Raw genomic sequence first — 53,426 nt, 5'->3', positions numbered from 1 at the left:
CTGGAGGGCATCGCCGCCGGCGAGCACACCGAACGCTCCTTCATCCTCGACCTGGCCCTCGCCCTGGCCGAGGACCGCCGCCGCGACATCGTCCGCAAGACCAGGAACGGCCTGGAGACCGCCCGAAGGCAAGGCAAGGTCGGAGGCCGCCGCCCTGTGGTCGACGACGACAAACGCGCCGCGATCCTCGACCGTCGCCGGCGCGGGGAATCCATCCGCACCATCGCCGCGGGGGTGAAGGTCTCCGTCGGCGTTGTCCACAAAACCCTCGCAGCCGCTGCCGAGGGCAACCCCACTGACCAGCCCCCAACCCTCTGAGGAGCACGCCGCTCATCGACCACTACCCGCGACCCTGAGTCTGAACGAGGGCGGAGTCGCCCAGCCCAGGGTCAGTCCGGGGGGATCAGGGTGTCGAGGTTCGCCCCAATATCGCAGAGCTTGTCACCGGTTCTGATCTCTGCGAGGAAGGCCTTGAGCTGCGCCACGCGACCCTCCGCTTCGGCGATCAGCTGATCGGCAATCCGATCCCAGTCGTCAATCTCGGGGTTGGCGGGAAGATCGGCGAACAGGTCGGCGATCTCCCGCACTGTCAGACCGACGCCTTGGGCGAGCTTGGCGATCTGGATGCGGCAGGCCGCGGACTCGTCAAAACGGCGCTGGTTGCCCGAGGTGCGCACCGCGGTGATCACGCCGTACTTCTCGTAGAACCGAACGGCCGAGGGCGCCACGCCGCTCTCAGCGGCGACGTCGCTGACCGTGAACTCCCCGCCCGCAGGAACGGCCAGAGGAGGGGCGGGTCGCGGTGTGGTGATCGTCATGGACTCCACGCTATGCCCGATCCAGTTTGACTTCAACATATGTTTAACCCTCAGGGTGATGGCTGTGACCACACAGACACAGCACCCAAGCAGCCCATTCACCACCTCGGCGTCGGCGCGGAAGCGGATCGCGGTGATCTCCTCCAGCGTCCGTGACGGACGGATGAGCCCGACCATCGCCGACTGGGTCGTCGCCGCCCTCGACCAGGCCGGCGGCGCCGAGGTCGACCTGATCGACCTGATCGAGATTTCGCTGCCGGACGACAGCCAGCTCTACCCCGGCGGCGGGCCGGGAACCGCGGTGGGCGAACGTATCGAGGCCGCCGAGGCGTTCGTCTTCATCACGCCTGAGTACAACCACTCCTACCCTGCCTCGCTGAAGCGGCTGATCGACTAGCACTACCGGGAGTGGAAGCTCAAACCCGCCACGATCGTCGCCTACGGCGTCCAGGGCGGGCACGCCGCGATCGAGCACCTGCGCGGGGTGCTGGCCGAGCTGAACATGATCACCACCCGCCGATGCATGGGCTTGCCCGCCCCGTGGGAGAGCCTGGACGACGCCGAGCGTTACGCGCCCGCCGACAGTGTGACCAAGGCCCTGACCAGCGCCCTGGCAGAGCTGAGCTGGTGGTCCGATGTGCTCACCGACGCCCGTGCCAACCGTCCCTTCCCCGCCTGAGAGAAACTCCGCATGGATACGCGCGCACGCAGCACCGGACTGGTCCTGGCCTTCGCCGGACTGCTGGTCATCATCGACACAACCGTGACCATCGTCGCCCTGCCGGCGATCGTCACCGACCTAGAAACCACACTGCCCCGAGGCGCCTGGATGACCACCGGGTACATCCTCGGGCTGATCGCGGTCATCCCGCTGACCGGGTGGCTCGCCGGCCGGTTCGGAGATCGCCGTGTCTACCTCGCCGGCCTGACGATGTTCGTTCTCACCTCGGTCGCTGCCGGGTTCTCCCCGAACGTGGAAACCATGATCGCCTTGCGGGTGCTCCAGGGGCTGGGCGGCGGTGTGCTGAACCCCCTCGGAACAGCGATCGCGATGCGCTCAGTGCCCAAGGACTATCGAGGGCGGATCATGAGCCTGGTCGGGCTGCCGATCCTCATCGGCCCGGCCCTCGGCGCACCCTTGACCGGTCTGCTGATCGATGCAGCCTCCTGGCGGTGGCTGTTCTGGATCAACCTACCCCTCGGCGTCCTCGCCCTCATCCTGTGCCTGCGCCACCTGCCCGCCCCTCAGCGCAGCGAAGACCACGCCCGCGTGGACTGGCCCGGCCTGGTCATGGTCACCACCGGATGCGTCGGGCTGGTGCTGGCCTGCACCTCCATCGGCGACTCGGGGCGCGTCACCCTGACAACGGGCGTCTCGGTCCTGGCCGGGCTCGCGCTACTGGCCGGGTTCGCCCGCCGCAGTCTGAGCATCGCACACCCGCTCGTGCACGTCCGGCTGCTGGCCCGCCGCGAGATCGCCGCGGGTGCCGTGATCACGTTGTGCTTCGCGGGCGGCTACTTTGGAGCCAGTTCCATCCTCCCCGCCTTCGTGCAGGGAGTCCGCGGCGACCCGGTCTCAGTCGCCGGCATCCTCGCCGTTCCCGCCGGCCTGGCCGTCGGGCTCACCCTGCAAATCGCCACCCGTCTCATCGACCGCATCCATCCCCGCCGCGTCATCATGCTCGGCACCGGCACCGCCCTGACCGGCGCCGTCACTCTGGGCATCGCGCTCAGCCTCGACGCTCCTTACCTGGTGATCGGTGCGCTGAGCATTCTGGTCGGCGTGGGCTCAGGTGCCACCCTGATGCCCACCATGGTCGCGGCGACCCGCAGTCTCGACGGACCCGAACTGCCCCAGGCCTCCACCGTGCTCGCCTTGTTCTCCCAACTCGGCAACGCCTTGGGCACCGCCCTGGTCGCATCGACCATCACGCTGCTCATCACCGCCCGCGTCGACGGCCTCGACCCCGACGGGCATGGTGGTCTGGCCGCCATCGTCGCGCTCGAACCGGCCGAACGCGCACCGCTGGCCCACGAGCTCGCCAGCACCATCGGCCTGAGCTACGCCACCCCCGCCACACTCATCCTCGTCGCCTTCGTGGCCACCATCTGGGGCATGCGAACCCCGGCACCCGAACGCACGAGCCGCCCATTGGTCCGGTGAGCTTGTGGCTACCCCCTTCCCAGGCAGATCATCTTGCCCGCGTTGAACCCAGCGCTCTTCGAAGTGACCGGCATGTTGGATTGCTGAAGGAGGTGCCTGATGAGGGCGTAGGGAAAGATGCCGGGGCTGATCCCAGATGAGTTGACAGTGGCCGGGAAGCAGCTTTCGGCGGAGTCGGCCTTTTAATGGAGTGGAGGGGAAACGCCGACGTACGACACGTTCGACTGAGTCTGAGTGAGATTCTCGAGAAGGAAATATCCGCAGGTGACGAACGTGCCTGACAACCCCAGATCACGTGTCGGGCATGATCGTCGGGAACGCACTTGCCTGGCAGGCCTGACGCCGTTGCGGCACCGTAGATGACCCCACCCGGGCCGGGGCCGACGGCACCAACGGCTAGCAGCTCAGCACCCTCACTGTCCCTGATGAGTTCTGGGGAGTAAGCCATCCGGCAGACTCCGTGGTGGATGGTGGCCGTCGGCAGGTGAGCACTTACTGCCCCTGGACTTCCAGTCCTGGAGAAAGATCGTGCCCCTGCCGATCGGCCGGGAGAGTTGATCGCTGATGGGATGTCGTGCCCGCCCGCCTGTGGCGTGAGCACTTGCTTCATTAGGTCGCCGATGGTTCTCCCGCAGGCTGCTGACCAGAGAAAACGAAGACATCCACGGGAGGACGGGTGCGACTGTTCGTAGGAGACGATTGGGCCGAAGACCACCACGATGTGGAGCTGATGGACGCCACCGGCAAGCGGCTGGCCAAGGCCCGGCTGCCGGAAGGCGTGGCGGGTATGGCCCGGCTGCACGCGCTGATCGCCGAGCACCTCGGTGCGGACGCCGAGGACGAGGCCGCCGGCCAGGTGCTGATCGGCATCGAGACCGACCGGGGCCCGTGGGTGCAGGCGCTCGTGGCGGCCGGGTACCAGGTGTTCGCGGTCAACCCCCTTCAGGCATCGGAATACCGCAAGCGGCATGTGGTGTCGGGGGCCAAGAGCGACGCCGGTGACGCCCACGTGCTGGCCGACATGGTGCGGACCGACTCCCACCAGCTGCGCCCTGTCGCCGGCGACAGCGACCAGGCTCAGGCGATCAAGGTTGTGGCGCGCATGCACAAGAGGTTGATCTGGGAGCGCGCCCGGCAGGGCCAGCGGTTGCGGCACGCGCTGCGTGACTACTTCCCCGCCGCCCTGACAGCCTTCGACGACCTGCACGCCCCTGAGGCGCTGGAGCTGCTGGCCAAAGCACCCGATCCGGCCGCGGCCGCCCGGCTGTCGCTCGCCCAGATCAGCGCGGCGCTCAAGCGCGCCCGCCGCCGCGGTGACCTGGCCGCCAAGGCCGCCGGCATCCAGGCCGCCCTGCGCAATGAGCACCTGGGCCAGCCCGCCGTGGTCAGCGCCGCCTGCGCCGCCTCCGTGCGGGCCTTGATCGCTGTCCTGACCACCCTGAATGAACAGATCCACGTCCTGCAACAGGAGGTCGAGGCATATTTTGGGCAGCACCCGGCCGCTGAGATCATCTGCTCCCAGCCCGGGCTGGGGCCGATCCTCGGCGCCCGGGTGCTCGCAGAGTTCAGCGACGGCCCTACCCGGTACGCCAGCGCCAAGGCCCGCAAGAACTACGCCGGCACCAGCCCCATCACCCGCGCCTCAGGCAAGAAGAAGGTCGTCGCGGCCCGCTACGTGCACAACGACCGGCTCATCGACGCCCTGCTCACCCAGACCGCCACCGCGATCCGCTTCTCGCCCGGGGCCCGCGCCTACTACGACAAGCAACGCGATCGAGGCCTGGACTACAACGCCGCTCTTCGTCAGGTCGCCAATCGCCTGGTGGGCATCCTGCACGGCTGCCTCAAGACCGGCACCCTTTATGACGAGGTCGCGGCGTTGGGACATCACGCTGAATCGGTCGCTGCTTGACATTCAAGCTCCAGGGATGTCTTTCTCCCGTACTTGGTCTGCCCCCCTGCCATGCCCGAGGGGCCGTCCGCGCCGACATGCCCGCACCACATGACACTTTCAGTAGTCAAACCGTTGCGTGAAAATGGCCTCGGTGACAGCGACTCGCCGGGATCACGTCGCCAGTCGGTCCCGGACGGAGGCCGCCGTCGGGGGAGGTGTTCCGAGCTCTTCGACGGGTATGTCGATGGCGGACTGGGCCGTGAGACACGCGCGTTCGATCCGATCGAGGCGGAACCACCGGATGGCCTCGCGCCGGTGGCAGCGCGCCACGAGGAACCAGTGCCCCGCCGTGAACGCGAGCAGCTGGGGGTCAACCCGGCGCGTTGTCGGCGCACCGTGACGATCGCGATAGTGCAGCGAGAGGACCCTGCGCTCCTGAAGGGCAAGTTCGATCGCGTTGCGTCGGCGCGGGTCAGCTGCGTCGGCAGTGCTGTGGTCGATCCAGATCCGCTCGGTCAAGGCGTCCGCGTGCTGCCGCGCCTGCGGGTCCATCACCGCCAGCACCTTCACCAGGGCAGCTCGGGCCTGCCTGTCGAAGGGTTGTCCCCGGTGTGCCGCGATCGCCGCGGCGAGCGCGGAGGCTTCGGCGGCGGTGAAGTTCACCGGTGGCAGGGTGGCGGCAGGATCGACGACGTATCCGCCAATCCGGCCCATGCGCGCCCAGACTGGGAACCCGCCCTGTTGGAGGGCGGAGATGTCGCGTTTGACGGTGCGGACGCTGATCTCGAATGCGGTGGCGAGCTGTTCGGCAGTACGGCCTCGGGGACCGGCACGGCGAAGATCTTCGCGGATCGCGTAGAGCCGGTCGGTGCGGTTCACGCATGAATGGTGCCATAACGGTGACATTCAGCGCGTCCAGAATGGGCGCATGACACAGTTGCGAGAACCGATCCTGTTGTTGAGCGGTGCTGGTCTTCCCGTCTGGATCTGGGACCAGGTGCGCGAAGAACTGGCCGCATCGCACCAGACGGTGGTCGCCGAGCGACCGCGTCATGATCGCGCTTCGCTCACGGAGTACGCCGCCGCGGCACTGGATTCGGCACCATGGGAGCGGTTCGCGGTCGTCGCGCACTCCAGTGGCGGGACCGTCGCAGCGGAAATCGTCACCCTCGCACCTGACCGGGTGGGCGCGTTCCTGGCGGTCACGGCAGTCGTGCCGAAGCCGGGTCGCAGCTTCGTCGCGTCGATGCCGTTGCCGAACCGGCTCGTGCTGAGCCTGGCGATGCGGCTGGCCGGCACCCGACCGCCCGATGCCGCTATCCGGCGAGGCGTGGCCAGCCGGGTCGATACGGAGACGGCCGACCGCATCGTGGCGGAGTTCAACCCCGAGTCTGTGCGTCTCTACCGGGACACGCTGCAAGGCGGCGGTTTTCCCGAGCGTCGAGGCTACCTCTCCACCAGCCAAGACGCCGAGCTCCCCATCGGACTGCAACAGCGATTCGCGCGCAACCTCGACGCGAGCTGGAATGAATCCCTCGACAGCGGACACCTGCCCATGCTCGAAGCGCCCGACGCTCTCGCCCGGCGAATCGATGACTTCCTCGCCAACAGACCCAGTTGACCGAGAGTCCGGGCGACGCCGGCCGATCACGACACCTGGGTCTGGACCCGCCCGGACCCATCAGGCGGCGGACCGCCGGCGGGAGCACTTCGTCCGGGAGATGCTGCAAGACCTGGACGGGCCGGTAGAGGTCATCTGAAACCGCTATCACGACCGGTGAGACACCGGCCGCCGCTCCCTGCTCGCGCACGATCCGGAGGCCACTCACCACCTCGTGATCCAGGACGACGTGCGGGGGTTGATGCTGGAGCACGTGTCGGCCGGTCACCCCGTGGTACTGAGGCTGGTCGCGGCCGGGCTGGGCAATCAGGTGATCGCCCAGCGCCTGCACCTGTCAGGGAAGACCGTCCGCAACCGGGTCAGCAGCATCTTCGCCAAGCTCGACGTGGCCAACCGGGTCGAGGCGATCGTCAAGGCCCGCCAGGGCGGACTGACCTGTCACCCTCACGGCTCCAGGGCGAAGAGCATCCAGGACTCACCCGGAGCCAGGCCGGCCAGCTCGCGACCGCACTCGGCGAGCGACTGCGGGCCCGAGGTGATGTGCGCGGTGCCGGCGTGGACGTCCCTGAACAGCCGCTGGATCAGCCCGTCGCGCAGTGCCGACGTGCCACCCGACGCGTAGACGAATCGGGCCACCTCGGCGACCGTCGACGTGACGTGGTTGAGCGCGAGCCGCACCATCGTCTCCTCCCGTACGTCGAGCGTCCGGCCCGAATCCAGGGTGCCTTCCGTGTCGTCCCACGTCTGGCGCACCAGGGCCTTCGCCGCGCGGAACTTGGCCTCGGCACGGGCGAAGCCGGTGTGGAAGGCGTCACTGCCGGCGAGCTGGCCGGGCCGCCCGGCCCGCGCCCCGACGTGGCGGATCAGCTCGTCGAGCAGCCGGCGGCCGACGCCGAGTGCCCAGCCGGTGTGGGCGATCAGCGCCTGATCGACTAAGCCGAGCCGGTAGAGCGCGCCTCCCCGTAGCGGCTCGTTCTGCGAGAAGACGTGCGTCTGCGACTCCGGTACGAAGGCGCCGTTGATGGCGTAGTCGATGCTGCCTGTCGCGCGCAGGCCCAGGACGTCCCAGTTGCCGAGCATCTTGACGTCTTCCATCGGGGTGATGAAGATCCGGCCCTCGCCGGTGCCCTCGATGACGCCCAGGCTGTGGGCGTACTGGGAGTGCAGCATGCCGGAGGCGAAGCCCCACTGCCCGCTGAGGCGGAAGCCGCCGTCCTCGCGTACGGCGGTGCCCGGCCGGGTGCCCTGGCCCGCGATGAGCGGCATCCGCGGGCCTTTGAAGATCCGCTCGACGGCCTCGTCGCCCAGGTAGGCGCCGGCCGTTCCGTTCTCCAGTGTGGTGGCCATGACCACCCAGCCCGTCGAGGGGTCGGCGTAGGAGAGCTCCTCGAAGACGGCGATCAGTTCGGTGGGGGACAGCTCGGCGCCGCCCAGCGGCACAGGCACCCATATGCTGAAAAGTCCTGCCTCGTGCAGGGCGTCTACCACGGGGGTGGTGAGCCTGCCCTGCGCTTCCGCCTGGGTCGCCTCGCGCTCGATCAACGGGCGCAGGTCGCGGGCTCGCTCCAGCAGGGTGGTGCCGGCGGTGTGCAGTCGCGGCGTATCGCTCATTTCCAGGTGCTCCTGTTCGTGATCGTCGGCGCTCTTATTCCGTCAGATCACGTAAGTGCCGCGTTGTCCAGAGCCGGTACCCGTCGAAAGCCCGGGCGAGCAAATCCAGCATCGCCGCGTACCGCCGGAGCGCGATCCCGCGAAGCGATCACCCTTGTTCGAGGACTGTCTGCACCACGTGCCGGCCGACGACGGCTTCTCGCCGCAACCGGCCGGCGTCCGGGTGGTCCATGTTGGGCGTCAGCGGTTGAGCGCCAGACTGTGGACCGGGTGCTCGCCTTCGGTCTGCAGACGGTACTCCTGGCCGGACTTGGCGCGGTTGTCGTCGATGACCCGCTCGGACGGCGGCTTCTCGCCGCCCATGAGGGCGTCCTGCATCTTCTCGAACCGCTCGTGGGCCTCCTGCACGTAGCCGCTGCCCAGGGTGGTGTAGTCGATCTGGGTGGCGATCAGGTCCCGGATGTAGGACTTGTTCGGCTCGAACGTGACCGGGGCGGGCAGCTCGGGGGCGCACACCTGCTGCGGGTCGCGGCCGTCGTGCTTCTTGAACAGCTCGGCGGCCAGCCGCAGGTGCTCCAGCTCCATGTTGAGATGCAGCTCCCAGATCTGCTTCACCTTGGGATCGGACTCCGTCTCCATGAACGAGTGGTACAGGTAGCACTCGTTGTACTCGTGGTTGAGCAGCATCTCCCACCAGCTCTCACCCGGATCGACGAGTGACTCGTAGTGGGTGACGTGCTCTTCTTCGATCAGGCCGATCTCCTGGTAGAGCTGGCGCGCGATCGGCTCCATGTAGGTCGGGCCGACGTTCATGTAGAAGTTCATGGTCTGCTGCTCGGCCGACATGATGGTGAGCGCGTGCAGTTTGCTGATGGGCGCGGTGCTGCTCCTGTCGTACGGCTCGCGCACGTTGTCCCGGGCGTCCCGGTGGTGCCGGATCGTCGGCCGCCCCGGCATCACCTCGGTGAGCCCGTCGACGATCTTCTCGGCCTTGCGGTGCTCGATCATCTCGTACAGGTTGGCGTACCGGTAGAGGTGGTCGAAGTCCTCCAGCACCCCGAACTGGTAGGCCTGCCGCAGGTAGGAGTCCGGCTCCATCCGCGCCACCCACGCGGTCAGGTCGACGGCGACCTGCTCGTAGGCGATGGTCGTCTCCAGCACCGAGGCCAGGCCGGGCAGCAGCCAGTTGACCACCTTCTGCTGCTGGGCCTCGATGTAGCGGACCCGGGCGAGCTGCTGTTTGAGCTCGGCGTCCGGGCAGTGGCGGGCGAGCTGATGGCTGAACATGATCGCCTCGACCTCGATGCCGTTCATCGTGATGATCCGGCACCGGGTGTACGGATCGGCGTGATCGGGGTCGATGGGCGTGACGTTCAGCTCGCGCCAGTTCCGCAGTTGTCTGTCCAGCGGGATACCCCGCTCCTGGAGCGGATTGAAGGTCATGGTCGGTACTCCTTCGGGTTGCCTGATAGCGCCTGGCCGCCTGCCTTGCCGGATCAGGCCTCCGGACGGCGGCCGTTCCCGGGGAGGCATGCGGATCCGGCCTACCCGGGGAGTGCGGGGGCAATCTCTGCACCGCATCCACGAAAGGGCTGGAGATGGCAAGGGCGGGCGTGGCGGGTCGTCGCGCGGGTAGGCATCGGGCCGTACTCCAGGGGAAAGGATCATCATGACCGCTCAACGGACGGCGCCGGAGAAGATGGGTGAGGCCGACGTCATCGACCTGCTGCTGGCCCAGCACGCCATGATCAGGGACCTGTTCGACGAGGTCGAGCAGGCACCCGCCGCTCAGCGCGGCGAGGCGTTCACCAGGCTGGTGCGGCTGCTGGCCGTACACGAGACGGCCGAGGAGGAGATCGTCCACCCCTACTCCCGCGTCAGGATCGACGGTGGCGACGGCGTCGTAGAAGACCGCCTCACCGAGGAGAACAACTCCAAGCAACTGCTCATGGAAATGGACCAGGCCGGGCCCGACGCGCCGGATTTCGCCGAGAAGCTGGCCGTGCTGCGCGCCGCCGTGGAGACGCACGCCCGCAGCGAGGAGCGCTACGAGTTCACCGCGCTGCGCGGCCACACCACGGTCGCCGAGCGGCGCACCCTGGCGGTCGGGGTCAAGGCGGCCGAAGCGATGGCGCCCACCCACCCGCATCCCGGCACCGAGTCCGCCATCAAGAACGTGCTGATCGGCACGCCTGTGGCGATGATGGACCGGGCCCGCGACGTGATCCGCCAGGCCATGGGCAAGAAGCCCTGAGTGGACCCGCCGGGTATGCCGTCGGCGGCTGCCCGCCCGCACGGTGACTGAGGCTGACGGCTCTTCGAGCTGGCAGGAGGTGTCTGGTGGAGACCAGAAGGCGCCGTACGGCGGGCGCGCGGCAGGACATCGCCGTTCCCGGCACCATCCTGGGGATCGGCCTGGGCGGGTTCGCCGACGGCATCCTGCTGCACCAGCTGCTGCAGTGGCACCACATGCTGAGCAGCACCGACACCGACAACATCGGGGTGCGGTATTACCCGCCCGACACCGTGCCCGGCCTGCGGATGAACACCGTGTGGGACGGGTTGTTCCACACGTTCACCTGGCTGTCGGTGCTGGTGGGGCTCGGGTTGCTCTACTCGCGAGTCACCCACTCCCGCGGGCGGGTTTGGAGATCACGAGCCCTGTGGGGATGGATCCTCGTCGGCTGGGGCCTGTTCAATCTCGTGGAAGGCATCATCGATCATCACATCCTGGGCATCCACCACGTGCGCACCGGCCCGTACCAGACCTGGTGGGACCTGGGCTTCCTGGTGCTCGGCCTCCTCCTGATCGCCGTGGGATGGGCACTGCAGCGCGGGGCGAGAGTGATCGAGCCGGGCCGCGACTCCGGCAGCCCCTCGCCCTCGTGACGGCGCACCACGGCGACGGCCTGCTGCCCGTCGCCCTGGCGGCCCTTGCCGCGACCGGATACGTGCTGGCGGCCCTTGTCGCCGCCGGATACGTGCCGACGGCCCTTGTCGCGGCCGGATGCGTGCCGACGGCCGGCCACCCGCGGCGCCGGGCGCGCGGATGGAGCGCCTGGCGCACCCTGAGCTTCGTCACCGGATGCGCGTTGCTCGCACTCGCGCTGACCGGTCCGATCGCCGGGGCGGCCGCCCACGATTTCCGCGGGCATATGGTGCAACACCTGCTCATCGGCATGCTGGCACCGCTGGCCCTGGCACTCGGCGCTCCCGTCACCCTGCTCCTGCGGACGCTGCCCGCCGCCTACGCCCGCCGTCTCGCCGCTCTGCTGCGGTCTCGTGCCTTCCGCGTTCTCGGCGCCCCGGCCACTGCGCTGGTGCTGTCCGTGGGCGGCATGGTCGTGCTGTACGCGACGCCCCTCTACCGGCTCACCACGGCGAGCGAGCCGCTGCACCACCTGGTGCACCTGCACTTCCTGCTGGCCGGCTACCTGTTCTCCTGGGTGATCGCCGGCCCCGACCCGGCCCCGCACCGCCCGCCGGTGCCGCAGCGGCTCCTCGTCCTAGGGGTGGCCATCGCGGTCCACAGCGGGCTGTCCCAGCTGATGTACGCCGGGCTGTGGGTCGATGTGCCGGCGCCTCCCGACCAGCTCCGAGGCGCCGCGGAGATCATGTACTACGGCGGGGACATCGCCGAGCTGCTGCTCGCCGTGGCGCTGGTGGCCACCTGGCGGCCCCGGCGGGCCGCGAGAGCCGAACGAGGACCGGCGGCAAGCGCGTCGCCGCCGGTACGGTGATGGCCGGTGCCGACCATTGGCGCGCTTGTCACGACATGCGGGCCGCGTGCCGGTAAAGGCCGGCGTTGTCACCCATGGCGCCAGTCGCCTGAAGTGAGCGCACCCGCGGCCTGCGGCCCCATCAGCCCGAGACCGCCGTCGATGAACAACGTCGCCCCCGTGATGTAGGAGGCGGCGGGACCGGCCAGGAACGCCAGTGCGGCGGCGACCTCACGAGCGTCGCCCGGCCTGGCGATCGGGTAGCCGGGCCTGCTGCCGGTCTGGGGTAGCTGATCTTCCTGCCCGGTCATCGGCGTGGCGATCTCGCCGGGCGCCACGGTGTTGACGGTGATGCCGTACTCGGCCAGCTCCAGTGCCAGGACCCGGCTGAGCATCCGCAGCCCGCCTTTGGCCGCGCAGTACGGCCCCGCTCCCACTCTCGGAAACTCCTCGTGCACGCTGGTGACGTTGATGATCCGGCCGCCCCTGCGGGACTCGACCATGCGCCTGGCGGCTCGTTGCGCGCACAGGAACGCCCCGTCGAGGTCTACCGCGATGACCGAACGCCAGCGCTGGTAGTCCATGTCAAGCAGCGGCTCGGCGGTACCGGTTCCCGCATTGTTGATCAGCACACCCAGGCCGCCCAGTTCGTCGGCCAGGTCGTCCACCACCCGTGCCGCCCGCTCGGGGTCGGTCAGATCGTGGCGACGTACCGCCGCCGCCCGGCCCGATCCCTTCACCAGCTCCGCGGTCTCCGCTGCACCGTCCCGGTCGGCGTGGAAGGTGATGCCGACGTCGAAGCCCTGCTCGGCCAGGGCCACAGCGGTGGCCTTGCCGATTCCGGAGTCCGCTCCCGTGACGACGGCGACCCGGTCATATCCCTCGCTCATGATCTCTCCCCGCATGACGGTACGTCTCCTTCACCTGCCCCGATGACGCGGCGATGTCCCCATCGCGCGGCGACGATTTCGCGGTGCCGCCCACGGAGAGCGGGGGCGGTTTCCGCGCGGCCTGTGGCACCGCCGGCCAGCCATGTTCGGCTGCATCAGGGGAAGAGCATGCGTCTGCACAGCGTGACGGCGACTCTCACCGAGATCGCCCAGCTCACCATGACCGCGCAGCACGACCCGCCGCCGAGCCCCGGCCGGGACGCGGCCGAACGCATCGTGGACGACCGGCCGCGGCGCCGGGGCTGGAAGAACCTCGACCAGCACCCGGCGCGGCGCCCCGTGGTGCTCGGCCCCGAGCTGCGCAATACAACACCGGGGCCGGGGCCGCTACGGACGCGTTGGCCATGGTCAACGCCACGTCGTCCCAGATTGACCAGAGTGCGGCCTATCCGATGAGTGGATCAAGTTATCGGTTACGACCACCAAGTCGGTGCGCCGCTGCGCGGGACGGTCTGCCCTGCGGACGTAAAAGGGCCCCTGGTCATCGTCGATGTGGAGGTCCCCGTGTTCACGTATTGGATCGGGAACAGCCGAAAAGATCGCCATGCTGGAGTGCAGGGTCGGTCTGATCGGTGTGGGTTGTCCCGCGTCGTTCGGCTGATGGTGGCCGCGGTGGTCATCATGGCCGGCTCGGCGGCGCCGACGCCGGCTGCGGCCGTCGCACAGGTTCGGCAATTCGCCTACGTCGCCAACGAATCCTCGGACAACGTGTCGGTGATCAATACCGCGACCAACACCGTCATCGCCACCATCCCCGTCGGCGACCGCCCCTTCGGGGTGGCCATCACCCCTGACGGCACCCGCGCCTACGTCACCAACTCCAATTCGAATAGCGTGTCGGTGATCAATACCGCGACCAACACCGTCATCGCCACCATCTCCGTCGGCGACAGCCCCCTTGAGGTGGCGATCACTCCTGATGGCACCCGCGCCTACGTCACCAACATCGCTTCGGATGACGTGTCGGTGATCTACACTGCGGACAATGTCGTCAGCGCCACCATCGGCGTCGGCGACATGCCCTTCGGGGTAGCGATCACCCCTGACGGCACCCGCGCCTACGTCACCAACAGCGTCTCGGACAACGTTTCCGTGATCCGCACCGCGGACAATGTCGTCAGCGCCACCATCGGCGTCGGCGACCGCCCCGTTAGGGTGGCGATCACCCCTGACGGCACCCGCGCCTACGTCACCAACAACACCTCGGATGACGTGTCGGTGATCTACACTGCGGACAATGCCGTCAGCGCCACCATCCCCGTCGGCGACCGCCCCTTCGCGCTGGCGATCACCCCTGACGGCACCCGCGCCTACGTCGCCAACGAAATCTCGGATAACGTGTCGGTGATCCGCATTGCGGACAACACCGTCAGCGCCACGATCGGCGTCGGCCTCGCTCCCGGCGGGGTGGCGATCACCCTCAACCCCCACGCCTACGTCACCAACTTCAATTCGAATAACGTGTCGGTGATCAATACCGCGACCAACACCGTCATCGCGACCATCCCCGTCGGCAGCAATCCTGTCGGAGTGGCCATCTCGCGTCTCGTCAGCGGCGTCCGACCTGGGCCGCCTGGCCGACCTGGCATCAAGATCAAACGACCCGTGGGCCAGCAGAGCCGAAGCCGGCGTCCGCGTCACAGCCAGAGCCGAAGCCACCAGAGTCAAAGCCAGGACAGCAAGGTGATTTTTTCCGGGCCACGTTGGGCCCACGGCCACGGCGCCACCACCCGCAAGACCCGCGGGCACCTCGACCCCGCTTGACTTCGAAGCGCTGAGATGAGCCGGCCCGTATTCCACACGTCCGATGATCCCCGGCTGGCCGTACTCGATCGTCGCGGCGCTGGAGACCGGCCGCACGTCCTGGACCACGCTGCTGGATGCGATCCGTGGAACCGGGCGCCGACGTCGCCGCGGTGACCGCCATACAGCTACGCGATGTGATCGAGCGACTCATCCAGGCCGGACAGCCGGCCGCCACCGCGTTCTTCACCGCCCTGCACACCCTGGCCGGCCCGCGTCGAGCAGGAGACCGGCATGCGGCTTGCCGCTTTCACCCGCCGCTGGGCGGGGGGCGGGGATGTAAGGTGTCTGCCGTGCATGATGATGTCTACCGTTACAACGAGGAACGCTGGCAAGCTCTTGTGGCGGCGGACGCCTTGTTCACCCGTCCCATGCTCGACCTCGACAAGGAAAAGGCCCGGGCTTATCTGGGCCTGGAGAAGCTGGGCATTTCCGACAACCTGGCGGGCCGGAAGGTGCTCTGCCTGGCGGGAGGAGGTGGGCAGCAGTCGGTGGCCTTCGCTCTGCTGGGGGCCGACGTGACGGTTTTCGACATCTCCTCCGGGCAGTTGGAGCGTGACCGCTCGGCCGCCGAGCACTACGGCGTCGGCATCCGTACGGTCCAGGGGGACATGCGGGACCTGTCGGCCCTCGACGACTCGTCGTTCGACCTGGTCTGGCATCCGTACTCGCTGACGTTCGTCCCGGACTGCCGGGTTGTCTTCCGCGAGGTCGCCAGAGTCGTCCGAGAAGGGGGCCACTACTACCTGATGTGCGCCAATCCCTTCTTCTCCGGGCTCACCCACGACTCCTGGAACGGGGACGGCTACACGCTCAAGCAGCCCTACACGGACGAGGCCGCGACCAGTTATCCCGACCAGGAGTGGGTCTACGACCGCAAACCGGACGGCCACCTTGTCCGCGAGCCCCGGGAGTACAGGCAGACGCTGAGCCGCATCGTCAACGGGCTCGTCGGGGAGGGCTTCATGCTGACGTTCCTCCTCGAAGTCCAAGGCGGCCGTGACGCGGAACCGGGGAGCTGGGAGCACTTCATGATGGTGGCCCCGCCCTGGCTGGAATTGGCCTGTCAGTACCGTCCCGGCTCCCTCGAAGGGCGCGGGGACTGACGCGGGCCGTCAGTGGTTCCCTTCAGTGACAGACCGGCACCGCAGCCTGGCTCAACGCTGTTCGGTCAAGACGAGCGAGTGGGAGAAGTGGTGACCATCTCCCCGATGACCCGGCCGGTGTAGGCGGGGGCCCCTGCGGGGAGCTTGGTCTCGTCGTCGGTCTTGGCCGCGTTCAGGTTCGCACCCCTGAGGTCCGCACCTGTCAGGTCCGCGCCCTTGAGGTCCGCACCCGTCAGGTCCGCCCCGCGTAGGATCGCCTTGCGCAGATTCGCTTTGCGCAGGTCCGCCCCACTCAGGCTCGCCCCGCTCAGGTTCACGCCGCGCAGGTCCGCCTGGCGCAGGTCTGCGTTGAACAGGTCCACCCCGCTCAGGTCCGCCCAGCTCAGGTCCGCCCTCCTCAGGTCCGCCTCGAACAGGTCCACCCCGCGCAGGTCTGCGCCGTTCAGGTCCGCCTCGCTGAGGTTCGCCATGAACAGGACCGCGTGCCGCAAGTCTGCGCTGTCCAGATACGCCCGGTGCAGGTCGGTGCCGGACAGGTCGGTATGGGCCAGGTTGGCCCCGCTCAGGTGGGCCCCACGCAGGTCTGCCCGGCTCAGGACGGCGGTGCCGAGGTTGAGGCCGCTCAGATCTGCGCCTGGCACACGGATGCGCGCCAAGTTGCAGCTGCAGACCCAGTCGTGCCCGAGCTCGGTGTTCGGCGCATCGTAGACGCTGCCGAGCACGGTCAGGGCCATCTGCACGTCGGTGGCCGGCTGCCCGAGCAGCCGGGCCTGTGACATCGAATCGTGCTCGCGCACGTACGCGGCCATGACATCGACGGTCGTCACACGATCGCGTTGAGAGTCCTGCGCCAGGCGTTGCAGCGTGTGGATCGCGTCCAGGCGGACCTCGATCTTCTCGGAACCGAGCTGCTCCACGGCTTGGATGTACCTGTCGATGCTCCGCTCTTCCTGCGGGGCCTCCGTGGACCTGACGTCGATGTAAACCAGGGTGCCTGCGGCCAGCAGCAACCCGAGGACGATGCCCCAGGTGCTCATCCGCTGAAGCAGCGTCCCCGGTTCGGCGATGAGCGCGTCGAAGGATCCCTCAGGCGGGCGGGCCTCGATCTCCTCCGGCGTGAGCGGCCGCAGGCCGGGGCGGCGACGCAGTTGGCCGGCGAACCAGCAACCGACGCCGATCAGGAGGGTGGCGGCCGCGAGGATGGTGAGCGCCACGGTAGGGAGATCCGCTGCGGAGTACGGCGGCACCATGTAGCGGGGAAGCCGCTCCATGACCGGTCGCCACCAGGCGGTGCCGGGTGCGCCGGTGAGCAGGCGGAAGGTCACGGTGGCGATGACGATGATGACGACCACGCTGATCGACCAGATCAGGGCCCGCCGCAGACGCGCTTGCCGTGAGGTCACAGCAATCATTCGACCTGAAGGTGGGCGCCGAATGTAAGCCTTTCGACGGAACTGTTACTTCGGTGACTCGTCGAAGGTCAGGGCCGGTGAACAGGAGTGAGCGGCGGCCGGGACCGGGCTCGCGGACAGCGCCCGGCCCGCTTTGTCTCTGCCTGCCGCAGCAGCGTGGCGGGCCGGCTCGAACAGCAGGGGAGCGCGTTCAGGCGCCCGCAACGGTCCGCGTTTCCTGAAATCCGAGGTGGCGGCCAGTAGAGCAGGCTCTTTCAGGCTTTCCGTCCGAGATCCAGCTAAGCCCGAGACGGCCCATATCCATATCGGCGGGGGCCGACGGCGAGGCAGGCATCATGTCGACTCGGTGAATTCGGCCCGGGTAATCGGCGCACTAAAGCACTTCGACTTCCGTCCGCACATGAACGGTACGAACCCGAATGTGTTTCTATTTTCGTTTCCGGTCGATAAGGTGAAGCCCTGCCATTCCGTATGCGAAAGGGCGACGATGATCGAGTCATTGTTCGATCAGGACTATTTGCGTGACCCGCATCCAGTCTTCGCACGACTCCGCGCAGAACGGCCCGTCTTCCGCACTGCCACCCCGCAAGGCGTAGGAGTCTGGGTGGTGAGCCGCTACGAGGACGTCAAGGCGGCCTGCACCGACCCGCGCCTCAGCAAGGACTTCACGAACAACCCGCACCTGATCAAGGCGAACGAGCTGGAGGGCGGCGACAGCAGCGGCTACGAGGCCGTGGTGCCCCACAACATGCTCTTCGTCGACCCGCCCGACCATGCACGGCTACGCCGGCTGGTGGGCAAGGTGTTCACCGCCGGCCGCGTTCAGGCGCTGCGCCCCCGCATCGAGCAGATCAGCGCCGGCCTCCTCGACAGCGTGGGTGCGGAGTTCGACCTGTTGCGCGACTACGCCGTGCCCCTGCCCGCCATGGTGATCGGCGAGCTGCTCGGCATCCCGGAGAAGGACTGGCCGCGCCTCATCGAATGGTCCAACACCACCATCGAGGGCGCCGCGCTGGACCCCCAGGAGGTCGTGCGGGCCGCCACCGATTTCACCGCCTACCTCGCCGAGCTGTGCGAGGCCAGGCGGGCCGAGCCGGCCGGCGACCTGCTCAGCGCCATGGTGCAGGCCCAGGACGAGGAGGGCGTGCTGAGCCGGAGAGAGCTCGTCGACACCGCGTTCCTGCTCACGGTCGCCGGCCACGAGACGACCGTGCACCTGATCGGCAACGGCATGCTCGCGCTCCTGCGCCACCCGGAGCAGCTCGCCAGGCTCCGCGAAGACCCGGGCTTGCTGCCGGCCGCGATCGAGGAGTTCCTCCGCTTCGACGGGCCGATCAGCACGTCCACCCTCCGGTTCACCAAGGAGCCCGTCACCATCGGCGGCACGGAGATCCCGGAAGGCCAGCTGGTGCTCGTGTCATTCCTGTCCGCCAACCGGGACGCGGCGCAGTTCGCCGGCCCCGATCGTTTCGACGTCACCCGTCCTCCGGGCCAGCACGTCGCCTTCGGCCACGGTGTCCACTACTGCCTCGGCGCCCCGCTGGCCAGGACCGAAGCCGCGGTCGCCTTCGGCCACCTGCTCCAGCGCTTCCCCGGCCTCCGGCTCGCCGTCGCCGAGGAGCAGCTCGCCTGGCGTCCTGGCCTGCTCATGCACGGGCTGACCAGCCTTCCCGTACGGAGCTTCTGAAGAGCCACGGTCCTGGAACAGGGCCGGCTCATGTCCGCGTTCTCGCCGACGGTGGGGCGGGCGTCTTCGGCCGGCCGACGCGGGCCACGTGCTGCAGCGTCGGCGGCTCGGCCACGCCCAGCCGCCGCGCCAGCGCCTCCCGAGTCCCGTCGCAGTCGATGATCTGGCTCAGCGGATGCGTGGTGTAGCCGAGGCGCGACAGGGTGAGCCAGTGCCGCATCAGCACCCGGCCCAGCTCCACCTCCTCACCCACCGCCCCGGCCAGCACCAGCACGTCGCCGTCGTAGTCGAGCAGCCCCCGAGCGGCCCCGGCCAGCAGCCTGGGCAGGCCCAGCGGGCGCAGCGCCGGGTAGAGGGCGAGCGAGGCCCGCAGCCCCAGCGCCTTCGCCCTGCTGAGCGCCAGCGCCCGGTCGGTGAGGCCGTCGAGCAGGTAGCGGCGGTGCCGGCGGGTGAGCCGCAGCCAGGCGGCCAGCTCCCGCGTCACCTCCGGGTCCCCGAACTGGTTCAGGTCCGCCGCGTGCAGCAGGTCCGCGAGGTCCCGGCAGGGCATCCGGCGCATCCCGTCCAGCGCGGAGGCCACCTCGTCGGGCAGGCGTCCCGGGTGGTACTCGCCGCGGTTGGCCGCCCGTGCCCGAACGTCCGCCGTCGTGAAGGGCGTCCGGTACGGCTCCGCCGCGGCGTACAGGAAACCCACGCGAAGCGGCCCCGGGTCCGGGCGGAAGGCGATGCGCAGGCCCGCGTCCGCGCACACGATCAGGCAGCACTCGACGAACGCCCCCAGGCTGAGGCGCAGGTCACGGCCCGTGGGATCGCTGACGGGCAGCGCCCTGGACGGGTCCCAGCCGACCGCGGCCCCGTCACCGGCATAGGTGAGCGTCCACGGCTGGGTGTTGTGCGCGCTGGGGGCGCGCCAGAAGTCGGGCTCGAGCGCCCGCAACTCGTTCACGAAAGATCCTTGGCGTAGAAGGTGTAGCCGTGCAGCGGGCGGCCGCCCATGGCGACGTACTGGGCGGCGGAGCCGGGGTTGGTGCGTTCCACGTACGTGCTGCGCAGTGTGTGGTAGCCGCCCCGGCGCAGCCCGTCGTGCAGCTCGCGGGAGAGCAGCCGCATGTAGCCGTGGCCCTGCTCCCCGGGGACGGTGCCCTTGATGATGAGCACCGCCTCGCGGCGGTAGCGGGAGCGGGTGGCGAGGAGGCGGAGCTGGTGCAGCAGATGCAGGTTGCCGCGAATTTTCGCGATAAATCGCGAAATGTCAGGCAGGCACAGCACAAACGCGATCGGCCGCTCCTCCTTCGTCAGATACAGCAGCAGCGCCTCGTCCAGCAGGTACGCCAGCCCGTCCGTCTGCGCCGCGAGCTGCTCGGCGGAGATCTCGGTGTAGTAGCCGAGCTGCGCGAAGCTGGCGTTGAGCATCTCGCGCAGAATGGGCAGCTGCTCCGCCACGCGCTTCCTGTCGCCCCGGTGCACCCGCAGCCGCTCGGCCTCGATGCGCTTGTCGTCGAAGTCGAACACCGGCTCGCCCGGCACCGGGCAGATCCAGGTGTCGGCCTCGAAGCGGCGGGTGAAGCCGTACGTCTCGTACGCGGCCGGGTAGAAGGGATGATTCCAGGCGCTGTCGATGAAGCCGCGCTCGGCGAAGCCGGCGGTGATGACCCCGCCCGCCTGGTTGGGCAGCAGCGAGACCGGCCCGAACGCGGCCTGCCTGCGCTGAGCGCGCCCGGCCGCGCAGATGCCGTCGAACAGCTCCTCCGCCGCCTCCTCCACGAACTCGGTCAGCCCGAACAGCTGCGTGGCGCCGCCCAGCTTGGCGTCCAGCGCGGCGTCGGTGTGCAGGGTGGTCCGGGCCACGACCTGGCCGCGCCGCCTCAGGACGTACATCGGCACCCCTTGCCGGAACCACGTGCGGACCTGCGCGTGCAGCGGCGGGATGAAGCGCGGCTCGCGCCGGTAGACGCGGTCGGTCAAGGACAGGAAGTCGCGCAGGTCGCGGCGGCTCTCCACGGGCTGCAGGCTCACTTCCGCTTCACCTGCGGGCCCTCGCCGTCCTCCGTCGACAGCGGGGTGAACGTCTCGATGTGGGCCATCGGGCCGCCCTCGGCCCGCCAGATCCCGTTGCTGTAGCCCTCCGGCTCGGCGTTGTAGAGGCGGATGTAGCCGCCGGTGGCGTTCTTCGTGCCGTCCGTCACCCACTGCATGAGCTTGCGGTGGTGCCGGCTGCGGGCGAAGCGCAGCAGCGCGTCGCGGTCCTCGAAGAACGCGAGCGTGCCGAGGGTGTACGGGAACTCCCAGTAGATCTTGTGCCAGCGATAACCGCGCATCCGCTTCATGTCGCGCACCATCCGGAACCACGTCAGCGTGAGCGTCAGAATCGACAGCGGCCCCCGGTAGCGGGTGGCCCCGACGAACATCGCCGTCGCCTGCCCCTGCGCCGGGGCCTTGCTGAAATCGGTGGTTCTCATGCGTCCTTCACCAGGTAGACGTTCTTCATCTTGGTGAGCCCGGCGAACGGTCCCTCGCCCGGCCCGTAGATCTTGACCCGCAGGTCGGCCGCCGTCGGGTCCTCCTTGAGCGACTCGGCGAAGTCGCGCGAGACCGCGCTCAGGTGGGCGACGACGCCCTTGCGGCAGATGGCAGCCAGCTCCTCGCGGTCCACATCGCCGCGCAGCTCGATGTTGATGACCGGGCGGTACTCCAGGCCCGGCAGTTCCTCCAACGACAGGCAGAACCGGTTGATCGCGGCGGCGTACGGATTGCCCTGGTAGAGGCCGTACTCGACGTCCTGCGGATACAGGTTGGCGCCCATGTAGGAGATCGTCGAGTCCTTGCGGCCGAACAGGAACAACAGCGGCAGGTTCAGCCGCTCGTCGGTCCACGCGCGCTCGTACTCCTCGGCGCCGAGGGCCTGCTTGACCTCGGCGAGGGTGTGCAGGCGGGCCTCGTCGCCGACGTTGTAGCGCAGCTTGGGCTGCAGGCAGCTCTTGGTGTTGATGGTGCACAGCAGCTCGCCGGCCGCGTTGACCTCCAGGAACGTCTCCAGCGGGTTGTAATGGAAGATCATCGGAAGCCGCTGCTCGCCCGGGCCCAGCAGCACCTCGCGCAGCCGCTGATCGGTGGCCAGGCGCTTGCGCAGCCAGACGCTGAATCCGCTCTCCGCGCCCATGCCGATGGTCAGGTCGCTGGCGCCGTAGCCGGAGCGCACCTCCTCGAAGCGCTCCTCCAGATAGTCGCGCAGCGCCTCGGTCATGCCCTCACCGCCGACCATGCCGCGGATGCGGTAGTCCCGCCACGGGAACCCGGCCTCGTCGAGCCGGTCGCGCAGGTGCTTGAGAAACGGCGGGTACGCGGCCACCACGTAGTCGTAGCCCGGGCCGAAGTGCTCCAGCGTGTCGGCGATCTTCTCCAGGTCCGGGCCGGTGTTCTTGACCATCGCGACGCGGGCCATGGCGGTGCCCGTGGTGGTGCCGGTGGCCCACGCGCCCATCGAGTACGCGTTGATCACGAACAGCCGCTTGCCGGGGAAGACCAGCTCGATGTACCCGGCGGCGTTGCGGTAGATGCCCTTGAGCTCGCGCGGCCCGCGTACCCAGTTGTACGGCTTGCCGCTCGACCCCGACGACTCGTCCACGATCACGCCCGCCCGGTGCAGCCTGCCCTCCTGGCAGCGGCTCTCCTCGTCGTACGCGCCGGCGTAGTTGTGCTTGGTGGTCTCGGGGAAGTCCGCCAGGCGCCTGGCGTGCTCGGCGCCGTGTCCGCGCAGGAAGTGCCGGTAGGCGGGCACGTCGACGGCGGCGAACTGGCACGCCACCCGGGCGTGCCTGGCCGCCACCCGGTCCAGGGCGGGGTGGTAGGAGCGCGCGACGAGCCGCCAGACGGCGGGATGCGTCGCGCCCAGCCGGTACGCGCCGGTCAGGAACCAGGAGTAGGCCTGGAGCCTGACCCGGCGCCAGCGCTGACGGGGGGTGAGCGGCCCGAGGACGGGACTGAGGCGGGTCATGACAGGTGAGACTAGTCATGCCCAATTGGAGATCACTGAAAGTCCACTTGAACGGCCGGTGCCTGAACCACCGCGTTACTCTCTGATGTTCCCTGACATGCCCTATGATGGGGAGTGTTATGGAGCGATACACCGTGGATCAGGCGGCAGGCTTGCTGGGACTGCACGTCAAGACCGTGCGTAACTACGTGCGGGACGGACGGCTGCCCGCCGTGCGGGTCGGCAAGCGCTACCTGATCGCCAAGGAGGATCTGGCGGCGTTCACCGGCCTGCCCGTCGATCCTCCGGCGGTCCCGCGGCGCGCCGAGGTGTCCAGCATCGTGCAGATCGACGGCATCGGCAGGAACGAGATGGACCGGATCAGCATCATGGTCACCGGAGCCCTCGCGAGCGGCCCCCACGGCCTGCGCGTGGAGTTCGTCTACGACGAGGAACGGGCCCACCTGAAGATCATCGTGCTGGGCGGCCTGGAGGCGAGCGCCCAGGTCCTGAGGATCGTCGACGCGCTGGTGCGGGATTGAATGAGATCATGGACTTGGAGACCGCTCATGCTTGACGACGGCGTTTACGTGTGCGAGCCGGACGGCCCGCTCCTGCGCGAGGACCGCGACGCGCTCGACCTCATCGGCGAGGCCTGGGGGTGCGGCGCGGCCTGGGTCGCCGTGCCCGTCGAGCGGCTCCACGACGACTTCTTCTCCCTGCGCACCCGGGTGGCGGGGGAGATCGTGCAGAAGTTCGTCAACTACCGGCTCGGGCTGGCGATCGTGGGGGACATCTCCCGCTTCGCCGCCGCCAGTTCGGCGCTGCGCGACTGGGTGCACGAGGCGAACCGGGGGCGCGACATATGGTTCGTCCGCGACCTGGCGGAGCTGGCGGCCCGGCGGTCGGCCGGCCTATGAGCCGGGCGCCGGGCCGCCGTCCCGCATCGCCGCCTCGACCCCGTCGAGCAGCACGGACAGGCCGGCACTGAACGCCTGGCCGGCCCGGTGCTCCAGATACGGCTCGCCTTCCCCGGGCCAGTCGTCCGCCGACTCCACCCACGTCACCATGGGGAAGCGGGCGGCGAACCCCGGCGCCACCTCCTCCAGCAGCGACGCGCGCGCCTTCCACCAATCCTCGTCCGACACCCCGGTCTCGGACGGGGCCTGCCGCGACTCCGCGACCGTCCTGGCCGCCCCGCGTACGACGTCGAACAGCAGCGCCACCACCCCGCGCAGCCGGCCCGGCGGCAGTCCGGTCGCCCGCAGGATCTCGACCATCGACTCCAGCAGCGCGAACTCGTTCGGCCCCAGCACCGGCCGGGCCTGCGACACCTGCAGGACCCAGGGATGGCGCAGGTAGAAAGCCCACAGGTGCTCGGCCCACGAGGTGATGGCCGGGCGCCAGCCGCGGCTCAGGTCGTAGTGGGCGGGCAGCTCCGCCAGCGCGCGGTCGTACATGAGGTCGACCAGCTCGTCCTTGCTCTGCACGTACGTGTAGAGCGCCATCCCGGTGCGGCCCAGCCGCTCGCCGACCTTGCGCATGGACAGCGCCGCCATGCCGTCGGCGTCGGCCACGGCGATGGCGGCGTCGACGATCGCGTCCACGCTCAGGCCGGGCTTCGGCCCCGGCCGCGCCGCGCCCGGCTCCGCTCCGCTGCGCCACAGCAGCGCCATCGAACGGCGCGGGTCACCCTGACCGGCGTAGACGACCAATGCGGGACTCTCCTAGCGGACAGAACTCCTTACGGCATAAAGCGTATCAGCGGCCCCGGGCTCATCCGCTCGTCCGGTGGGCGGCCACCGTGGCGAGCGGCTGCCACGCCGCCTCCGGTCGCCCACGAAGGGGTCCAGGACGACGGTCTCCGCGCCGAGCGGGCCCAGTTGCGCGCCGGGTCTCATTCGGCAAGCAGAACCTCGGCGCCCGCAGGCGTGTAACCGGCCGCGAGGAAGGCCCGCACGCTGGCCGCGTTGCCCGGCGCGACCTGTGCCCACACGGGCTCTCGTACGAGGTGGCGGGCCGCTGCGGCCAAGAGCCGGCCCAGGCCGCGGCCTCGGTGGAATGGCTCCACCTCGACCGCGACCTCCCATCGTCCCGCCACGCCCCGTCCCACCGCGAGCAGGCCGCCCCGGCAGGTCCACACGCGCACGGGGTCGCGGTACCTGAGTGCCCGCGCCACCCGCGGATGATCGGTGTCGGTGATCTCGTCCAGGCGGATCGGGGGCGGGCCGTGGCGCGGCGTGGCCAGGCCGAGCAGGTCGACGTTGCCGATCCGGCGTCCGGTTCGCTCCGCCAGGGCCTGCAGGAACGGCGGGCAGAGCGGCGCCGAGAGGTCGTCCGCCGGGAGCCGGTCCCGGATCCAGGCCGGGTCGACGTCGGCGAAGACCACGGAGTGCGCGGTGAACGCGATGACCCCCAGATCGCGGGGCGACGGCTGGGGCAGGACGGTCAGGCCGCCGTCCGCCTCGGGGAACGTGCCGCGCTGCACGTCCGAAAGGAGATCCGCCAGCGTTTCCACGCTCATGCCTCGGCGGTCCGGCTCGTCTCCGCGGCGGCCGGGCTCGCCTCTATCGCGGCCAGGTACGCGTGGATGGCGTCGCGGTTGCGGGACAGGCAGTCGATGCGTTGCTGGATGCGGGCCGCCTCGGCCCTGAGCAGGCCGGCCAGCTCCGGGGTGAGGCAGTCCGGGTGGAGGTGAATCTCGTCGGGTGTGTCGAGGAACGGGATGATACGGCGGATGATCTCCGTGGTGAGCCCTGAGTCGAGCAGTCCCCGGATCTGCTGGACGCGGTAGACCGCCGGCTCCGGGTAGTCGCGGTAGCCGTTCCCGGCCCGGTCGGGATGCAGGAGGTCCTGCTCCTCGTAGTAGCGCAGCATCCGGGTGGGTACGCCGGTCCGCTGGGACAGCTGCCCGATCTTCATGCGCCCTCCTCGGCGACTTGCCTTCACATTGATGTGAATGTTTCAGCATGATCGCATGTCAGATGCGATGATCGCCGGGCGGGTACGCGCGGGGAAGATGCCGTGGCCGGGCCTGCTGGCGTTGTTCACGGCCGCGTTCACGGCGGTGATGACGGAGCTGCTGCCCGCCGGGCTGCTGCCCCAGATGGCCGGGGCCTTGGGTGTGACCGAGGGGCGGGTCGGGTTCCTGGTGACGGCGTACGCGGTGGCGTCGTTCCTGGCCGCGATCCCGGTGACCGCGGCGCTGCGCGGGCTGAGACGGCGGCCGGTGCTGGTCGCGGCGTTGACGGGGTTCGCGGTGCTCAACGGCGTGACCGCGGTGTCGTCGTCGTACGCCGTGACGTTCGGAGCGCGGGTGCTGGCCGGCGTCATGGGGGGAGTGCTGTGGGCGATGCTGGTCGGGTACGCGGCCCGCATGGTCCCGGCCGAGCGGCGGGGGCGGGCGATCGCGATCGTCTCCGCCGGGATCACGGTCGCGTTGTGCGCGGGCATCCCGGCGGGCGCGGCGCTGGCCGGGGCCTTCGGCTGGCGGGCGGCGTTCGGGGGCTTGGCGGTGGTGGCGGTCGTCCTGGTGGGGTGGGTGCTGTGGCAGGTGACGGACTATCCGGGCGAGCCGGCCGCGGTACGCGTGCCGCTGCGACGGGTCGCCGTGATCCCCGGCGTGCGCCCGGTTCTGGGCGTGACGATGCTGGTGCTGGTGGGGCACCAGGCGATGTACACGTACCTGGCGCCGTTGACGGAGCTGTCCGGGCCCGGGCGGACGAGTCTGGTGCTGCTCGTGTTCGGGGCCGGGACGGTGGCCGGGATCTTGATGGTCGGCGCGGTGATCGACCGGCGGCTGCGGGCGACGCTCGTGCTGGCGCTGGCCGCGATGGCGGTCGTGATGCCGATGACGGGCGCGTTCGGCGTTTCGGCGGGCGTGCTGCTGGTGGCGGTGGCGTTGTGGGGGGCGGCGTTCGGGGGAGTGCCGACGCTGCTGCAGACGGCGCTGGTGAACGCGTCGGGACCGGAGCACGCGGATGTGGCGACGTCCATGCAGACCACCGTGTACAACGCCGGGATCGCCGCCGGGTCGCTGGCCGGCGGGGTGGTGCTGGAGAGCGCCGGGGCGGGCGCGCTGCCGTGGACCGCGTTCCCGCTGGTGGCCGTCGCCCTGGGGGTCGTGGTCGCGGCCCGGCGGCGCGCGTTCCCGCCCCGGCCGGGAGCTAGAGGCCGTGCCTGGCCAGGGGTTCGACGAGCTCGTGCTCCTCGTACGACAGGTGCGAAAGCAGGCTGTCGGTGAGCAGGTCCACGGCGGCGCTCAGGTCGTCCAGGCCGGCCGGGTCCGTGACGAACGCGACGAGGGCCCGGTCGACCCGTTCGAGGATCTTGTGGATGGCGTGGTGCTCTTCCGTGAGGCGGTCGAGCACGGGCGCCAGGCCGGGCTCGGCGCGGCGCAGGTGCGGGAAGACCATGGCGTCCTCGGCGGTGTGGTGCATGGTGACGAGCCTGCAGTAGGACTCGCAGTAGGCGCCGAGCGTCCAGTTGTTCTGGCGCATCGTCATGGTGTTGATGTGCGAGCGGGCCGCGTCCGCGTCGAGCGTGCCCGCGGCCACCTGGTCGATCAGGTCGCGTAGCTGGGCGAGCTCGGCGCGCAGGTGATCGTGGACATCGATGAGGTGCCGGCCGTTGGCCTGCTCCCTGGGGGTGTAGCGGCGGGCGGGGTCGGGGCGAGGACCGGTGGGGCGGGTGGTCTCGTCCCACACGCGGACGTCGGTGAGGCGCACGCCGTCATCCGGGGTGGGCACGGCGGCCAGCGCGGCGGCGCGGCGTCCGGTGTGGCCGTGGTCGGGCATGAGAATCTCCTTGGGGCCGCGCCCCGTTAGTTGGCTGTGCGAACAGTTGGCTCTGCGAACGAAAATAGTTCGTTTTGCGAACCACTGTCAACTAGACTCGGTTCCGTGGTCACGACGAGAGAGCCGGTCCTGCGCTTCACCGAGGCGCTCGTCCGCCTGGCGCATCTGGTGCAGCAGGTCTTCGCCGAGGTCAGCCGGGAGCACGAGCTGACGCCGCAGCAGGCCCAGCTGCTCTGCGTGCTCATCGGGGGGCCGGTCGGGATGACCGAGCTGACCCGGGCGCTGCACCTGGAGAAGTCGAGCCTGACCGGGCTGGTCGACCGGGCCGAGAAACGCGGCCTGGTGGCGCGCACGCGGGACGCCCGCGACCGGCGGGCCTGCCGCATCACGCTCACCCGAGACGGCGAACGGGTCGCGAGGGTGGCGCACGACGCGGTGACCGAGCGGCTGGAGGCGCTGGCGGGCGAAATGCCGCAGGAGCACCGGGACCTGCTGGCGTCGGCGATCGGCGGAATCCTGGCCCGGCACCCTTCGCCGACCGCCTGGCCTCACTCAGAGGGGTGACGGACCTCAGCGGACGTCGGCGAGGAACATCTCCGGCGCCACTCAGGAGATGTCGGCGAAGAACGTCTCCAGCGCCCCTCAGGGGATGTCGGCGAGGAACGTCTCCAGCGCCGCCGTCACCTCCGCCGGCCGCTCCAGCGGCGGCAGGTGGCCGGTCTCGGGCAGGTCGAGACGGCGAGCGCCCGGGATGCCCGCCGCGAGCAGCCCGGACACCTCCTGGATGCCGCGCACGTCCGACAGGCCGTTGATCACCAATGTCGGGACGGTGATCTCGGGCAGCCGGCGGGCGGCGGGCGGGGCGAGGAAACGTGCCGTGGACCTGGGGCCGGTCCACATGCGTTCGAACACCAGGCAGCACATCTCCACCGCCGCCTCCCACACCGCGTCGCAGAGCGCCTCGCGGCCGCGCTCGGGGCCCGCGACCTGCCACAGCGTGTGCGCCTCGGCCATCGCCCGCACATCGGCGGGATCCACCCGGCCGGCGGCGCCGGCGCTGTAGCGGGCCAGGCGGTCGGCCGGCACCGAGCCGTGGACCCGCTCGCGGGCCTGCTCCAGCATGTCCTGCGGCCACTGGTGACCGGCCAGGCCCGAGCTGATCAGGGCGAGCCCGGCCACGCGCGAGGGGGCGGCGAGCGCGGCCTCGGTGGCGTACGCGCCGCCCATCGAGGAGCCGACCAGCGCCGCCCGCTCGACCTCCAGCGCGTCCATGACGGCGAGCAGGTCCTCGTGGTGGCACACCTCGCCCTCGGCGTCCCCGGACCGGCCGGATCCGCGCTGGTCGTAGCGGATCACGCGGTAGCGCTCGGACAGGGCCCGGAACTGGTGCTCCCACATGCGCAGGTCGGCCACGCCCGCGTGCAGCAGCACCACCGTGCCCGCCGGCCGCTCCGGCCCGGCCTTCTCGTATGCGATTGGAACCCCGTCGACGATCACCATGGCCCGGAGGCTACCGCCGGATGCGGCCTGGGAGCGGGTGTGTTCGCCGGGGGCACAGCTCCGCGGGGGGAGCCCCATCCCCCGCACGGGGGAGCCGGACCCCGGGCCGCCACGGCAGAGTCGGGTGGCATGAAGATGATGTATGCGGCCATCGGCTGGACGGGTCTGTACGTGGCGTCGAAGATCTCGTACGCCCTCCAGGAACGGCTCGGTGTCACCGGCGGTCCCACGGTCGCGCCCGAGAGCTACCAGGGTTACGGCCCAGGCGACGTGGCGTCGGCCCAGTGGGGCAACTCCGGGGCCGGGGTGCTGATCATGGCGGTCCTGCTGGCCGGGCGGGTGCGGTTCGCGGGGCGGTGGCCGTACCGGATGGTGCTGACGGCGCACTGGCTCTGCACCGGCGTGGCCGCCGTCGGAGCGGTGGGGATGCTCGGCGGGGCGCTGCTGAGCGATCGCGGAGGCGCGGTGTTCGGCGGCTACTGCGCGGTGTGGGCGGTGCTGCTGTTCCTCGCCACGCGCGATCTCCGGCGGCGCGTCACGGCGACACCGGTACCCGTCGCCATGGTTGATAATGTCCACGGTTGATATCGCGGGATGGACGGGGGTTCGAAGGTGAGACCAGCCATGCTGCCCGATGAACTCCGAGCCGCCCTGGACAAGCTCCTGGCCCGTTACTCCCCGCAGGAGCTGTCCCGCTCGGTCGCGCAGCTCACCGAGCGCTACCGCACCGGCCCGTCCCCCGAGGGCGCGCACATCAAAACACCGGCCGACATCGCCGCCTACGCCGCGTACCGCATGCCCGCCACCTACGCCGCCGCCGCGACCGCCATGCGCCAGGCGGCGGCGCAGGCACCGGGCTTCCAGCCGGTCACCCACCTCGACGCCGGCGGCGGTACCGGGGCGGCGATCTGGGCGGCGGGGGAGACCTGGCCGTCCCTGCGGCAGGTCACGGTGATCGAGCACGATCCCGGCATCATCGACCTCGGGCGGCGCCTGGCGCGCACGTCCGAGACCGCCGCCCTGCGCGAGGCGGCCTGGCGGCACGCCTCCATCCGCCCCGGCCTCGACCGGCCTCCGGCCGACCTGGCGACCATGTCGTACGCGCTGGGCGAGCTTCCCGAAGAAGACCGCCCGCGCGTCGTACGCTGGCTCGCGACGGGCGCCGCCATGGTGATCATCATCGAGCCCGGCACCCCGGTCGGCTATGCCGCCATCGCCGCGGCCAGGGAGGTGCTGGCCGAGCAGGGGATGACCATCGTCGCCCCCTGCCCGCACGACGGCCGGTGCCCGATCCAGCCCGGACGCGACTGGTGTCACTTCTCCGTCCGCCTGCCCAGGAGTCCCCTGCACCGCCAGATCAAGGCGGGCACGCTCAGCTTCGAGGACGAGAAGTTCTCCTACGTCGCCGCGACGGCCGAGCAGTGGCCGCGGGCCGCCGCCCGGGTGCTGCGCCATCCGCAGAAACGCAAGGGCGTGGTGTCCCTGCGCCTGTGCACCGACGCGAACGAGCTCCGCGATGTGATCGTCTCCAAGCGGCAGGGCGACCTCTACCGGGAGGCCAGGGACGTCGGCTGGGGTGACGCCTGGCCCCGTACCGACTAAAATAAACAAAGATTGACATAGAAGGCGGGGAGTGGTTGGGTGCAGGCACCACCCGCCTTGAGGAAGGCCGCCGCCTGTGAGCATCGAGTTCCTGCTGACCTCGCTCGTCATCATCGTCACCCCCGGCACCGGCGTGCTCTACACGCTGGCGGCCGGCCTGTCGCGCGGCGGGCGGGCGAGCGTCGTGGCGGCGTTCGGCTGCACCCTCGGCATCGTGCCGCACATGGCGGCGGCCGTCACCGGCCTGGCGGCGCTGCTGCACACCAGCGCCGTCGCCTTCCAGGTGCTGAAGTACGCGGGCGTGGCGTACTTGCTCTACATGGCCTGGTCCACCCTGCGGGAGCGGGGCGCGCTGAGCGTGGAGCAGGAGGCCGCCCCGCGCCCGGCGGCCAAGGTGATCGCCGACGGAGTGCTGATCAACATACTCAACCCGAAGCTGTCGATCTTCTTCTTCGCCTTCCTGCCGCAGTTCGTGAGCACCGGCGAGCCCGCCGCGCTGGCCCGCATGCTGGAGCTGAGCGCCGTGTTCATGCTGCTGACGTTCGTGGTCTTCGCCGGGTACGGCCTGTTCGCCGCCGCGGTCAGAAACCACGTGATCTCCCGGCCCAAGGTGCTGACCTGGATGCGACGCGGGTTCGGCGCCGCGTTCGCCGCGCTCGGCGTCAAGCTCGCCCTGACCCAGCAATAGTGCTTCCCGGCTCGCCGGGCACGCCCCTCGTCGCTCCCGCCGCCGCTGCCGAACGCGGCGCGGCGCCGCTCCTGACGGGAAGGGGAGTCACAGTCCGGCGCCGCCGGTCGCGTCGATCACCCTGCCGGTCACCCAGCGGCCGTCGTCGGAGGCGAGGAAGGCCACGATGCCGGCGATGTCATCGGGCCGCCCGACCCGGCCCAGCGCGGCCAGCGACGCGGCGTGCGCCTCGGCCTCCGGGTTGCCGCGCAGCCATCCCGCGTTGATGTCGGTGTCGACGATCCCCGGCGCCACCGAGTTCGCCGTGATGCGCCGCGGGCCCAGTTCCTTGGCCAGGTTGAGGGTGAAGGTGTCCAAGGCTCCCTTGGTGGAGCCGTAGGCGATGCCCTCCGGCATCGCGAGGCGGGCCGCGCCGCTGGAGATGTTGATGATCCGTCCGCCGTCGCGCAATCTCGGCAGCCCCTCCCGCACGATGAAGAACGGCGCCCGGACGTTCACCGCGAAGACCTCGTCGAATTCCTCCTCGGTGAGCGAGGCCAGGTTCGAGCTACGCGCGATCCCGGCGTTGTTGACGATGATGTCGACGCCTCCGCCGGGCGCGTGCCGTTCGATCCGCGCGTCGAAGGCGGCCCAGAGCGCGGCCGCGTCGCCGTGGGCGCCGAGTTCGGCCCGTAGTGCGAAGGCGCGCCCGCCGTCCTTGTGGATCCGCGTGACGACCTCGTCCGCCGCGGCCTCGTCGCGGGCGAACGCGACGGCCACGACGGCCCCGTCCCGGCCGAGCCGCTCGGCGATGCCCCGGCCGATCCCCCGGCTCCCGCCGGTGACCAGCGCGACCTTGCCTTCCAGTGCATACGCTCCCATGACTGCCCTCCATTTGTTGAGTGATCCCTCAACAAGTACGGTAGCACGACTTTTTGAGTGAACGCTCTACAATGTGAGCATGAGCAAGACAGGTGCGGCACGAGGACGTCCGCGGGTGTTCGACCGCGACGCGGCCCTCGCCGAGGCCATGCGGCTGTTCTGGGAGCGCGGCTACGAGGCGACCTCGGTCAGCGAGCTCACCGAGGCGATGGGCATCAGGCCGGGCAGCCTGTACGCCGCCTTCGGCGACAAGGGGTCGCTGTTCAAGGAGGTGGTGCACGCCTACGGGCGCTCACCTGTCGGCGCGTTCGTCGGCGTGGCGCTCCAGGAGGAGCCCACGGCGTACGGGGCTTTCGCCCGCATCCTGCGCGAGGCCGCGGCGATCTTCCCCGACCCCTCCCACCCGGCCGGCTGCCTGACCATCAGCGCGGCCACCAACGTCACCGTCCAGGACGCCGGGATAGCGGCGTTCCTGCGCGACCTCCGCAACAGCAACCTCACGGTCTTCCAGGAACGCCTGCGCGCCGCGCAGCGGGAAGGCGAGTTGCCCGCCGACGCCGACCCGGATGCGCTGGCCGGCTACTTCGCCGTCGTCTTCCAAGGGATGTCACAGCGTGCCCGGGACGGAGCCGGCGCGGCCGAGCTGGCCAAGATCGCCGAGCTGGCCCTGACCACATGGCCGCGCCGTGAGCCGGCCCCGCCACGTTGACGAACAGCCCCAAGCGGGCGCGCACCGATCACCACGCCGTACCTACGGCTGCCCACGCGTCGGCTCCAGCCGCGTGCCTCGCCGAGGGTGTGGGCGGTGGCGCGGGCCGGCGCCGGTCAGGGGTTGGTGAGTCGGCGTGCCGGCGCCGGTCGCATCGTCCGAAGTCTCGCCGTGCCTCGATCGGCAACCGCAGCTGCGTCCAGTCGGCAAGTGGCAGGGCCGCTCACACCGTGGCCGACGTCACGCCTCTGGCGCTGTCCAGATCCGGCTGCGCAGGTCCATGCCGCGGATCACCTGAATGCGCCAGGGGTCTAGGCGAAGGACATGCAGCTTGTGGTCGGCGGGCGATCGCCAGAAGTTGCCGAGGTCGTAGCCGGCCCCGCGCGGGCTGGTGGCGCGGTAGAGGTCCCAGACGTGCCGCTTGACGTCCAGCTCTTCGGTCCAGGTGGCCACGGCCTCGATGGCGACGGAGTTGTTGCCCGGTTTCCAGTAGGAGAAGGAGGTGTGCGGGTTACCGGCCAGGTGGGCTGCCTTGACGGGGGTCTTGTAGGTGGCCAGCCAGCCGCGTGGCTGCCCGTCCACGGTTTCCCAGACGGGGATGAGGACGCGGGTGCGGGGGCGGTTCTTGGCGTCGATGGTGACCATGGTGGCGTACACGGTGGCGCCGACGAAGGCGTTGAACTCGCTCTCGATCTCGGCGAAGGACGTGGCTGTGACGGTCATTGGTTTTGCTCCTTGCGCAGTCCGAAGGCGCTGATGACAGCGGCCAGGACCGCGGCGGCGATGGGGACGGCCAGGGCGGCGCGATAGCCGCCGAGCAGGTCGGCTGCGCTGCCGCCGGCCGTGGTGGCGACGATGACGGCGGTGCCGGCGGCGAGCCCGAGGGCGGCGCCGAACTGAAAGGAGGTGTAGAGCAGTCCACCGGCCATGAATCCGCCGTAGCCCAGGACGTAGGCGCTGATCACCCACTGCAGTTCGCCGGTGGACAGGCCGAGGTCGGTGCGGATGGCGGGCAGCGCCACGTTGAGCATGGCGACGTTGATGCCCTCCAGGAAGATCGCCCCGCACAGGACGAGCAGCATGCCCCAGGACCGTGGCGTCAGGCGTAGCGACGGCGCCGGGGATTGAACGGTGGTGGACACGGGAACTCTCTCTCATGGTTCCGTTTGGTAACGAGGGAATCTTGCGTCACCCTGGGGAGCCATGGAAGACGGCACTTCAAAGGCACTGGGTTACTGCACGGGAACCGAGGACGACCAGGCCAGGCAGTGGGATGTTCGGGCGGACTGCGATGTGAGGCACATCCTCGACCGCGTCGCAGACAAGTGGTCGCTGTTGGTGATCGCCCTCCTTGACCGGCGGACGATGCGGTTTTCCGAACTGCGCCGTACCGTCGACGGCGTGAGCCAGCGGATGCTCACGGTCACGCTGCGCCAGTTGGAGCGGGACGGGCTTGTCAGGCGGACTGTCTACCCGGTGGTGCCGCCCCGGGTGGACTACGAGCTGACCGCGCTCGGTATCTCGCTGCACGAGGTGATCAAATCGTTGGTGATCTGGACTGAGGAACACCAGCAGGAGATTTCTGCCGCTCGCTCCACATATGACCAAAAGGCCGCGGAGGAAGAGCGCCAACTCCAGGCCACGGCCGGGTGACGCCGAAGCGCTGAGCCGGACCTGCCTGATCAAGAACCCGATGGAGCGCAACCTGGTGGCGAAGTTCGAAGGACCCGCCCCGCCGTGATCCTCAGGCGCGGTGTCCTGTCTCGTTGCGGCGTTGTCCTGTGTGACTGGGACAGCGCCTCAACCGGCCAGCCCGAGTGGACCTGGTGACAGTCGAGGTCCACTGCCGCCGGTTCGGGTACGGCCGTGACGCCTACCTCGACTTCGCCGACACGTACGGCTGGGACATCACCAAGGGGAGCGGCTACCCGGTGTTGCGGGATTTTCGGGAGCTACGAATGATCTCCACGAACGCGCGGAAATCCACGCATTCTCCAGACAAGGCGGCCGAGGTGATCAGGCGGGTCATCGCGCCACGCAACAACGACGATGACCTTCAATGGAGCATCCTGTGACCGGAGAAGGTGCGGCCGCGATTCGGCCGCCCGCCTCCTGGTAGATCAACCATCGGCAACGATTCGGGACACGCGGTGTAGGTGGTGGATCTGTGGGTTGGGCGGGTGCCGGTCGAGGTGAAAGACCCGATCACTGACCGGGAAGAGGCGGTCGGGGAACAACCGGCCATTCCAGCGCAGTTCGGATCCCGGGACAGCGGCCAGCACGGTCGGCCGGAAGGTCATCGCTCGCCCGGCGGCCGGGAACATCCTCAGCGTGAGTCTGCTGCCGACCGCCAGGCGACCGGACGCCTCACAGATGAACGGATTCCAGGCCCGATAGCCATCGAAATCAGCCAGGGCGGACCAGACCGCCATCGCCGGCGCATCGATCTCGATCGAGGTGGATATCTGCTTTATACCGCCCGGTCAGAACATTCCGTGGGGAACTTGTGCGGCTTCCGGCACCGGCTGGACCACATCCCAGTGCTCGACGATCTGCCCGTCGATCAGCCGCCAGATGTCGACGACGGCGACGCCGCGCGGATCGTCGTCCGTGGCCATGTGGTAATGCATCATCACATGATCGTCGTCGGCTATGACCCGTTTGAGGTCGAGCCGGGCGCGGGCCACCGGAGCCTCGGCGATGAACGCGATGAACGCCTCCCGCCCCGAGGGGTTTCCCGGGCTGTGTTCGATGAAGTCCTCGTGCAGAAGCGTGCGGAGCACGTCGATGTTCCCCGCCGCGAACTGGGTGAAGCCGTGGAGAACCAGTTGCTTGTTGCTTGCGGCTTTGCTGCTTTCGCTCATGGGGCCCACCGTCGCAGCGGCTGCCCAGCCCTGTCGATTACATGCCATGTAATCGCGATGATCGAGGAGGTGGGGCCATAATCGCCGCATGATGCACGACCGGCCGGTCGGTGAGCTGCTGCGCGAGTGGCGGCACCGTAGAGGGCTCAGCCAGCTCGATCTGGCGATCCAGGCGGAGGTGTCCACCCGGCACGTCAGCTTCGTGGAGACGGGACGGACCGTTCCCAGCAGCGCGATGGTGTTGCGCCTGGCCGAGCATCTGGGCATCCCGCTACGGGAACGCAACCGCCTGCTGGTCGCGGCCGGGCACGCGCCCATCATCCGCGAGCGGCCGCTGGGAGATCCGCACCTGGCGTCGGCGCGGAATGTCCTGGAGCAGATCCTGCGGGGGCACGAACCGTATCCGGCGCTCGCCGTGGACCGTCGCTGGAACCTGCTGTTCGCCAACACCGCGATCGACGTCTTCCTGGAGGGCGTGGAGGCGTCATTGCTGCGGCCGCCGGTCAACATGATGCGGCTGGGCCTGCATCCGGGCGGGTTCGCGCCGCGGCTGCGCAACCTCGGGCAGGTCCGCGCGTACCTGCTGCCCCGGCTCGCCCGCCAGGTGGCGCACACCGGTGATCCGGAGCTGAGCGCGCTGTATGAGGAACTGCTGTCCTACGGCCCCGACGGTGATCCGCCGCCGCCCGATCCCGCCGACATCGCCCTGCCCATCCGCATCAGCCATCTCGGAGCGGAGCTGTGTTTCTTCAACACCGTCACGACGTTCGGCGCCGCCTTCGACGTCACGCTGGAAGAGATCGCCGTCGAGGCGTACTTTCCCGCCGATGACCACACCGCCCGCTTCTTCCGGACAGGAGCCGCAGCGCCCTCGGAAAGATAGTCCCAGGCACGCCTCCGCCATCTTCAGGGGTCTGCCGTTTGGCTGGTCCGCCGGGCTGCGGTCTCGTTGATCGTGTCGAGGACGTGTTGCCCCTGTGGATGAGGATCAGCGGCCTCGTCGAGCCCCGGCTATGGCCTGGAGCGCGGCAGCGGGCCGGTCACCGTAGACCCGTCGTCTTCGCCCGGCTGGACCAGGCCGCTCTCATACGCGAGATGCACGAGCTGGGCACGGTCGCGCGCCCCCAGCTTGGTCAGCAGCCGGCTGACATACGTGCGGGTGGTGGCCGGGCTGAGAAACAGGCGCCGGGAGATCTCGTCGTTGGAGCGCCCGGCGGCGATCTCGGCGAGCAGCTCTCGCTCGCGCTCGGTGAGCTCCGCCGGCAGCCGCCCCCGAGGCGGATGATGCCGGTCGGCGACGGCCGCCAGCACACGCTGGGTGACCGAGGGCGACAGCAGCGCCTCGCCGCCCGCCACCGTGCGCACCGCCGCGCGCAGCTCGTCCGGGGCGGCGTTCTTCAGCAGGAACCCCGACGAGCCCGCGCGGATGGCGTCGAAAAGGTGCGCGTCGGTGTCGAAGGTGGTGAGCACGACGACCCGCACATCACGCAGCCGCTCGTCGGCCACGATCCGCCGGGTCGCCTCGATCCCGTCGACCCCCGGCATGCGAATGTCCATGAGCACGACGTCAGGCCGCTCGGCGACCGCGAGCGCGTATCCCGCCAAGCCGTCCGCGGCCTCGCCGACGACGGTGATGTCCGCCGCCCGCTCCAGCAGCGCCCGCAGCCCCGCGCGCATCAGCTCCTGATCGTCGACCAGCGCGACCCGGATCATCGCGGCGCCTTCAGCGGCAGCGACGCCTCGACGCGGAACCCGGCCCCCGGCCGCGAGCTCACCGCCAGGTGGCCGCCCATCAGCGCGGCCCGCTCCCGCATTCCGGCCAGCCCGCGCCCGACCGGCTCGCGAGGCAGGTCGGCGCCGCGCCCGTCGTCGGTGACGGTGATGCCGAGCCGGTCGCGCTCGTAGCGCAGGCAGACCTCGGCCTTGGTCGCCTGGGCGTGCCGCAGGCAGTTGGTCAGCGACTCCTGCACGATCCGGCAGGCCGTGGCGTCCACGACCACGGGCAGGGACACCGGCTCCCCTTCGGTGCTGAGATGGACCGCCAACCCGCTGCCGGCGGTCGCCGCCACGAGCGCGTCCAGGTGGCGCAGGCTGGCCGTGGGCGCACGGCCGGCGCCCTGTTCGTCGTCCCTGAGCAGCCCGAGCGTGCCGCGCAGCTCGCGGATGGCGTCGTCGCCGGCCCGCCGGATGATCGTCAGCGCCGAGCGGGCCGCGGCCTGGTCGTCGTCGAGGGCCTCCCTGGCCACGTCGGCCTGGACGGAGATCACCGCGATCGTGTGGCCCAGCACGTCGTGCAGGTCCCGCGCGATCCGCAGCCGCTCCTCCTCCACTCGCCGCCGGGCCTCGCGCTCGCGCTCTGCCGCGGCCCGCGCGATCGTACGGCGCTGCTCGGCACGCAGCAGCCGGGTTGCCCGCACGGCCGCGCCGAGCGCGATCGCGGCCACCATCAACCCGATCGTGGACGACAGCTCGAACCCCAGCAGGTATTCCGGGTCATCGCCCTCGCGCAGCCGGAACATGGTGCTCACCAGCACGAGGGCCCCCGCCACCGTCGCGGCGACCACGAGGCTGCCCGCCTCGGCCGCGGAGTAGAGTGCGGCCGCCACCGGCAGGGCCAGCCCGATCGGCGGGTAGCCGGCGGCGTGGTAGGCGATCAGGCCGACCGCGGTCGCCGCCAGCGCCAGCACGGGAAAGCGCCGCCGTACGAGCATGAGCGCGCCCAGCCCGGCCGCGAACACGTATGCCACCAGGCCGGGACCGCGCGTGCCGCCGAGATCCATCGCGACGGCCACGGCGACCACGGCCGATACGGCCGCGCCCAGCGCCGCGTCGCCGAGCAGTTGACGGTTGCCTGCCTGCACGAACCCGAGGATAGCCAGGCCGGCCGACAGCCCGCAGTCGTCCGATGTTGACACCGGCTGTCGCCTCCAGCCGATTACCGCGGCTGCCACGGCGATCTAGCGTTCGGCGGTATGAGAACACTCGGGGTAGCCATTCTGGGCCTCTTCGCCGGGCTGGCTGTGGGATTCGTCCTGTTCAGCGAAGTGCTGGGCAGGCTGGTCGTGGCCAACGGCACGATGCGGGCACCGTGGACGTTCGTCATCGGATTCGGCCCGCAGGTCCTGGCCGTCGTGGGCGCGGTCGCCGCGGTCCTGATCGACAACTCGCGGAGGGGCAAGTCGTGAGCCTGTCCCGGCGGCGCCTCCTGCGGACCGCCGCGAGCGGCCTGATCCTGGCCCCTCTGGCGGGCTGCGGAGGGTCCTCGCGCGGCGGCGCGAACGTGGAGACCGAGTCCAGTGCCGGGAGCCTGCTCCGCAGCACGGCCCGGCTGCCGGAGCCGTTCACCGTGCCGTTGCCGATCCCCCCGGTGTTGCGCCCCGCCGGCACCGGCGTTTACGAGATCACCCAGCGTGTCGGCCAGGCGGAGATCCTGCCTGGCCTGCGTACACAGGTGTGGGGGTACAACGGGATCTTCCCCGGCCCCACGATCGTGTCGCGGCGCGGCCGCAAGACCGTCGTGCGCCACCGCAACGAGCTGCCCGAGCCCGTCGTGGTGCACTTGCACGGCGGCAGGACGCCCGCCGAGCACGACGGCTATCCCACCGACCTCGTCACCCCCGGCTCTGCCCACGAGTACGTGTATCCGCTCGACCAGCCCGCGACCACCCTGTGGTACCACGACCATCGGATGGACCACACTGGACCGCAGGTCTACAAGGGACTTGCCGGCTTCCACCTCGTGCACGACGACGAGGAGGAAGCGCTGCCGCTGCCGAAGGGCGACCGGGACGTCCCCCTCATGATCGCCGACCGCTCCTTCGCCGAGGACGGATCGATGATCTACCCGGACGTGCACAGCGACTTCATCAGCGGCGTGCTGGGTGACTGCGTGCTGGTGAACGGGGCGCCGTGGCCGGTCATGGAGGTCACCGCCACCCGGTACCGCTTCCGCATCCTCAACGCCTCCAACGCCCGCCGCTACCGGCTCGCGCTCGACCCGCCGCCGCCAGGCGGAGCGTCGTTCGTCCAGATCGGCAGCGACCTGGGCCTGCTCGCCGCACCTGTCGCGCACGCCGAGCTGCAGATCGCGCAGGCGGAGCGGTTCGACGTCGTGATCGACTTCTCGGCTTATCCGATCGGGCAGGAGGTGACGGTGACGAACCGGCTCGGCCAGGACGGCACCGCCAACGTCATGCGGTTCGTGGTGGCTCGCAAGGCACCCGACGACAGCCGTATCCCGGCCAAGCTGACCGACTTCCGGCCGCTGTCGCCGTCAGAGGCCGTCGTGGAGCGGACCTTCACCTTCCAGCGCGGCGGCGCGGAACGGCACGGCATGAGCCTGTGGACCGTCAACGGCCGGGCGTTCAGCCCCGACCACATCGCGGCCACTCCCAGGCTCGGCACGGTGGAGCGGTGGAAGCTGCGCGCGCAGAACGTGGCTCACCCCATCCACATCCACCTCGCGCCCTTCCAGGTGCTGGACCCCGGTCCCTACGCCACCGGCTGGAAGGACACCGTCGACCTGGCCAGCGGCGACCAGGCCGAGGTCCTGGTCAGATTCGACTCCTACCGCGGCAAGTACGTCTTCCACTGCCACAACCTCGAACACGAGGACATGATGATGATGGCCAACTTCCGGATCATCTGATCAGTGTCATTCGTACGGCCGGTGTACTGACGCCGCGCCCTCCACGCCGGGGCGCGGTACGGATCGTGGTGGTGCGCGGGCATGACGACAGGTTGGGACCGGTCAGCGGAAGTCGGAGATGCGCAGCACCGCCAGCATGTCTGTCGCCCGGGAGCCGGTCGAGAAGGATGCCTCCGCGCCGACCCAGCCGCGGAAGGCCCCCGTGTCGTCGATGATCTGCATGAGCGGTTTGACGTGGGAGTTGCCGGTGTAGCAGAACTCCCCGCGTTCCATCGCCAGGCAGGTGCACCAGTGCCAGAGCGTGTCGCGGCGGTCGGACTTGGAGATCATCGTGAGGTAATACTGGATGGAGCTGATGTTGGGGCGCGTTCCGCCGCCGTACTTGGGGCAGCCGCCCGACTTCTGGCACGCGCCGCGCGAGGACGGCTGCAGGTAGGTCAGGCACGAGGTGGTGGCGGCGCAGGCGCGGAAGGCGGAGTGGCCGAACGGCTGATTGCCGGAGGTGACGAGCTTGCCGCTCGCCCAGCTCGTCAGGTCCTGCCTGAGCGAGCCGGGGAACGCCTTCACCGAGCTCATCGCGCGCCGGGTGCTGGTCGCGGCGTTGCTGCCGTAGCCGTACCCGTGCGTGGCCAGCGTGCTCTGCTTGAGGTCCAGGCGGGCCAGCCTGCCGTCAGGCGAGCGCCGCACGTACCACTGCTCCGTCCACGTCTGGGCGATCTTCCACCGGATGGTGAGCACGTTGCCCGCAACGGTGTACGTCCCGGCGCGGCTCTCGTCCGGGGCGCCGGTGAAGCCCCCGGCGGTGAGCACCTCGCAGGCGCGGGGCCTCGATGCTGCACCGCCCGCCTTGGTGGTGCAGCTCGGGTCGGGGACGGTGCCGGTGCGCTGCCTGGCCTTGGGATGACGCTGCCACCACAGGTACAGGGCGGCGCTCACCGTGCCGTCCGCGGCGAAGCGGTAGCTGCCCAGGCGTACCCAGTTCTGCCGGGAGGTGGCCTTCAGATGACCCTGCGAGACGACATAGGTGGTCTTGCCGCCCGGCAGCGGCGAGGCGGAAACCGCGGCGGTGGCCGGCTGGGCGGGCAGGATGGTGATGGCGAGCACGAAGGAGAGGATTGCCGCTGCGGTACGCAAGAAGAGACTCCGGAAGGCTTACGGGCTTGGCCGATCGTCAATGGGCTACCGTATTCGGTCCCGACCGGATATGTCGCTGACTATCCGCACGTGTTAAATTTTAGCCATGCGGTCAGAAATTGAGCCGGACGGCCAGAAGGCTCGCTCCTTCATCGAGGAGGCCAGGCGGTCCCAGATCGTGGCCTCCGCCGTGGAGATCATCGCCGACGTCGGGTTCGCTCAGGCGTCGCTGGCGCGGATCGCCCAGCACGCGGGCGTCAGCAAGGGCGTGATCTCCTACCACTTCGCCGGCAAGGACGAGCTGATGACCGAGGTCGTCGAGCGCACCTACGGGGCCATCGCTGAGCACGTGCTGGCCAAGATGGAGGGCCTGCAGTCGGCCACCGAGCTGCTCAGGACGCACATCCTGTCCGTCGCCGAGCACATGCGCGGCCACCGCACCCAGCTCACGGCGCTGGGGGAGATCTTCACCAACTTCCGCACCGCCGACGGAAAACCCCGATACGGGATCAAGGCCAACGAGGAGATCTATCTCTCGCTGGAGCACATTTACCGCCTCGGGCAGCAGACCGGCGAGTTCCGGGAGTTTGACACCCGGGTCATGGCCATCACCCACTCCGCGGCCGTCGACAACATGTTCGCTTACTGGATGGCCTACCCCGAGCACGACCTCGACGCGCACGCGCACGCGCTGGCCGACCTCCTCGAAAGGGCGTGCGCCCGATGAGGAAGACCGAGCCCACGACCAGGGTCTACGCGATCGACAACTTACGGACCGCACTCACCGTGCTGGTCGTCACCCACCACGTCGCCATCACCTACGGCAACATCCCGCTCTGGTACTACGTCGAGCCCGCCAAGGATCCGTCGGGGGTCGCGCTCGACATGCTGGTGGTGTTCAACCAGGCGTTCTTCATGGGGTTCTTCTTTCTCGTCTCCGGGTTCTTCACCCCCGGCTCCTACGACCGCAAGGGTGCCCGCGCCTTCCTCCGCGACCGGCTGGTACGGCTCGGCATCCCGCTGCTGGTCTTCCTCGTGCTGCTGCGGCCGCTGATCACCTTCGGCGAGTACATCCGGCGCGACGACGGCACGCCCTACTGGCAGTACTACCTCGCCTCCTGGGATCCCGGGCCCATGTGGTTCGCCGAGGTTCTGATCGTCTTCGCACTGGCCTACGCCGGCTGGCGGAGCCTGCGTGCGCCACTCGACCAGCGCCCGGCGCCCCTGCGCTTCAGGTGGATCGCGTTGTTCACGCTGGGGCTTGCGGCGGCCACGTTCCTGTGGCGGATCGCGGTGCCCACCGGCACCTACGTGCCGGTGCTCGGGTTGCCGACGCCGAACTTCCTGCCACAGTACGCCGCCATGTTCGCGCTCGGCTGCGTCGCCTTCCGGCGCCGCTGGTTCGAGACGCTGCCCGAGCGGGCCGGGCTGCTCGGTCTGGTCGTGGCGGGCGTGTCGACCGTGGTGCTGGCGCCGGTGGCGTTCACCACCACCGGGGCGCTGTCGTCGGCGCTGACGGCCCTGTGGGAGTCCGTCTTCGCGGTCAGCATGATCATCATGCTGACCGTGTGGTTCAGGGAACGGTTCAACCGGCAGGGGGCGCGCGGGAAATTCCTGTCCGACCACGCCTTCACGGTGTACATCATCCACCCGCTCGTGCTCGTCGGCCTCGGCAACGTGCTGCGCTGGCTGCCCGCCATCGCTGTCGTCAAGTTCGCCGTCATGCTGGTGCTCGCGCTGCCGCTGTGCTGGTGGATCGCCTACCTCGTACGCCTCCTGCCAGGGGCCAAGCGGGTGCTGTAGGCATCGCGCGCAGGGGGGGCGGACCCGGCGAGTCCGCCTCCTCCGAGCGCCACCCGAGCGTGCGGACGAAGATGGCGGCTCAGCGGGCCGCAGGGGCACGCCGGCGCGCCAGGAGGAACCCCAAGGCGAGCATGCCGATGGCCAGCAGGAGATGCAGCCAGTTGTCGGCGGTGTTGAGCGGGACGAAGTTCGCCGGGCTGTCGTGCCCGATCAGCATGCCGTAGATCCACAGCACCAGGTAGACGACGCCGCCTCCGATGAGGAAGGCGCGGGCGCCCGACCACGTCCTGGACATGAGGATGCCCGCGATGCCGAACAGCAGGTGGACGATGTTATGCAAGATCGACACCTGGAAGACGTTCAGCAACAGCGCGTCGGACTCGTGGCCGGCGAACCGCATCTCGTCGTAGTTGGTCGTGATGCCGGGGATGAAGCCGAGCACGCCGACGAGCAAGAACACGGCCCCGACGACGAACGCCGCCAGTTGTACGGGGCTCCTGCCGGCGGCAGTACGAGGACTGTCCATGTGTGCCTCCCCTAATAGCGGTGGTTGCACCCACTTGCGACTACCCCCCATCGACGGGATCAGTCGCGCTGAAGAGGGTGCTCGGCGGCCACCTCGGGTAGCAGTTCTGCCTGGTAGGAAGCTTTCCGCGGTGAAGGAGAAGCCCATGGAGCGGCTGTTCACTTCCGCCGTACGGTCAGGGCTCGCCGCGACGTTCGACGCCGCCGCACGCCTGAGGAAAGGACGGCCGCTTCACCCGTCCGGGCTTGTCCTCGACGCGCACCTGCGTCTGCACGGCGCATCGCGAACGTGGGGAGCGGCGCTCCTGGACCAGCGGGCGAACCTCTCAGGGATCGCCCGGCTCTCCCGCTCCATGGGTATTCCGCCGCCCCTCCCTGACATCCTGGGGCTCGCCCTCCGCTGGCAACAGGACGATGCCACCGCCGATCTGCTGCTCGCCACCACCGGCCACACCACGCTCGGAAGGCGGCTGCTACGACCCGCGACCCGGTGGACCGGCATGTACACGTCGCTGTTTCCCTACCAGGCCGACGACCGGCGGTTGCTGCTCGGCGCGTTGCTCCGGAATGCCAAGCCGCTGCCGGCCACCTTCGACGCGCTCGCGCAAGCTGCCGAAGACGGGCCGCTCATGCTCGATCTCGTCGTCGCCGCCCCGTCAGGGCCGTGGCAGCTCTTCGGCCAGGTCGAACTCGCCGCTCCGGCCGTGTCCGGCGGGCCGGCCCGGTTCAACCCCATCCAGCGCCCCATCCCGGGACTACGCCCGGCAGGATGGCTGAACGAGGTGCGCGGCGCGGCGTACACGGCGGCGCAACGTGTGCCTGACCGGGCGGATGAAGTGCGCGAAGCCGGCACTGCTGATCGGCGACGATATCGATGACCAAGGCCCTGACCTGGGGACGCGCCGGTCCGAGCGCAAGGTCACCCGCACGCTGGAGTAGAGCGCCGAACCCGCGCCGACCCGGCAATAGTGCTTTCCGGCTCGCCGGGCGGGTCATCCTTGTAGGGTGCGCATGACTGATCTCCTTCACGCCCTGTACGCCCGGCGCCTGCGCCGCCAGGTCATGGCGGGCCCGCTGCCCGGCCACGTCGGCCTCATCATGGACGGCAACCGGCGCTGGGCCCGGCAGATGGGCCTGGCCAACCCGAGCATCGGCCACAAATACGGCGCCGAGCACATCGAGCACGTGCTGACGTGGTGCGAGGGCCTGGGCATCCGGCACCTGACCGTGTTCCTCTGCTCGACGGAGAACCTCCAGCACCGCGGCGACGAGGAGGTCGCCTTCCTGCTGCGGGTGATCGAGCAGATGGTCGCCGACCGGCTCGACCGGCCGGACGCCCGCTGGCGCGTCCACGTCGCCGGACTGCTCGACATGCTGCCCGACACCACCGCCCGCGTGCTCAAGAGCGCCGTCGAGGCGACCCGGACCTGCGACACCGGCTTCCACCTCACGCTGGCCATCGGGTACGGCGGCCGCCAGGAGGTCATCGACGCCCTGCGCGAGCTGCTGTACGAACGCGCCGAGGCCGGCCAGTCCATGATCGACCTGGCCGCGACGCTGACCGTGGACGACATCGCCAAGCACCTCTACACGGCCGGGCAGCCCGACCCCGACCTGGTGATCCGCACCAGCGGCGAGCAGCGCATGTCGAACTTCCTGCTCTGGCAGTCGGCCTACTCCGAGCTGTACTTCTGCGAGGCCTACTGGCCGGCCTTCCGCGAGATCGACTTCCTGCGCGCGCTACGCAGCTTCGCCGCCAGGCAACGCCGCTTCGGCGGCTGAGCCCTGTTTATCCGGTTGCGGGGCGCGGGTGCGGATGCTGGGGTGGCCGGATGAATCATGACGAGCTGCTGGGCGAGTTCGACCGGCGGATGCGGCGCGAGGCCCGCCCCGACGGGCCCTCGGCCAAGGTGGAACGGACTGGCGGGGTGGTCCGGCACGTCGGCACGGAGCACGGCTGGAACGGCGTCATCTGGTCAGACCTCGACGCTGAGGGCGCGGACGCGGCGATCGCCGAGCAGGTCCGTTATTTCGGGTCGCTGGGCCGGGCCTTCGAGTGGAAGCTCTATGGCCACGACCGGCCCGCGGACCTCGACCGCAGGCTCCTGGCGGCCGGCTTCACGCCCGAACCCGCCGAGACGCTCATGGTCGCCTCGGTCGCACAGATCGCCGGCGGCACCCCGCCCCCGCGGAACCCCGGGAGCGCCCAGCCGCCTCATGCCACCGGAGCCGTCCACGCGGCGCGGCCTGGCCAGGCCATCGGAACGGACACGGACTGGTGGCTCGGGACGGGGGAGGCGCCGGCCGGCGTCGAGGTCCCCGAAGGCGTGCGGCTGGTCCGGGTGACCGGACGAGACGGCGTGGAACTGGTCGCCGACGTGCACGAGCGCGTCTTCGGCGCGCCCCGCCACCGCATGAGAGAAAGTCTGCTCGACCAACTCGCCGCCGGCACCCTCATCGCCGTGGTCGCCATGGCCGGCGACGTGCCGATCAGCGCCGCCCGCATGGACCTGCACCCGGGCACCGGGTTCGCGAGCCTGTGGGGCGGCGGCACCCTGCCGGAGTGGCGCGGGCGCGGCGTCTACCGGTCCCTGGTCGCCTGCCGCGCCCGCCTCGCGGCCGCGCTCGGCTACGAGTACCTGCAGGTCGACGCCTCCAGCGAGAGCCGGCCCATCCTGTCGCGGCTCGGGTTCGTGGCGCTGACCACGACGACGCCGTACGTGCATCCTTGAGTATCCTTGATCTGCCGCCCGTCCGTGAGGAGACCAGCCCGTTGCCCGGAACGAACCCACGCGAGCTCGGCCTGCTGGCCGACTGCGAGAGCTGCTTCGGGCTGTGCTGTGTCGCGCTCCCCTTCTCCGCCTCGGCGGACTTCGCCATGGACAAGGACGCCGGGGAGCCCTGCCGCAACCTGCGCGACGACTTCCGCTGCTCCATCCACCAGCAGCTCAGGCAGCGCGGCTTTGCCGGCTGCACCGTGTTCGACTGCTTCGGGGCGGGACAGAAGGTCTCGCAGGTCACCTTCGAGGGCAGGAGCTGGCGGGAGGCGCCGGGCACGGCGCGGCAGCTGTACGCGGTGTTCCCCGTCATGCGGCAGCTGCACGAGCTGCTCTGGTATCTGGCCGAGGCGCTGAGCCTGGAAGCCGCCGGGGAGATCCACGCCGAGCTGCGCCGCGCCCTCGACGAGACCGAACGGCTCACCCGCGAGAGCGCCGACGTGCTGGAGAAGGTCGACGTGGCGGCGCACCGGGCCGAGGTCAACACGCTGCTGCTGCGTACGAGCGAGCTGGTCAGGGCGGGGCATCGGGGCAAGGACCGCAGGGGCGCCGACCTGATCGGGGCCCGGCTCCGGGGCGCCGACCTGTGCGGGGCCAACCTGCGGGGGGCGTACCTGATCGGGGCCGACCTGCGCGGGGCGGACCTGCGGCAGGCCGACCTGATCGGGGCCGACCTGCGAGGCGCCGACCTGTCGGGGGCCGATCTCACCGGCAGCATCTTCCTCACCCAGGCCCAGCTCAACGCCGCCAAGGGCGACGCCGGCACCCGCCTGCCGCCCGCGCTCACCCGCCCGTCCCACTGGCCTGGCACGCGGACCGAGCCGGCGGCCCGGCCCGCCCGTGGCAAGCCCGGGCCGGGTGGTTCCGGCAAGTCCGGACACCGGGGCGAGCCGCGCGGGACCGGTGGCCGGCGGTCGCGCCGCCGTTGAGACTGGCATTGTCGGCGCGGGCGGCTTCGGCAAGACGTCACTCGCCGTCGAAATCTGCCATCGCAGGAACGTCCGCCGGCGGTTCAGGGGCGGGATCATCTGGGTGACGGTCGGCCGCGACCGGGCGGCGCCGAACTCTCCTCCCTCATCAACGACGTCGTGGCACACCTCGACGGGGTCCGGTGGTGGGGGGCGCCGTGGAGCACGGACGCCAAGCTTCTGTCACTCTGTGTTGTCATTCAACTGCAGATTGTTGTTGAGTGAGGTGTCTGCCACTGCAGACACTCCCGTACAAGCAAAGGAGTCACCCATGACGGCCCTCCTCCGCAGAGTCGCAGTGCTGCTGGCCACGGCAACGGCCGCCGCCGGCCTGGCCCTCCCCGCCTCCGCCGCGGCCCCCACCACAGCTGCCGCCCAGGCCGCCCCGCTGCCCTGCCCCAGAATTATCGGAGTCTGCGCCTACACCGCAGCAGGCGACCTGCGGATCATCGCCAGGGACGAGCCCTACATCGTCCCGCCCGTCGTCCAGGCGGTGAACCAGACCCCCGAGTTCTGGTGCTTCTTCTCGGCGCCCGGCTTCAACGGCGACCGCCGCGAAGTCGCACCGTGGGAGACTGTCGAGGACTTCGGCTTCGAAGTCTTCTCAGCCCGCCCCGGCGCGTGCGCGTGGTCATGAACCTTTGGCTCCTGACCTGACCTCCGGCCGCTGAGGCCACACGCCGTCGGCCCCCCATCATGAGGGTCCGGCGGCGTTCACGTTCAGCAGTGCTGCAGCCACGAAAGGGCTTTTGCCCCCTGCAGAGATGCACTCGTTCCAGCCGGTCCAACTCACGTGTCTTCATGATGTTCGATCCTGAGCAGTCCGGACGTACCGGCCTCGGGTGATTCCTGGAATCGTTGCTGAGGACATCGCTGAGACCGGAAGGATCAAGCCCGGTTCCCCGTGAAGCCGGCGACCACCAACGGCAGCGCCTTACGGACGGTCTGGTTGTGATCCACATCCCCGGCGTCGGTGAGGGTCTGCCTCGCGCCGTGGGAACGCAGCTGACGCTGACAGTACAGCGCGTTGTCGTAGGCGACGTCCTTGTCGCCCTTGGCGTGATGGAGGCGCACCCGAACGTCCGGCTTCCAGTTGCAGGTGGAGTCGAGCGAGGTCAGCAGCTCCTTCAGTTTGCCGGTCGGCTTGCGGACCTTGTCCAGGAACTCCGCGGTGAACAACCTCTCGGACGTCGGCGGCAACGCCTTGGCGATCTCCGCGGCCTGATGGTTGCCGTCGAAGAGCTTCTCCACCTGCTCATCGTACGGGGCGCGGAAGGCCTCGCTCGGCGTGCGGTAGACGTCGGTGTAGCGGTCCGCGGAGATCACGAAGTAGGCCAGGTAGAGCGAGGCCATCCGGATCTTGTCGTTCGCGGCGGCGGCCTCGAAAGAGCTCAGGTCGAACGGGCCGGCGATCGGGGCCAGTCCGCCCAGCCGGAAGTACGGGTCCTGCCCCTGTTGCAGGGAGCGCCCCACCATCATGGTCGCGGGACCGCCCTGCGAGAAGCCGCTGACCAGCACGCGCGCGTCGAGCCGGCGCTGGTGCCCGCGGGTGAAGGCGCGGGTCGCGCGCAGGGCGTCCACCGGGGCGGAGACCGTGGTCCGCGGGTCTCCGTAGGTGTGGTGGCCGGGCCCCGTGCCCAGGCCAAGATAGTCGGGGGCGGATACCGCATGCCCGGCCCCCGCGAACAGCAGCGCCGCGGCGCGGTCGGTGGATTTCTCGTTCACCGAGGCCACATCGCCCCGGTACACCGTGGTGCCGTGCAACCATGAGACGACCCGCAGGTCGCGCCGGCCGTTGTCAGGCAGGGCGACCAACTGGCTGGCGGTGGTGGACCGGCCCTTGGCGTCGACGGTGCGATAGACCACGCGATAGGCGCTCACGCCATACTTCACCTGCGCCGAATCGATGCCGGTCGCCTTGAGCCGCTCGGCGACCTGACCCTTGTCCAGCTTCTCCACGAGGATCGAAGAGACCACGGCGCCGCGGGCCACGGTCTGTGCGGCCGCGGCTTCGGCGGGGAACGTGGTGGCAAGGCAGCCCAGGGCGAGTCCGCCGGTCACTAGTACGCGAGAAAAGGTCATGCCGAAACCCTAGATATAGCCGCAAAAGAGGGGCATTCCTGCCGACACCCTGATCTCTGGTAGTGCCGGCCTTACCTCTTGCGCTGTTGTGGAGCGTGAACGGCCCGGCGACCGGGATAGGTGGTTTGCCGCGCCGGGGAGTGGCGGGAGGCAGTGTCAATAACGACGCGTGCTCCGGCGTCACTGCCCGTGCGGGCTTGACCAGGGGTGATTGCACTACCCCGCGGCGGCCGCAGAGGCTTCGCCAGCCCGAAGCCCAGCGGAACTCGGACGTCCTCGCCGCCGAGGGGCCGGGGGCTCTCTGCATGCAGACGACTTCGGACACCCGTGCACTCAGCTTCGGATATCGACATCGGTGCTCACCGCGGCGAGGTTAGCTTCGCCGCGGGGACGGTTTCCGGGATTCGGGCGGCTACGGGAGAGCCCGGTTCAAGACCTGCCGGAACTGGGCCAACTCGACTCAGGCCGGCTTCCTCATCTCCACGTGCGCGCTGTTCGCCAGCCACGGGCAGACAGGATACGAGAGGCGGATAGCCCGCGATGCGGCGCGCTGTAGCGTACGGGGTCGCCGTTGTGCTGCTCGACAGCGCCGCTGCGCCGCGCGTGCACCGCACAGCTGATCGAGGTCCGTCGGGACGACAGACAATCCGCGCACCCCAGCGAGCGCCGTCGCGCGGACGTTCTGCGGTCGCGTGCGCATGGTCATGGTTGCTCGCCACGATGGCCGAAGTCGGCGAGCCGGGGACCGGCAGGCTGAGGAGCCTCCTGTGGATCGGTCCGTCCGCGGCGGATGAGGTATTCGGCGGTCGCGAGGGCGGCCGCGCCGAGCAGGACCTCGCTGACGGTGGAGACGAGGCGGCTGGCCAGGGCCACCACCGCGGCGGCCGGGGCGGGGAGCACCACGGTCAGTGCGGCCGTCAGCACCGCCTCGCGGACGCCGATGCCGTCGGGGATGAACACGCTCGCGATGCCGATCGACGTGGCGAGCGTGAACGCGCCGACGCAGAGCGCGAGGGAGCGTGACGGAGACGCCCCCATCGCGATGGCCAGGGGCCACAGGTGCAACCCTGTGACCACCCACGACAGGCTCTGCCAGGCGACCGCGAGCCGCACTCCCCGGATCGACGCGGCCTTGGCCGCCGCAGGGCGGCGCAGCAGCCGCAGCAGCAGCGCGGAGCCCTGGTTGATGATCTGCGGGCGCACCAGGACGAGCACGATCAGCACGGCGGCTCCGGCCAGCCACGCCGCCTGGGCCCCCAGCATCTGCACGCCCGCGAGCAGCCCGACCGTGAACCCGCTCAGCAGCACCAGGCTCATGACGAGCGCCGCCACGCTCATCAGCCTGCCGAAGGTGACGCCGTTGGCCGCCGCCACCTTGGTGACGGCGAACATGCCGGGCACCCGTCCGGGCAAGTACTTGGACAGGAAGCCGACGAAGAAGATCCGCACCACCCGCGGCTCGCTGACAGGAGGGCCGGTCTCCAGCAGCACGACGCGCCAGGCGAGGAACCCGAACGACAGTCCCGCCATGCTCGCCAGCAGCGCGCCGCCCAACAGGAGGCTGAGCTGCCCGGCTTCGCGCCGGGTGAACAGGACGGCGACCACGCCCCAGTCCAGCCGGGACAGCGTCAGCGCGATCGCGCCCACAACGGCGAGGGCGAACGCGGCGACCAGCGCCCGCTTCAGCCAGCGCGGCAGCCGGGGAAGCTTGATCGCTCTCACTCGCGCGTCCCGGCCGACGGCACCGGGGACAGGCCGGTCCTGACCGGTTCTCCCTGCCGGCGGCCCAGCTCGTAGGCGACACGCAGCAGCCCCACGCAGGCGCCGAGGAAGAAAGCCGTGTGGAAGCAGAGCTGCATCCAGCTGACCCACAGCCCGAAGCGGGCGCCTCGGTGCCGGCGAGCGAACCCGATGAACTCGCGGTTCCTCCAGAGAAACACCCCAAGCGTCGCCGCCGGCACACCCAGCAGCCAGGGGCTGACGAGCGCGAGCGGCAGGGTGAGGAAGGTAGCCGTCGCCGAAGCGGAGGAGACCCGTGGCGGTTTTCGACGTTTGTGCTGTCCTGTCCCGATCATATTGAGCTGGAAGCCGACCTTGCCCTCATCGCGCAGCCGCCGTGCCCTGACCATGATCACCGGCAGCGTGGTGGACCGGACGAACCGCTCCGCCAGGCACCCCCAGAACCTGTCCTCGTCGTCGGCCTTGGTGACCACGGAGGTGGTCACCACCAGCCGGTAGTGGGCCGGGACGCGCATGCCGAACTCGAAGTCCTCACCGTCGCGCAGCCGCTCATCCAGCCCTCCTGTCTCCTCGAAGACCTGGCGCGGGATCAGGGTGCAGGACAGGAACGTCGCCGTGGTCCGGCAGCGCTCGTAGTGCTCGCACAGCACCCGGTAGCGTTCGACCGGGCCGTCGTCGTACAGCGGCTCGGCATCGTAGATGCCCTGGACCATGCCGCAGTCCGGCGTCTCCCGGTACGCCTTGACCGCGTTGTGGATCGCATCGGGCGCGAGCGCCGTGTCGGAGTCGACGAAGAACAGCAGCGGAGCCGAGCTGCTCGCCACCCCGAGGTTGCGGGCCCCCGCCGGCCCCTGGTTGCGCGGCGACTCGACGATCGTGCAGGGGAACTCCCGCGCTATCTCCAGCGAGCCGTCGGTGCTGACGTCGTCGACGACGATGACCTCGGCCGGGCGGTAGGTCTGCGCGTACACCGACTCCAGGCAGGCCCGCAGGGTCTTCCTCTTGTTGTAGTTCGGCACGATGACTGCGACATCACCACGCCGGGCCATCTCGTCAGGCATATCCGTTCCCTTCGTTGGTCAGGTCTCCAGCAGGGCCCGCGCCGGTCAGGACACCGACATGACCATGCGCTGGGCCCGATGGTCGGACAGCCCCTCGGCGCCGGGCAGCTCGTAACTGTGCACCGTCACGTCGGGGGTGGTGTACAGCCAGTCGATCCGCCACAGCTCGGCGGTCCCGGCCAGGTAGGTCGCCGGATAGAGGGACGAGAGCACAGGCGTCCGGTCGACCAGTCTCTCGGGGAGCAGGCGGCGGATGCCCATCGCCGGGGAGGTGTTCAGGTCGCCGGCGAGCACTGCGGGATTCGGGTTGACCGCGATGTCCGCACTGATGGCCCGGTAGCTCGCCTCCCGCCGGAGGGTCCGGCTGAAGTTGATGTCGCGGGACTCGGGGCTGTACAGCCGCCATTCGAGCGGAGGCTGGGAGATCTGCCCGTCGTAGAAGGAGACGATCTTGCCGTTCACGTCGATGTCGGTGCGCAGCGTCTCGACCGTGTAGCCCTCCGGCCAGTCCCGCAGCGCCTCGGGTATCTGCTTCTGGTCGGCCGGCAGCCACGGGCGCATGTCCAGGCCGCGGTGCCCGACGATCGGGAACCGCGAGAGCGTGATCTGCTCGCCGGACACCGCGACGTGGTAGCCGGGGAACTCGCGGCGCAGCTCCGCCAGCTTGTCGATGCGCATCGCCAGGTCGGCCGTCCAGCGTTGCGACCGCATGTCACCTGCCTGGGTGTCCACGTACAGGTACTCCGTCAGCAGGTGAACGTCGGCGTTCAGCTTGTGCAGGTAGTCGTAGAACTCGGGCGAATACCGCTCGCCCTTGGCGGTGCGCCAGTCCTGGTCCCAGAACTCGGTGTTCCAGGCGGCCACGGTGATGGCTCCCAGGCGTGCGGGGGGCGGGGTGTACCAGAGGGTG

The 53,426-nt window shown here is 69.7% G+C and carries 61 protein-coding genes and 2 pseudogenes (2 of these 63 running past the window's edge); 35 read left to right on the top strand and 28 right to left on the bottom strand.

Annotation, left to right across the window (positions count from 1 at the left end; all coding sequences use genetic code 11):
• Nucleotides 1-318 carry the 3' portion of a recombinase family protein gene (locus ACTMTI_RS41420; RefSeq protein ID WP_441126261.1) on the top strand. It extends 303 nt beyond the left edge of the window, so 318 of the gene's 621 nt are visible here — the last part of the coding sequence; the start codon falls outside the window, past its left edge; the stop codon is at nt 316-318.
• Between the two features lie 71 nt (nt 319-389).
• Here ACTMTI_RS41420 and ACTMTI_RS41415 read toward each other — a convergent pair whose 3' ends face one another.
• On the bottom strand, nt 390-818 hold the full coding sequence (locus ACTMTI_RS41415) for a MerR family DNA-binding transcriptional regulator (protein ID WP_441126260.1): 429 nt from the start codon (nt 816-818) through the stop codon (nt 390-392).
• On the opposite strand from ACTMTI_RS41415, the gene ACTMTI_RS41410 reads away from it, so the two are divergent.
• The 4 genes from ACTMTI_RS41410 (at nt 805) to ACTMTI_RS41395 (ending at nt 4,894) form a co-directional block, all read left to right on the top strand.
• Complete coding sequence (locus tag ACTMTI_RS41410) at nt 805-1,215, top strand: NADPH-dependent FMN reductase (RefSeq protein WP_441126259.1); 411 nt, start codon at nt 805-807, stop codon at nt 1,213-1,215. The genes ACTMTI_RS41415 and ACTMTI_RS41410 overlap by 14 nt on opposite strands.
• Nucleotides 1,216-1,302: 87 nt before the next feature.
• Nucleotides 1,303-1,497 (top strand): hypothetical protein, encoded by a 195-nt coding sequence (locus ACTMTI_RS41405; RefSeq protein WP_441126258.1) that lies wholly within the window; start codon nt 1,303-1,305, stop codon nt 1,495-1,497.
• Between the two features lie 12 nt (nt 1,498-1,509).
• Nucleotides 1,510-2,982, top strand: coding sequence for a DHA2 family efflux MFS transporter permease subunit (locus ACTMTI_RS41400; RefSeq protein ID WP_441126257.1), 1,473 nt, complete (start codon nt 1,510-1,512; stop codon nt 2,980-2,982).
• A 676-nt stretch (nt 2,983-3,658) separates the two neighbouring features.
• Entirely contained in the window at nt 3,659-4,894 is a 1,236-nt protein-coding gene (locus ACTMTI_RS41395; protein WP_441126256.1) for an IS110 family transposase, read from the top strand.
• Between the two features lie 153 nt (nt 4,895-5,047).
• Here ACTMTI_RS41395 and ACTMTI_RS41390 read toward each other — a convergent pair whose 3' ends face one another.
• On the bottom strand, nt 5,048-5,755 hold the full coding sequence (locus ACTMTI_RS41390) for a helix-turn-helix transcriptional regulator (protein WP_441126255.1): 708 nt from the start codon (nt 5,753-5,755) through the stop codon (nt 5,048-5,050).
• A 49-nt stretch (nt 5,756-5,804) separates the two neighbouring features.
• On the opposite strand from ACTMTI_RS41390, the gene ACTMTI_RS41385 reads away from it, so the two are divergent.
• Together ACTMTI_RS41385 and ACTMTI_RS41380 are read left to right on the top strand one after the other, a co-directional pair.
• Nucleotides 5,805-6,497, top strand: coding sequence for an alpha/beta fold hydrolase (locus tag ACTMTI_RS41385; protein ID WP_441126254.1), 693 nt, complete (start codon nt 5,805-5,807; stop codon nt 6,495-6,497).
• A gap of 241 nt (nt 6,498-6,738) precedes the next feature.
• Nucleotides 6,739-6,903: pseudogene (locus tag ACTMTI_RS41380) on the top strand (response regulator transcription factor); the annotation flags it as partial.
• 38 nt (nt 6,904-6,941) lie between these two features.
• Here ACTMTI_RS41380 and ACTMTI_RS41375 read toward each other — a convergent pair.
• Nucleotides 6,942-8,108: an acyl-CoA dehydrogenase family protein gene (locus ACTMTI_RS41375; protein ID WP_441126253.1), complete on the bottom strand. Its 1,167-nt coding sequence runs from the start codon at nt 8,106-8,108 to the stop codon at nt 6,942-6,944.
• Between the two features lie 240 nt (nt 8,109-8,348).
• The gene (locus ACTMTI_RS41370) at nt 8,349-9,551 is read right to left on the bottom strand and encodes a hypothetical protein (RefSeq protein WP_441126252.1); all 1,203 of its coding nucleotides are present in this window, start codon (nt 9,549-9,551) and stop codon (nt 8,349-8,351) included.
• A 226-nt stretch (nt 9,552-9,777) separates the two neighbouring features.
• Between ACTMTI_RS41370 and ACTMTI_RS41365 the strand changes: the two genes are divergently transcribed.
• The 3 genes from ACTMTI_RS41365 to ACTMTI_RS41355 all read left to right on the top strand — a co-directional run bounded on the left by ACTMTI_RS41365 (nt 9,778) and on the right by ACTMTI_RS41355 (nt 11,848).
• Entirely contained in the window at nt 9,778-10,362 is a 585-nt protein-coding gene (locus ACTMTI_RS41365) for a hemerythrin domain-containing protein (protein WP_441126251.1), read from the top strand.
• 86 nt (nt 10,363-10,448) lie between these two features.
• Nucleotides 10,449-10,997 (top strand): DUF2243 domain-containing protein, encoded by a 549-nt coding sequence (locus ACTMTI_RS41360; RefSeq protein WP_441126250.1) that lies wholly within the window; start codon nt 10,449-10,451, stop codon nt 10,995-10,997.
• Nucleotides 10,994-11,848 carry a cytochrome c oxidase assembly protein gene (locus ACTMTI_RS41355; RefSeq protein WP_441126249.1) on the top strand — a complete coding sequence of 285 codons (855 nt, stop codon included), beginning with the start codon at nt 10,994-10,996 and terminating at the stop codon, nt 11,846-11,848. Before ACTMTI_RS41360 ends, ACTMTI_RS41355 begins: the two co-directional genes overlap by 4 nt.
• Nucleotides 11,849-11,916: 68 nt before the next feature.
• Here ACTMTI_RS41355 and ACTMTI_RS41350 read toward each other — a convergent pair whose 3' ends face one another.
• Nucleotides 11,917-12,732: an SDR family oxidoreductase gene (locus ACTMTI_RS41350; RefSeq protein WP_441126248.1), complete on the bottom strand. Its 816-nt coding sequence runs from the start codon at nt 12,730-12,732 to the stop codon at nt 11,917-11,919.
• 153 nt (nt 12,733-12,885) lie between these two features.
• Between ACTMTI_RS41350 and ACTMTI_RS41345 the strand changes: the two genes are divergently transcribed.
• The 3 genes from ACTMTI_RS41345 (at nt 12,886) to ACTMTI_RS41335 (ending at nt 15,686) form a co-directional block, all read left to right on the top strand.
• Complete coding sequence (locus ACTMTI_RS41345) at nt 12,886-13,173, top strand: hypothetical protein (RefSeq protein ID WP_441126247.1); 288 nt, start codon at nt 12,886-12,888, stop codon at nt 13,171-13,173.
• A gap of 204 nt (nt 13,174-13,377) precedes the next feature.
• Entirely contained in the window at nt 13,378-14,541 is a 1,164-nt protein-coding gene (locus tag ACTMTI_RS41340; protein ID WP_441126246.1) for a beta-propeller fold lactonase family protein, read from the top strand.
• Between the two features lie 332 nt (nt 14,542-14,873).
• Nucleotides 14,874-15,686: a class I SAM-dependent methyltransferase gene (locus ACTMTI_RS41335; protein WP_441126245.1), complete on the top strand. Its 813-nt coding sequence runs from the start codon at nt 14,874-14,876 to the stop codon at nt 15,684-15,686.
• A gap of 65 nt (nt 15,687-15,751) precedes the next feature.
• Here ACTMTI_RS41335 and ACTMTI_RS41330 read toward each other — a convergent pair whose 3' ends face one another.
• The gene (locus tag ACTMTI_RS41330; RefSeq protein WP_441126244.1) at nt 15,752-17,089 is read right to left on the bottom strand and encodes a pentapeptide repeat-containing protein; all 1,338 of its coding nucleotides are present in this window, start codon (nt 17,087-17,089) and stop codon (nt 15,752-15,754) included.
• 616 nt (nt 17,090-17,705) lie between these two features.
• Here ACTMTI_RS41330 and ACTMTI_RS41325 point away from each other — a divergent pair.
• Complete coding sequence (locus tag ACTMTI_RS41325; RefSeq protein ID WP_441126243.1) at nt 17,706-18,785, top strand: cytochrome P450 family protein; 1,080 nt, start codon at nt 17,706-17,708, stop codon at nt 18,783-18,785.
• A gap of 28 nt (nt 18,786-18,813) precedes the next feature.
• Here ACTMTI_RS41325 and ACTMTI_RS41320 read toward each other — a convergent pair whose 3' ends face one another.
• Genes ACTMTI_RS41320 through ACTMTI_RS41305 form a run of 4 tightly spaced genes read right to left on the bottom strand, consistent with a single transcriptional unit; the run spans nt 18,814 to nt 22,779 of the window.
• A complete protein-coding gene (locus tag ACTMTI_RS41320; protein WP_441126242.1) occupies nt 18,814-19,731 on the bottom strand; it encodes a hypothetical protein in 918 nt (305 codons plus the stop codon).
• The gene (locus tag ACTMTI_RS41315; protein WP_441126241.1) at nt 19,728-20,801 is read right to left on the bottom strand and encodes a hypothetical protein; all 1,074 of its coding nucleotides are present in this window, start codon (nt 20,799-20,801) and stop codon (nt 19,728-19,730) included. Before ACTMTI_RS41315 ends, ACTMTI_RS41320 begins: the two co-directional genes overlap by 4 nt.
• Nucleotides 20,798-21,244, bottom strand: a complete 447-nt coding sequence (locus tag ACTMTI_RS41310) for a DUF4188 domain-containing protein (RefSeq protein WP_441126240.1) — start codon at nt 21,242-21,244, stop codon at nt 20,798-20,800. The genes ACTMTI_RS41315 and ACTMTI_RS41310 overlap by 4 nt, the downstream gene beginning before the upstream one ends.
• Nucleotides 21,241-22,779 carry a phenylacetate--CoA ligase family protein gene (locus ACTMTI_RS41305; RefSeq protein ID WP_441126239.1) on the bottom strand — a complete coding sequence of 513 codons (1,539 nt, stop codon included), beginning with the start codon at nt 22,777-22,779 and terminating at the stop codon, nt 21,241-21,243. Before ACTMTI_RS41305 ends, ACTMTI_RS41310 begins: the two co-directional genes overlap by 4 nt.
• A 119-nt stretch (nt 22,780-22,898) precedes the next feature.
• Here ACTMTI_RS41305 and ACTMTI_RS41300 point away from each other — a divergent pair, with 119 nt between their 5' ends.
• On the top strand, nt 22,899-23,300 hold the full coding sequence (locus ACTMTI_RS41300; RefSeq protein ID WP_441126238.1) for a helix-turn-helix domain-containing protein: 402 nt from the start codon (nt 22,899-22,901) through the stop codon (nt 23,298-23,300).
• 27 nt (nt 23,301-23,327) lie between these two features.
• Nucleotides 23,328-23,678 carry a DUF4180 domain-containing protein gene (locus ACTMTI_RS41295; RefSeq protein WP_441126237.1) on the top strand — a complete coding sequence of 117 codons (351 nt, stop codon included), beginning with the start codon at nt 23,328-23,330 and terminating at the stop codon, nt 23,676-23,678.
• Here ACTMTI_RS41295 and ACTMTI_RS41290 read toward each other — a convergent pair.
• From ACTMTI_RS41290 to ACTMTI_RS41280, 3 genes are all read right to left on the bottom strand, one after another.
• Nucleotides 23,673-24,473 carry a TetR/AcrR family transcriptional regulator C-terminal domain-containing protein gene (locus tag ACTMTI_RS41290; RefSeq protein ID WP_441126236.1) on the bottom strand — a complete coding sequence of 267 codons (801 nt, stop codon included), beginning with the start codon at nt 24,471-24,473 and terminating at the stop codon, nt 23,673-23,675. The two genes, ACTMTI_RS41295 and ACTMTI_RS41290, sit on opposite strands and share 6 nt — an antisense overlap.
• Before the next feature lie 182 nt (nt 24,474-24,655).
• Complete coding sequence (locus tag ACTMTI_RS41285) at nt 24,656-25,282, bottom strand: N-acetyltransferase family protein (RefSeq protein ID WP_441126235.1); 627 nt, start codon at nt 25,280-25,282, stop codon at nt 24,656-24,658.
• The gene (locus ACTMTI_RS41280) at nt 25,279-25,680 is read right to left on the bottom strand and encodes a MerR family transcriptional regulator (protein WP_441126234.1); all 402 of its coding nucleotides are present in this window, start codon (nt 25,678-25,680) and stop codon (nt 25,279-25,281) included. The genes ACTMTI_RS41285 and ACTMTI_RS41280 overlap by 4 nt, the downstream gene beginning before the upstream one ends.
• 55 nt (nt 25,681-25,735) lie before the next feature.
• Here ACTMTI_RS41280 and ACTMTI_RS41275 point away from each other — a divergent pair, with 55 nt between their 5' ends.
• The gene (locus ACTMTI_RS41275; RefSeq protein ID WP_441126233.1) at nt 25,736-27,001 is read left to right on the top strand and encodes an MFS transporter; all 1,266 of its coding nucleotides are present in this window, start codon (nt 25,736-25,738) and stop codon (nt 26,999-27,001) included.
• Here ACTMTI_RS41275 and ACTMTI_RS41270 read toward each other — a convergent pair.
• A complete protein-coding gene (locus ACTMTI_RS41270) occupies nt 26,925-27,554 on the bottom strand; it encodes a hemerythrin domain-containing protein (RefSeq protein ID WP_441126232.1) in 630 nt (209 codons plus the stop codon). The two genes, ACTMTI_RS41275 and ACTMTI_RS41270, sit on opposite strands and share 77 nt — an antisense overlap.
• 105 nt (nt 27,555-27,659) lie before the next feature.
• Between ACTMTI_RS41270 and ACTMTI_RS41265 the strand changes: the two genes are divergently transcribed.
• Nucleotides 27,660-28,118 carry a MarR family winged helix-turn-helix transcriptional regulator gene (locus ACTMTI_RS41265; RefSeq protein WP_441126231.1) on the top strand — a complete coding sequence of 153 codons (459 nt, stop codon included), beginning with the start codon at nt 27,660-27,662 and terminating at the stop codon, nt 28,116-28,118.
• Nucleotides 28,119-28,196: 78 nt separating this feature from the next.
• Here the strand turns inward: ACTMTI_RS41265 and ACTMTI_RS41260 are convergent, their stop codons facing one another.
• Nucleotides 28,197-29,054: an alpha/beta fold hydrolase gene (locus ACTMTI_RS41260; protein WP_441126229.1), complete on the bottom strand. Its 858-nt coding sequence runs from the start codon at nt 29,052-29,054 to the stop codon at nt 28,197-28,199.
• 129 nt (nt 29,055-29,183) lie between these two features.
• Between ACTMTI_RS41260 and ACTMTI_RS41255 the strand changes: the two genes are divergently transcribed.
• The 3 genes from ACTMTI_RS41255 to ACTMTI_RS41245 all read left to right on the top strand — a co-directional run bounded on the left by ACTMTI_RS41255 (nt 29,184) and on the right by ACTMTI_RS41245 (nt 31,344).
• Nucleotides 29,184-29,639: a hypothetical protein gene (locus ACTMTI_RS41255; RefSeq protein WP_441126228.1), complete on the top strand. Its 456-nt coding sequence runs from the start codon at nt 29,184-29,186 to the stop codon at nt 29,637-29,639.
• Nucleotides 29,640-29,678: 39 nt separating this feature from the next.
• Nucleotides 29,679-30,656: a small ribosomal subunit Rsm22 family protein gene (locus ACTMTI_RS41250; protein ID WP_441126227.1), complete on the top strand. Its 978-nt coding sequence runs from the start codon at nt 29,679-29,681 to the stop codon at nt 30,654-30,656.
• A 76-nt stretch (nt 30,657-30,732) separates the two neighbouring features.
• On the top strand, nt 30,733-31,344 hold the full coding sequence (locus ACTMTI_RS41245; protein ID WP_441126226.1) for a LysE family translocator: 612 nt from the start codon (nt 30,733-30,735) through the stop codon (nt 31,342-31,344).
• 87 nt (nt 31,345-31,431) lie between these two features.
• Here the strand turns inward: ACTMTI_RS41245 and ACTMTI_RS41240 are convergent, their stop codons facing one another.
• The gene (locus tag ACTMTI_RS41240) at nt 31,432-32,205 is read right to left on the bottom strand and encodes an SDR family oxidoreductase (protein WP_441126225.1); all 774 of its coding nucleotides are present in this window, start codon (nt 32,203-32,205) and stop codon (nt 31,432-31,434) included.
• Nucleotides 32,206-32,284: 79 nt separating this feature from the next.
• Here ACTMTI_RS41240 and ACTMTI_RS41235 point away from each other — a divergent pair, with 79 nt between their 5' ends.
• Nucleotides 32,285-32,914, top strand: coding sequence for a TetR/AcrR family transcriptional regulator (locus ACTMTI_RS41235; protein ID WP_441126224.1), 630 nt, complete (start codon nt 32,285-32,287; stop codon nt 32,912-32,914).
• A 240-nt stretch (nt 32,915-33,154) separates the two neighbouring features.
• On the opposite strand, the gene ACTMTI_RS41230 is transcribed toward ACTMTI_RS41235, so the two are convergent.
• Nucleotides 33,155-33,637, bottom strand: a complete 483-nt coding sequence (locus ACTMTI_RS41230) for a pyridoxamine 5'-phosphate oxidase family protein (RefSeq protein ID WP_441126223.1) — start codon at nt 33,635-33,637, stop codon at nt 33,155-33,157.
• Entirely contained in the window at nt 33,634-34,056 is a 423-nt protein-coding gene (locus ACTMTI_RS41225) for a hypothetical protein (RefSeq protein ID WP_441126222.1), read from the bottom strand. Before ACTMTI_RS41225 ends, ACTMTI_RS41230 begins: the two co-directional genes overlap by 4 nt.
• 61 nt (nt 34,057-34,117) lie before the next feature.
• Here ACTMTI_RS41225 and ACTMTI_RS41220 point away from each other — a divergent pair, with 61 nt between their 5' ends.
• Nucleotides 34,118-34,567, top strand: a complete 450-nt coding sequence (locus ACTMTI_RS41220; protein ID WP_441126221.1) for a winged helix-turn-helix transcriptional regulator — start codon at nt 34,118-34,120, stop codon at nt 34,565-34,567.
• Nucleotides 34,568-34,740: 173 nt separating this feature from the next.
• Nucleotides 34,741-34,989, top strand: a complete 249-nt coding sequence (locus tag ACTMTI_RS41215) for a hypothetical protein (protein ID WP_441126220.1) — start codon at nt 34,741-34,743, stop codon at nt 34,987-34,989.
• Nucleotides 34,990-35,034: 45 nt separating this feature from the next.
• Here ACTMTI_RS41215 and ACTMTI_RS41210 read toward each other — a convergent pair whose 3' ends face one another.
• Nucleotides 35,035-35,379 (bottom strand): SRPBCC family protein, encoded by a 345-nt coding sequence (locus ACTMTI_RS41210; RefSeq protein ID WP_441126294.1) that lies wholly within the window; start codon nt 35,377-35,379, stop codon nt 35,035-35,037.
• 18 nt (nt 35,380-35,397) lie between these two features.
• Entirely contained in the window at nt 35,398-35,778 is a 381-nt protein-coding gene (locus ACTMTI_RS41205) for a nuclear transport factor 2 family protein (protein WP_441126293.1), read from the bottom strand.
• Nucleotides 35,779-35,866: 88 nt separating this feature from the next.
• Here ACTMTI_RS41205 and ACTMTI_RS41200 point away from each other — a divergent pair, with 88 nt between their 5' ends.
• Nucleotides 35,867-36,661, top strand: a complete 795-nt coding sequence (locus ACTMTI_RS41200; protein WP_441126219.1) for a helix-turn-helix domain-containing protein — start codon at nt 35,867-35,869, stop codon at nt 36,659-36,661.
• Between the two features lie 128 nt (nt 36,662-36,789).
• Here the strand turns inward: ACTMTI_RS41200 and ACTMTI_RS41195 are convergent, their stop codons facing one another.
• Both ACTMTI_RS41195 and ACTMTI_RS41190 read right to left on the bottom strand, forming a co-directional pair.
• Nucleotides 36,790-37,491 (bottom strand): response regulator, encoded by a 702-nt coding sequence (locus ACTMTI_RS41195; protein ID WP_441126218.1) that lies wholly within the window; start codon nt 37,489-37,491, stop codon nt 36,790-36,792.
• Nucleotides 37,488-38,693: a sensor histidine kinase gene (locus tag ACTMTI_RS41190; protein ID WP_441126217.1), complete on the bottom strand. Its 1,206-nt coding sequence runs from the start codon at nt 38,691-38,693 to the stop codon at nt 37,488-37,490. Before ACTMTI_RS41190 ends, ACTMTI_RS41195 begins: the two co-directional genes overlap by 4 nt.
• 57 nt (nt 38,694-38,750) lie before the next feature.
• Between ACTMTI_RS41190 and ACTMTI_RS41185 the strand changes: the two genes are divergently transcribed.
• Both ACTMTI_RS41185 and ACTMTI_RS41180 read left to right on the top strand, forming a co-directional pair.
• A complete protein-coding gene (locus ACTMTI_RS41185) occupies nt 38,751-38,963 on the top strand; it encodes a DUF5957 family protein (RefSeq protein ID WP_441126216.1) in 213 nt (70 codons plus the stop codon).
• Nucleotides 38,960-40,426, top strand: coding sequence for a multicopper oxidase family protein (locus tag ACTMTI_RS41180; RefSeq protein WP_441126215.1), 1,467 nt, complete (start codon nt 38,960-38,962; stop codon nt 40,424-40,426). Before ACTMTI_RS41185 ends, ACTMTI_RS41180 begins: the two co-directional genes overlap by 4 nt.
• A gap of 102 nt (nt 40,427-40,528) precedes the next feature.
• Here the strand turns inward: ACTMTI_RS41180 and ACTMTI_RS41175 are convergent, their stop codons facing one another.
• Nucleotides 40,529-41,530 carry a hypothetical protein gene (locus tag ACTMTI_RS41175; protein WP_441126214.1) on the bottom strand — a complete coding sequence of 334 codons (1,002 nt, stop codon included), beginning with the start codon at nt 41,528-41,530 and terminating at the stop codon, nt 40,529-40,531.
• A gap of 136 nt (nt 41,531-41,666) precedes the next feature.
• On the opposite strand from ACTMTI_RS41175, the gene ACTMTI_RS41170 reads away from it, so the two are divergent.
• Nucleotides 41,667-42,287 carry a TetR/AcrR family transcriptional regulator gene (locus ACTMTI_RS41170; RefSeq protein ID WP_441126213.1) on the top strand — a complete coding sequence of 207 codons (621 nt, stop codon included), beginning with the start codon at nt 41,667-41,669 and terminating at the stop codon, nt 42,285-42,287.
• Nucleotides 42,284-43,363, top strand: a complete 1,080-nt coding sequence (locus tag ACTMTI_RS41165) for an acyltransferase family protein (protein ID WP_441126212.1) — start codon at nt 42,284-42,286, stop codon at nt 43,361-43,363. Before ACTMTI_RS41170 ends, ACTMTI_RS41165 begins: the two co-directional genes overlap by 4 nt.
• A gap of 79 nt (nt 43,364-43,442) precedes the next feature.
• Here the strand turns inward: ACTMTI_RS41165 and ACTMTI_RS41160 are convergent, their stop codons facing one another.
• Entirely contained in the window at nt 43,443-43,889 is a 447-nt protein-coding gene (locus tag ACTMTI_RS41160) for a DUF4383 domain-containing protein (protein WP_441126211.1), read from the bottom strand.
• Between the two features lie 145 nt (nt 43,890-44,034).
• Here ACTMTI_RS41160 and ACTMTI_RS41155 point away from each other — a divergent pair, with 145 nt between their 5' ends.
• The 6 genes and pseudogenes from ACTMTI_RS41155 to ACTMTI_RS41130 all read left to right on the top strand — a co-directional run bounded on the left by ACTMTI_RS41155 (nt 44,035) and on the right by ACTMTI_RS41130 (nt 48,270).
• Entirely contained in the window at nt 44,035-44,766 is a 732-nt protein-coding gene (locus tag ACTMTI_RS41155) for a hypothetical protein (protein ID WP_441126210.1), read from the top strand.
• A gap of 133 nt (nt 44,767-44,899) precedes the next feature.
• A complete protein-coding gene (gene uppS / locus ACTMTI_RS41150; protein WP_441126209.1) occupies nt 44,900-45,670 on the top strand; it encodes a polyprenyl diphosphate synthase in 771 nt (256 codons plus the stop codon).
• Between the two features lie 50 nt (nt 45,671-45,720).
• Nucleotides 45,721-46,620, top strand: coding sequence for a GNAT family N-acetyltransferase (locus tag ACTMTI_RS41145; protein ID WP_441126208.1), 900 nt, complete (start codon nt 45,721-45,723; stop codon nt 46,618-46,620).
• Nucleotides 46,621-46,661: 41 nt separating this feature from the next.
• Nucleotides 46,662-47,594, top strand: coding sequence for a pentapeptide repeat-containing protein (locus ACTMTI_RS41140; protein ID WP_441126292.1), 933 nt, complete (start codon nt 46,662-46,664; stop codon nt 47,592-47,594).
• Nucleotides 47,506-47,703: pseudogene (locus tag ACTMTI_RS41135) on the top strand (NB-ARC domain-containing protein); the annotation flags it as partial. The gene ACTMTI_RS41140 and the pseudogene ACTMTI_RS41135, both read left to right, overlap by 89 nt.
• 201 nt (nt 47,704-47,904) lie before the next feature.
• On the top strand, nt 47,905-48,270 hold the full coding sequence (locus tag ACTMTI_RS41130) for a hypothetical protein (RefSeq protein ID WP_441126298.1): 366 nt from the start codon (nt 47,905-47,907) through the stop codon (nt 48,268-48,270).
• Between the two features lie 251 nt (nt 48,271-48,521).
• Here the strand turns inward: ACTMTI_RS41130 and ACTMTI_RS41125 are convergent, their stop codons facing one another.
• The 4 genes from ACTMTI_RS41125 to ACTMTI_RS41110 form a co-directional block, all read right to left on the bottom strand.
• A complete protein-coding gene (locus tag ACTMTI_RS41125; RefSeq protein ID WP_441126207.1) occupies nt 48,522-49,715 on the bottom strand; it encodes a lipase family protein in 1,194 nt (397 codons plus the stop codon).
• Nucleotides 49,716-50,417: 702 nt separating this feature from the next.
• Entirely contained in the window at nt 50,418-51,437 is a 1,020-nt protein-coding gene (locus ACTMTI_RS41120; RefSeq protein WP_441126206.1) for a lysylphosphatidylglycerol synthase domain-containing protein, read from the bottom strand.
• Nucleotides 51,434-52,516: a glycosyltransferase family 2 protein gene (locus tag ACTMTI_RS41115; RefSeq protein WP_441126205.1), complete on the bottom strand. Its 1,083-nt coding sequence runs from the start codon at nt 52,514-52,516 to the stop codon at nt 51,434-51,436. The genes ACTMTI_RS41120 and ACTMTI_RS41115 overlap by 4 nt, the downstream gene beginning before the upstream one ends.
• A 45-nt stretch (nt 52,517-52,561) precedes the next feature.
• Nucleotides 52,562-53,426, bottom strand: partial view of an endonuclease/exonuclease/phosphatase family protein gene (locus ACTMTI_RS41110; protein WP_441126204.1) — the 3' portion only. The gene runs 359 nt beyond the window's last position; 865 of the gene's 1,224 nt are visible here — the last part of the coding sequence; its start codon lies beyond the right edge, outside the window — the gene reads right to left on this strand; its stop codon occupies nt 52,562-52,564.

This window comes from Nonomuraea sp. H19, assembly GCF_052068215.1.
Taxonomy (GTDB): Bacteria; Actinomycetota; Actinomycetes; order Streptosporangiales; family Streptosporangiaceae; genus Nonomuraea.
The sequence above is the reverse complement of the archived record's forward strand: the minus strand, read 5'-3'. Positions and strand labels throughout refer to the sequence as shown.

What these genes read in the sequence shown, in the direction of transcription:
- ACTMTI_RS41415 (WP_441126260.1), bottom strand. Translation starts at nt 818, where the DNA reads ATGACGATCACCACACCGCGACCCGCCCCTCCTCTGGCCGTTCCTGCG.
- ACTMTI_RS41400 (WP_441126257.1), top strand. Translation starts at nt 1,510, where the DNA reads ATGGATACGCGCGCACGCAGCACCGGACTGGTCCTGGCCTTCGCCGGA.
- ACTMTI_RS41385 (WP_441126254.1), top strand. Translation starts at nt 5,805, where the DNA reads ATGACACAGTTGCGAGAACCGATCCTGTTGTTGAGCGGTGCTGGTCTT.
- ACTMTI_RS41375 (WP_441126253.1), bottom strand. Translation starts at nt 8,108, where the DNA reads ATGAGCGATACGCCGCGACTGCACACCGCCGGCACCACCCTGCTGGAG.
- ACTMTI_RS41370 (WP_441126252.1), bottom strand. Translation starts at nt 9,551, where the DNA reads ATGACCTTCAATCCGCTCCAGGAGCGGGGTATCCCGCTGGACAGACAA.
- ACTMTI_RS41365 (WP_441126251.1), top strand. Translation starts at nt 9,778, where the DNA reads ATGACCGCTCAACGGACGGCGCCGGAGAAGATGGGTGAGGCCGACGTC.
- ACTMTI_RS41350 (WP_441126248.1), bottom strand. Translation starts at nt 12,732, where the DNA reads ATGCGGGGAGAGATCATGAGCGAGGGATATGACCGGGTCGCCGTCGTC.
- ACTMTI_RS41345 (WP_441126247.1), top strand. Translation starts at nt 12,886, where the DNA reads ATGCGTCTGCACAGCGTGACGGCGACTCTCACCGAGATCGCCCAGCTC.
- ACTMTI_RS41340 (WP_441126246.1), top strand. Translation starts at nt 13,378, where the DNA reads ATGGTGGCCGCGGTGGTCATCATGGCCGGCTCGGCGGCGCCGACGCCG.
- ACTMTI_RS41310 (WP_441126240.1), bottom strand. Translation starts at nt 21,244, where the DNA reads ATGAGAACCACCGATTTCAGCAAGGCCCCGGCGCAGGGGCAGGCGACG.
- ACTMTI_RS41305 (WP_441126239.1), bottom strand. Translation starts at nt 22,779, where the DNA reads ATGACCCGCCTCAGTCCCGTCCTCGGGCCGCTCACCCCCCGTCAGCGC.
- ACTMTI_RS41300 (WP_441126238.1), top strand. Translation starts at nt 22,899, where the DNA reads ATGGAGCGATACACCGTGGATCAGGCGGCAGGCTTGCTGGGACTGCAC.
- ACTMTI_RS41295 (WP_441126237.1), top strand. Translation starts at nt 23,328, where the DNA reads ATGCTTGACGACGGCGTTTACGTGTGCGAGCCGGACGGCCCGCTCCTG.
- ACTMTI_RS41285 (WP_441126235.1), bottom strand. Translation starts at nt 25,282, where the DNA reads ATGAGCGTGGAAACGCTGGCGGATCTCCTTTCGGACGTGCAGCGCGGC.
- ACTMTI_RS41280 (WP_441126234.1), bottom strand. Translation starts at nt 25,680, where the DNA reads ATGAAGATCGGGCAGCTGTCCCAGCGGACCGGCGTACCCACCCGGATG.
- ACTMTI_RS41275 (WP_441126233.1), top strand. Translation starts at nt 25,736, where the DNA reads ATGTCAGATGCGATGATCGCCGGGCGGGTACGCGCGGGGAAGATGCCG.
- ACTMTI_RS41270 (WP_441126232.1), bottom strand. Translation starts at nt 27,554, where the DNA reads ATGCCCGACCACGGCCACACCGGACGCCGCGCCGCCGCGCTGGCCGCC.
- ACTMTI_RS41260 (WP_441126229.1), bottom strand. Translation starts at nt 29,054, where the DNA reads ATGGTGATCGTCGACGGGGTTCCAATCGCATACGAGAAGGCCGGGCCG.
- ACTMTI_RS41255 (WP_441126228.1), top strand. Translation starts at nt 29,184, where the DNA reads ATGAAGATGATGTATGCGGCCATCGGCTGGACGGGTCTGTACGTGGCG.
- ACTMTI_RS41250 (WP_441126227.1), top strand. Translation starts at nt 29,679, where the DNA reads ATGCTGCCCGATGAACTCCGAGCCGCCCTGGACAAGCTCCTGGCCCGT.
- ACTMTI_RS41240 (WP_441126225.1), bottom strand. Translation starts at nt 32,205, where the DNA reads ATGGGAGCGTATGCACTGGAAGGCAAGGTCGCGCTGGTCACCGGCGGG.
- ACTMTI_RS41235 (WP_441126224.1), top strand. Translation starts at nt 32,285, where the DNA reads ATGAGCAAGACAGGTGCGGCACGAGGACGTCCGCGGGTGTTCGACCGC.
- ACTMTI_RS41230 (WP_441126223.1), bottom strand. Translation starts at nt 33,637, where the DNA reads ATGACCGTCACAGCCACGTCCTTCGCCGAGATCGAGAGCGAGTTCAAC.
- ACTMTI_RS41220 (WP_441126221.1), top strand. Translation starts at nt 34,118, where the DNA reads ATGGAAGACGGCACTTCAAAGGCACTGGGTTACTGCACGGGAACCGAG.
- ACTMTI_RS41205 (WP_441126293.1), bottom strand. Translation starts at nt 35,778, where the DNA reads ATGAGCGAAAGCAGCAAAGCCGCAAGCAACAAGCAACTGGTTCTCCAC.
- ACTMTI_RS41200 (WP_441126219.1), top strand. Translation starts at nt 35,867, where the DNA reads ATGATGCACGACCGGCCGGTCGGTGAGCTGCTGCGCGAGTGGCGGCAC.
- ACTMTI_RS41195 (WP_441126218.1), bottom strand. Translation starts at nt 37,491, where the DNA reads ATGATCCGGGTCGCGCTGGTCGACGATCAGGAGCTGATGCGCGCGGGG.
- ACTMTI_RS41185 (WP_441126216.1), top strand. Translation starts at nt 38,751, where the DNA reads ATGAGAACACTCGGGGTAGCCATTCTGGGCCTCTTCGCCGGGCTGGCT.
- ACTMTI_RS41170 (WP_441126213.1), top strand. Translation starts at nt 41,667, where the DNA reads ATGCGGTCAGAAATTGAGCCGGACGGCCAGAAGGCTCGCTCCTTCATC.
- ACTMTI_RS41165 (WP_441126212.1), top strand. Translation starts at nt 42,284, where the DNA reads ATGAGGAAGACCGAGCCCACGACCAGGGTCTACGCGATCGACAACTTA.
- ACTMTI_RS41160 (WP_441126211.1), bottom strand. Translation starts at nt 43,889, where the DNA reads ATGGACAGTCCTCGTACTGCCGCCGGCAGGAGCCCCGTACAACTGGCG.
- ACTMTI_RS41155 (WP_441126210.1), top strand. Translation starts at nt 44,035, where the DNA reads ATGGAGCGGCTGTTCACTTCCGCCGTACGGTCAGGGCTCGCCGCGACG.
- uppS (WP_441126209.1), top strand. Translation starts at nt 44,900, where the DNA reads ATGACTGATCTCCTTCACGCCCTGTACGCCCGGCGCCTGCGCCGCCAG.
- ACTMTI_RS41145 (WP_441126208.1), top strand. Translation starts at nt 45,721, where the DNA reads ATGAATCATGACGAGCTGCTGGGCGAGTTCGACCGGCGGATGCGGCGC.
- ACTMTI_RS41130 (WP_441126298.1), top strand. Translation starts at nt 47,905, where the DNA reads ATGACGGCCCTCCTCCGCAGAGTCGCAGTGCTGCTGGCCACGGCAACG.
- ACTMTI_RS41125 (WP_441126207.1), bottom strand. Translation starts at nt 49,715, where the DNA reads ATGACCTTTTCTCGCGTACTAGTGACCGGCGGACTCGCCCTGGGCTGC.
- ACTMTI_RS41115 (WP_441126205.1), bottom strand. Translation starts at nt 52,516, where the DNA reads ATGCCTGACGAGATGGCCCGGCGTGGTGATGTCGCAGTCATCGTGCCG.